The sequence below is a fragment of the Anaerosphaera aminiphila DSM 21120 genome (assembly GCF_900129925.1).
In the GTDB taxonomy this organism is placed as follows: domain Bacteria; phylum Bacillota; class Clostridia; order Tissierellales; family Peptoniphilaceae; genus Anaerosphaera; species Anaerosphaera aminiphila.
In genome coordinates this window covers 1-57,671 of sequence record NZ_FQXI01000009.1, presented here as the reverse complement: position 1 = coordinate 57,671, position 57,671 = coordinate 1, and the positions used below count along the sequence as shown (strand labels likewise).

Genomic DNA, 57,671 nt, shown 5'->3' with positions numbered 1-57,671 from the left:
ACAACTCTTCCCTTTCTAGTAGAAAGTGTTCCCTCTTCAAGAGCTACCATGCCAAAGGCAACGTGAACAACTTCATCTGCCCAGTCATATCCCATTTCCTTTAAGATGCCCTTAAGTTGTTGGAAGTGAAGAATTTGTTGTGAACCTACTACGTATATATTTTTATATGGTTTGTAAGTGTCATGTCTATACTTAGCCGCAGCTAAATCTCTTGTAATGTAAATAGTTGAACCATCAGATTTAATAATTAATGATGGTGGCAATCCATATTTTTCAAGATCTACAATTTTTGCACCTTCTGAATCTTTAAGTGCTCCACTTTCTTCCAGTTTTTCAACTATTGCAGGCATTTTATCAGAATAAAAACTTTCTCCCGCATAAGAGTCAAAGTGAATGTCAAACATATCATAAACTTTGTTAAATTCTTTTAATGATACTTCTACAATCCACTCCCAAAGTTTAATTGCCTCTTCATCTCCATTTTCCAGAGCTGTGAAGGCACTTCTTGAATCATCTAAAAGGGTAGGATCATCTTCCATTTCCGCATTTATTTTAACATATAACTTTAATAGTTCAGGAATTGGATCTTGTTCAATTACTTTTAAATCTCCCCACTTTTTAATGGCAACTATTAGAAGCCCAAACTGAGTTCCATAGTCTCCCAAGTGATTTATAGATATAGTGTTATATCCTAGAAAATCATAAATTCTCTTTATTGAATCTCCAATAATTGTAGTTCTAATGTGTCCTATGTGAAATGGCTTTGCAATATTTGGAGAAGAATACTCTACAACAACATTTCTATTTTTCCCAATATCAACTTTACCATAATCCTCTTCTTTGTCATGTACTTCACTTAATACTTCTTCAGATAAAACTTTTTTATTTAGAAAAAAGTTAATATAAGCTGATTGTGATTCAACTTTTTCAAATAAATTACTTTCTATTGAACCTGCTATTTCGCTTGCTATAACTGCAGGATTTTTTCTATACACCTTTGCCAGTGAAAATACAGGAAATGCAAAATCCCCCATTTCGTAGTTAGGAGGTGTTTCAATGGAGTTTCTAATTTCGTCCTCTGTAAGATTTTCTATTTTTTCAGATAAAATCTTAACAATTTCCTCTTTAAAATTAACCATAGTTTCTTCCTTTCATATTTATTTCTCAATTAAACTTAATTATACACTAATTATTCTAAATCTACAATGCTTACACCCATTCCGCCTTCATTATAACTAGCATCTTTAATAGATTTTACGTGTTTGTTTCTTTTCAGGTCTGCTCTTAATTTATCTCTTAACACACCTGTGCCCTTACCATGAATTATTCTAACACTTTTTATTCCGGAAAGGTAAGCATCGTCAATATATTTATCCACAATTATTTTAGCTTCGTCAAAATTTTTCCCTCGTACATCTATTTCAGATTTTATATATCTGGACTTTGTGTCAATTATTTTCTTCATCTTTGTCTTGCTCTTGTCTTCAGATGCAGTGGAGTGTACTAGTGTATTTTTAGGAAGTTTCATTTTTATCATTCCCATTTGAACTAAGACATTTCCACTATTGTCAGGTAGTTCTAAAACTATTCCCTCTGTATTTAGTGAAACCGACCCTACTGTATCGCCAATTTTTAAATTTTTTGCAGGATTCTTTGCCTTTTCAAGTTTTACTTCAAAACCATCATCAGATACACTCTTATAATTATCCCTTAACATATCTTGAGCTTGCTGTAGTCTCTTTGCTTGTTCTGTAGTAAGTTCATCTCTAATTAAATTAATTTCATCTAATATTAAATCCATTTCGCCTTTTGCTTGATTTAATATTTTCTTTGCCTCTATCTTTGCATCTTTAATTACTTTGTCTTTTTGAAGTTTTACCTTATCTATTTCTCTTTTTAATTCTTCATTTTTAGACTCCAACTCCAATTGACCTCTTTCAGCTTTTACTTTATGCTCTTCAATTTTAGTTCTATCTTCTTCAATAGACTGCAAAACTTTTTCAAACTCTATATTGTCTTCACTTATAAGCTCTCTTGCAGAGTCTATTATGTTGTCAGGTAATCCCAGTCTCTTAGAAATTTCAAAGGCATTGGACTTTCCAGGGACTCCAATTAAAAGTTTATATGTTGGAGAAAGTGTATCAATGTTAAATTCCATTGAAGCATTTTCAACTCCCTCTACTGTAAGTGCATATATTTTCAATTGATTGTAGTGAGTTGTAGAAACTGTTCTAATTTTTCTCTGCAACATATAGTCCATTATTGCTCTTGCCAGTGCAGCTCCTTCTGTGGGGTCTGTTCCGGCTCCTAATTCATCAAATAATACAAGAGATTTTTCACTTGCCCGTTTTAATATTTCCACAATATTTACCATGTGAGATGAAAATGTTGAAAGAGATTGCTCAATACTTTGTTCATCTCCAATATCTGCAAGTACGTCACTAAATATTCCCATTTCTGAGCTCTCCTGTGCCGGAATGTGAAGTCCATACTGTGTCATCAGGGACAATAGACCTAAAGTTTTTAATGAAACTGTCTTACCACCAGTATTTGGTCCTGTAATGATTAGAGATGTAAAATCATCCCCTAGGTGAATATTTATGGGAACAACTTCTTTTACATTTAAAAGTGGATGCCTTGCCTCTTTTAGATTTATATAACACCTGTCATTTAAAAAAGGTCTATTTGCCTTTTGTTCCAAAGAAAGCTTTCCCTTTGCAAAAATAAAGTCTAATTCCTTTAAAATTTCTTCATTTGCCTCTACTTGGTAAGATATTTCCGATACTGATTCAGATAGGACTTTTAAAATTCTATCTATTTCGTCTCTCTCTTCAGCTTGCAAAGTTTTTAGTTCGTTGTTTAAATTTACAACTGCCATCGGCTCTATATAAACTGTCTGACCACTTGAGCTTACATCGTGAACTAAACCCTTAACTTTAGATTTGTTTTCCTGTTTTACAGGAACTACATATCTGCCCTCTCTAATAGTAACTATTGAATCTTGTAAAAATTGTCTATCTGAGTCACTTGTAACTATTGAGTTTAATTTATCTCTTATTGAATCTTTTTTTCTTAAAATTTGTCTTCTTATTGAAGATAGCTTTGGTGAGGCACTGTCTGATATTTCATTTTCAGAGACTATTGCATTGTTTATTTCATCTTCTATGCTCTTATATGTTCCCAAACTCAAAGCTAGGGACTCAAGTATGGGATAACTTTCCTCTCTCTCTTCAATATTAAGATATCTTCTTAAATATCTGGAAACTCTTAAAAAATCTGAAATTTGTAAGAGAGCTCCCGGATTTAAAATACCACCTATTTTAACTCTTTTCATATAGTTCTTCATTGGATAAATTCCAAACAGAGGTGGCTCTCCCTTTTTTACAATAATATTTGAAGCTTCCGATGTCTCATCAAGCCTTTTATTTATTTCATCTATATCAGTAGATATTAATACCTCGGATACTTTTGTCCTACCTAAGTCAGAGACTACCATTGAATTTAATATTTCTAAAATCTTATTAAATTCAAGTACTCTCTCAGATTTTTCAATTAAATTATCCATTGATAATCCCCCTGTTATAATGGCCGTAAGTTATATTTTCATACTTAGAAACTAGAGATTCTTTTAATATTTCACTGTTAAATTCTTCCTCATTAAGAGCATTGTAATATGACATTGTAGTAAATTTTAAATCTTCTCTTACGTTTAATTTAAAGTTTAAAACTCCATCCTTTTTTAAAAACTTTGCTTTATCTAATAGTACAATTGGATAGGAGTTAAAAATTTCAGATACTCCATTTTTTCGCTCTACTAAAAAATCTGTTCCAATTTTATCTCTTAAATAAAATCCCTTTTCATAACTACAAGTACTACACTTACTGGAATCTACGCATTTTTTTACAACAGATGCAGGACAGTACTTAAGTGTCATAACGGGTATTAATCCGTGAGATAGAACCTCTACTACATCTCCATAGTTCTTTGCTATTTTTCGTATTTGAGCGTTATTTAACTCCGGTGAGAGTATAATTCTCTTAAATCCCATTTCAAGTAAATACTTCACGCTTTGAGAATTAAATATATTTAATCCAATATCTGCAACTTTATCCACATTTATATCTTTAAATATAGAAATTTGAGATAAATTATTTATAAGTACTTCATCTACTATATTTAAATTATCTTTAACCGTTTTAAAATCTCTCTCTAATTCTTTTGAATTTTGAAATTTTTTAAACACTACACTAATTTTTATTTGTCTTTTATTTAGATAGTTAAGTGTTTTTTCGTCCAGTAAGTCTATTGGAACATAAACTCTGTCCACAAAGTTAAAATCTAATTCTCTTAACATGTCCACACTATTAACTTCTATATTTAATGCAGCTTTTTTTTCTCTATATTCTCTATTTATATTTAAGTCTGATTTTTTTATTGAATAAGATGCTCTCTCTACAAGAGTAAATACTTTATTTAACTCTTCAATTGCCTCTCTTCTTAAACTGTTAATTGACGAGATTGGAAAAAATATATTTTCATCACAAATAATATTTAAATTTTCTAATGAATATACAGTATCTCCAAGTTTTGAAATGTTTTCTACTATTTTTTCTCTACTTAAAGGTGCTCTCTTAGCTTCCTCAACTACTTCTTTTGAAAGAACTTCTATTTTATTTCCTTCACTTTCAACTATGAGTTTAGCTTTTTTACCTTGTATAAAAAATCCCTTTATTTTTATTTTTCTGTACTTTCCACTTTCATTTAATGATTCATTTATATTCTCAATTAGTTTTTTAGAATAGGTCCTATATACTTTTGAACTTACTGGAATATTTCTATCTAACTTCACTCTATAGAGTTTTTCTTCTGTATCTTCACTGGATTTAAATCCGAAACTTCCCTCTTTTGAATAGAGTTCAATTCCATCTCCCTTAAAAATAGGCTCCTCTAACTTTAAAGTGTAAATACTTCCTCTTTTGTCTACTACTTCTCCTATTAACTTCCCCCTGTTGTCCGGTCTGTCATAAGATGAAAATTCTACTCCAAAATCTCCGTTAAAAAGACCCTTAGTAAATCCCCTGTTAAAGATTTGCTCTGTATTTAAAATATCTTCACTATCTAATGTCTCTTCAATAGCCTTTTTATAGCTGGACACTACTTGATATACATATTGAGGCTTTTTCATTCTACCTTCAATTTTCAAAGAGTAAACTCCCCTACTTATATAGTCATTAACTGTTAAAAGCGTATTTAAATCCCTTGGAGATAAAAAATATTTATCTTTAGATATAACACTTTTATCCATGCTTAAAATATCATAGCTCTTTCTGCAGGGTTGAGCACATTCTCCTCTATTCCCCGACCTTCCACCAATCATTGAGCTCATTAAGCACTCTCCTGAAAAACAAACACAAAGGGCTCCGTGAACAAAGCCCTCTATTTCAATATTTGTATTTTCTTTTATTAAACTAATTTCGTCTAGTTCCGTTTCTCTTGCAAGCACAACTCTACTAAATCCCCAGTCTTCAACTGTTTTTGCACCATATAAATTGTTAATTGCCATTTGAGTACTGGCGTGCACTTCAAAATCACTAAGAAATTTTCTAACCAAAATTCCAAACCCTACATCTTGAACGATTATTCCATCTACCCCTATAGTATATAAATAATTTGCAAAAGTTAGAGCGTCATATAACTCACTATCATCTAGTAAAGTATTCACAGTTACGTATATTTTTACTTTCCTCAAATGAGCATATTTTACAGCTTCTTTTAAATCCTCATTCGTAAAATTTACAGCCTTAGCTCTGGCTCCAAAATTTGACCCACCTAAATAGACGGCGTTACATCCTGCCATTATTCCCGCTTTAAGTGAATCAAAATCTCCTGCCGGAGCTAGTATTTCATAATTACTATTCTTCATTAATACTCTCTATCTCTCTACTTAGATCAATTACTTTTTTTTGAGATTCGTAAATTTGTTTTTCTAAGTTTTGTTTTTCTTTTTTTAAGGACTCAACTTCTGTTTTTAAATCTTCAAATTCTTTGTTCTTGTTTACTTTGTCCATTCTAAGTTCTCTATTGTCAGTTTCCAAGTCCTTAATACTATTTCTATATCTTAAAATTAAGCTATCATTTTTTTCTTTTTCTTCTTTGTAAGTCTTTTCTAATTTTTCATAGTCTTCAATCTTTTTAATGCTCTTTCTGTAAAGTTCATTATTTTTACTAAACTCTTTAACTTTTTCTTCTTCTTTTTTAAATTTTTCTTTTTCATCAAGAATGTTTAAAGCTGTCAACACTAAACACTGAACTTGATTGAGTTTGTAGTTTGAATTTTGAACTTTTTTAATCTTTTCATCTAAAGATTTTGCCAACCCTTTTATATAGTCATCATTATCATCACCAACTACATAAAAATTCATGTCGTTTATTTGGACTTTTACTTTTTTATCTGTTGACATAATCCATCCCCTTTTAATTTAAACCTAGAAAATTTTAATTTTCAGCCTATGATCTCAACTTTGCATTTAAACCTTTACTTAAATCCTCTACTACAGATTCAACAATATCATTTACTTCTTTATCCACTAGAGTTCTGTCACTTGCTCTAAATTCCATTGAAAATGCCAAGGATTTTTTGCCATCTTCAATTCCATCTCCTGTGTAGACATCAAATACACTAAATTCCTCTAGCAAATTTTTACCGTGTTTAGATACTATTTTTTCTACTTGTCCGGCATCTACATCTCTGTCAATTATTATAGCTAAATCCCTTTTAATACTAGGGTGTTTTACAAGTTCTTTAAATTTATAATTTTCAACACTGTAATCTAGTAATTTTTCAAAGTTAATTTCTGCAACATAACATTTCTTCTTTAACTCATAATTTTCTGCTACTACAGGGTGAACTTCTCCAAATACTCCAATTGAGTCGCCTTTATAAAATATCTCAGCTGATCTTCCAGGATGTAAATAAGATATTTCAGCTCTCTTATAGTCCAGTTTTTCCATACCTATAGTCCAAAGTGCCTTTTCAATAGTTTCCTTTAAATAGTAAAAGTCTCCTAAGTCATAAAAGCCCATTGCCAATTTAAAGTTTTCATCTGGTAGTTCTTCTTTCGGAATAAATGTATTTCCAAATTCAAATCCACCTACATTTTCATTACCTCTATGTTCATTTTTTGAAAGTACTTCCAACATATTTGATACTAGCGTTGTTCTCATTATACTAAACTCTTCGCCTAGAGGGTTTATAATTTTTACTACATTTCTAAGCGGCGAATTACTTTCCAGTTCAAGTTTATCAAAATTTGAAGGACTGACGAAAGAATAAGTCATAAATTCACTATATCCAAAGGACAGTAAAACTTTTTTAACTCTGTCTTCAAGTAATCTAATGTCCGGTTTTCCCCCAACAGTTAGAGCTCCTTCAAGTTCTTTTGGCTCAATATTGTGATATCCATAAATTCTGGCAACTTCTTCAATTAAATCTTCTTCTATTGAGATATCCAGTCTAAATGTGGGAATAGTTGCGATTATAGTATTTTCCTTAAGTGTAGTTTTTATTTCCAATCTATTTAGTAATTTCGCTATTTCTTCTATGGAAATATCTATTCCTATTAGTGAGTTACATTTTTCTACTCTCAAACTCACTTCTGTCTCATGTTTTACAATATTGTAGTTGTCAATTTCTCCAGCAACTACTTCACAGGCATTTATTTCTTCTGCCAATTGACAAACTCTGTTAACAGCTGTCTTTGCAATTGTAGGGTCCAATCCCTTTTCAAATCTGGAAGATGCCTCCGTTCTAATTTGAAGTCTCTTAGATGTCTTTCTAACACTTTCATCGTTAAAATTAGCACCTTCAAGTAAAACATTCTTAGTTGTAGATTTTATTTCTGAGTCAAATCCACCCATTACACCTGCAAGGCCTATTACATTTTCTCCATCAGTAATGACTACATCTTCACTTTTTAAAACTCTATCTACGTCATCTAATGTTTTAAGCTTTTCATTTTCCTCAGCTTGTCTTACAACTATTTTCTTAGACTTTAAATCATCTAAGTCATAGGCATGCAGTGGTTGACCGTATTCAAGCATTACAAAGTTTGTAAGGTCAACTATGTTGTTAATAGGTCTAACACCTGCTGAAACTAAGTAGTTTTGTAGCCATAGAGGTGAACTTTCAATTTTGACATCTTTTAAAACCCTTGCATAAAATCTATTACAATTTTTTGTATCTATTTCAACTTTATCAAAGTAATTAAATATGTCATCTACTTCATTTTTTATTTTTATTTCAGGTTCAATTAACTTCTTGTCAAAAGTTGCCGCTGTCTCTCTTGCCATTCCTATAATGCTAAGGCAATCTGATCTATTAGGAGTAATTTCCAGCTCAATAATTTCCTTATCCAAGTCTAAAGCTTCTATTGCGCTTTGTCCGATTTCTACATTGTCTGGAAATATAAAGATTCCGTCTCTTGCTTCTTTAGCTATTACAGAACTATTATATCCCAACTCTTCCAGAGAACAGAGCATTCCATTGGACTCAACTCCCCTTAATTTACCTCTTTTAATTTTTACTCCATTTGCCAAGTGAGAACCCACTACTGCAACTGGAACTACCGCCCCTTCAAATACATTTGGTGCACCTGTAACTATTTGAAGTGTTTCTGAGCCAATATTTACTTCACAAATTACAAGTTTGTCTGCATCAGGGTGTTTTTCTATTTTTTCTATTTTTCCAACTATTACTTTACTAAGTCCCTGTGACCTATCTTCAATTGACTCCACATGAGAACCTGTTGCTGTTATTTCATTGGCAATAGTTTTTACATCTTCATCTATATTTACATAATCTCTTAGCCATTTAATTGGTAATAACATTTTAAACCTCCATTAAAATTGATTTAAGAATCTAGCGTCGTTGTCAAATAACAATCTAATATCAGTAATTCCATATTTTACCATTGCTATTCTGTCAATTCCCATACCAAATGCAAATCCACTATATACTTCCGGATCTATTCCACAGTTTCTAAGTACATTTGGATGTACCATTCCACAGCCTAGAAGTTCCATGCTCCATCCTGTATTATTACAACTGCTGCATCCCTTTCCTCCACATACCATACAAGTTGCATCTACTTCTGCACTTGGCTCTGTAAATGGAAAATAGTGAGGTCTAAATCTGGTTTTAATTTCATCTCCAAAAAGTGATTTTACAACTATATTTAAAGTTTCAAATAAGTTTGCCAGCGATATATTTTTATCCACTATTAATCCCTCTAATTGATGAAACATAGGAGAATGGGTTGCATCTACTTCATCAGATCTAAAAACTCTTCCAGGACAAATCATTCTAAGAGGTGCTCCATGTTCTTTCATTGCACGAATTTGAACAGGTGAGGTCTGTGTTCTAAGAAGTGTTTTCTCATCAATATAAAAAGTGTCCGACAAATCTCTTGACGGATGGTTTTGCGGAGCATTTAATAGGTCAAAGTTATTTTCTACTGATTCAACTTCCGGTCCCTCATAAACTGTAAAGCCCATTCTAATAAATAAATCTTCTAACTCCTCTAAAGTTTTTTGAAGAGGGTGTTCATGACCGATTACTCTATTATTCTTTTTTAAAGTTATATCTATTCTCTCATCTTTTAATTGTTCATTAAGTAAAATATTTTTTAAATCCTTAGTTTTCTTCGCAATATTATCTTCTATTTCATTTCTAACTTCATTAGCCAAAGCGCCTACTATTGGTCTTTCTTCCTTGGAAAGTTTTCCCATTTCACGAAGAACCAAAGTCAGCTCTCCCTTTTTCCCCAAGTAAGCTACCCTAACATCTTCTACTTCTTTTAAATTTTCAGCACTATTTAATTTATCTATAGCTACATTTTTTATCTCTAAAAGTTTTCCTTCCATTGTGTCCTCCCTATTCTTTATAAATTTTATTATAGCATTTGAGCATTATATTATCAATGTTTGGGCTATTCTTATTAGTTTTTCAGCCATTTTATTGCCATTTTTTCTATTATTATTTCCACTTGATAAATTTTTTTGATTGTGTTATTATGTATTAGTCCTATGGCGACATAGCCAAGTGGTAAGGCACGGGTCTGCAACACCCTTATCACCAGTTCGAATCTGGTTGTCGCCTCCATTTAAAAAGCATTAACTAAAATAGTTAGTGCTTTTTTTATTATAATAATTAGAGGTGTCTATATTGAAAAAATTAAAATTTATACTTCCGATTTTTCACATACTATCCATTTACTTTCCCTATATTCTATACGCTCTTAATTACATTTTTAAAAATACATTTTCACATACTTCCATATCTATATTTTTAAATGAAAATTTACTTTCTATTTACGCAAGCCTGGTAATTATATCCCTAGTACTAAATTTTATAAGTACTATCTATATGTATTTTAACTTTAAAGAAGATACTAATTACTTTTTAAATACCGCACTTATTATGAAGGTTTTATCTGTTATAGCATTTATTCTCAACTTTGGTACATGGTTCTTTGCTACTTTATTTATAGCTCTCTTTACAGGCCCTCTGTCTTTGTTAGCTTTACCACTTGCAATAACATTTACATACATTATGATGTTGCCAAGTAGTTTTTACGGAATCGCAGCTATAAAAAATGTAAGAAATAAAAAATATATAAATAGCGCTGCCTTTTATATATTTTGTCAATTTTTATTTGTACTTGATGTACTATCTATAATTGTACTGTATATAAATGTCAAAAATAAAATTAAAAAGTGATACACCTTTGTATCACTTTAATCTATAGATTTAATTACAAATCCCTCTCCCCTGTGAACTGTTATTTCACAGCTATCCCCTTTTATTTCATTGCTTACACCTATTGCTGAACTTCTCTCTACAATAAGGTGATTCGTCTCATATTTAAGTCCAAAGGTAGAATATTCCAACTCACCAGTTACTGATAGTAAACTTATATAGCTATAGTTTTTTCTATAAAATTTATAAATTCCCTCTCTTACATAGTGAACTTCATTGTGATTATCTATAAGTCTTGCCCTTACTCTTCCAAATAATTTACTTAACAATAGCATACTGGCTAGCGTGTGGTCTAATCTGGTCCCTGTAGCTCCAAAAATTATTATCTCATCAACATTTTGTCTTAATAAAATTTCAAGGGCTGCTTCTGTATCTGTGAAGTCTTTTTCAGCAAGATACTTTTCAACTTTTATATTATTTTTACTTATATAATCTCTTCCCTCAGAGTCAATTGAATCAAAATCTCCAACTACAATATTGGGAATAATATTTAAGTTTACTAAATTTTTTATCCCACTGTCTGCACAAACTATAAAACTATCATCTATAAAATTATTAATAATATCTTCTCTTATTCTATTTCCACCGGCAAATAGCAAGCCTTTCATTTTAACAATTCCTTAAATTTAAAAATTTCCTCAGATGGATTTTCACTTCCAAAAATTGCCGAACCTGCAACTAATATGTCTGCCCCACTGTTAAAAACCTCTAGGGCATTATCTAGTTTAATTCCTCCATCTACCTCTATAAGACAGTTGCTTTTATTTTCTCTTATAATTTCTCTTGCCTTTTTTATTTTAGTAAGTGATGATTTAATAAAATTCTGTCCTCCAAATCCGGGATTGACACTCATAATTAAAAGTAAGTCTATATCTGATAAGGTATACTCCAATACATTTAAATTTTCTGCCGGATTTATGACAATTCCCGCCTTTACTCCAAAGCTCTTTATTAAATTTAATGTTCTGTTTAAATGTCTTGTAGAATCGGGATGTACTGTAATAATATTAGCGCCGGCCTTTACAAAATCCTCTATGTAATTTTCAGGATTTTCAATCATAAGGTGCACATCAAAATCAATAGTGGTCAGTTTCCTAAGTTGAGATACTATACTTGGTCCAAAGGAAATATTTGGCACATAGTTTCCGTCCATAATATCCACATGCACAAAATCAACGCCACCTTCGTTCATTATTTCAAAATCTCTTTTTATATTTGTAAAATCTGCTGATAAAATTGATGGTGAAATCACTAATATCTCTCCCTTTCCTTTAACTCATTGTATATTAAAACATAGTTATCATATCTGGTCTTAGGTAGTGCGCCCTCTTCCACTAACTTTCTAACATTACAATCCGGTTCATTTAAATGTCTGCAGTTATTAAACTTGCACTTAATAGACGGAATTGTAAACTCTCTAAAGTAATCTTTTAAATCCTCAGCTTTTAAACTCAAGTCCAAACTTGAAAATCCGGGAGTGTCAAATAAATATATTCCATCTTCTCCATTTAAAAGTTCCACATGTCTTGTAGTGTGCTTTCCTCTTCTTGTCTTCTCACTTACTGAGCCCACTTCTATATCTCTATTTAGTATTTGATTTACTATAGTTGATTTTCCTGCTGCTGAAACTCCACTTAGTGCTGTTGTTTTATTTTTTAAGTAGTCTTTTAATAAATCAAGTGTAAATGTGTACTTATAAGAAACCATAAAAGTTTTAAATCCGGCACTTCTATATATTTCAATTAAATTTCTGGCAGACTCTTCGTCTAAGTCATATTTATTAACTGCAATTAAAATATCTACTTTATTTTCATATTGGCAAATTAACCTATCTACTAAATTTAAATTGTACTTAGGGTCTTTTACGGGAATGACTATTAAAACTTGATCTACATTCGCAACTGCAGGACGAGTTAACATATTTTTTCTGGGATATATTTTTTCAATATATCCCAGTTTATTTTCTTCATATTTAAATTCTACTTCATCTCCAACGAGAGGTTTAATATCGTCATTTCGAAAATTTCCCCTTGCTCTTGTTTCATATACTTTTGAGTCATGGTTAACATAGTAAAATCCACCTGTTAGTTTTACAATTTTACCTCTCATTACTCCTCCTAATTTATTGTTTGAGTATCTTGTAAAATACCGTCTACATAAAGTTCAAATTTTTCTCCCTTATGAGCACCTTCTATTGGTATTTCTATAGGATTGTCTTCAGCAGATTTTTTATAGTTATAGAAGTCAATGGTACTTCCGTTTGTTAAAGTTCTCTTTACTAAAACTTGATGTCTTTCATCATCCTCTGGAACTCTAACGTTAAAGTTTCTTCCCTTACTAACTTCTTCACTGTCACTTTCCAAATCTCCACTATCTGGTTTCCCAGAGTTTATTATAAGGGTTATAGTGCTTCCCTCTTCAACTGTTCCCTTAGGTTCATAGTCTGCAACTTGTCCAGGATCCACTTTATTATTGTACTCTTCTTTTATTTTTACTACAAAGTCTTTGCCTTCTAAGGCACTTTTTGCTTCGTCTTTATCAAGACCTGTAGTATTTGGTACTTCAATTTCTTTTTTAACTTCTATTCCCTTTGAAACTGTAATAGTTATCTCTTTATTTTTAGATACTTTGTTTCCTGCTTCTGGGTCTTGACTTATAATTTTACCCTCTTCAACTTCATCGTCAAATTCATTTTTAATATTTGTAATCTTTAAGCCGTTTTCACTGGCTATTTTCTGAGCGCTTTCAAGAGTTTCTCCCACAAGTTTTGGCATATTTACTGCCTCAGGAAGTACGTTTACTACTACTTTTACTGTTGAGCCCTTTTCCACTTCAATGCCTTCTTTTGGTTCTTGCGAAATTATCTCTTCATCATTTTTATTTTCATTTTCATCAACACCTACTTGCTCAAATACTAATCCCAACGCATCTAATTTTGCCTTTGCCTCAGCTTTAGTGGTCCCTACAAGTGAAGGTACTGAAACTTTTTCCACTGCATCTTCATCTGCTTTGTTGTTAAAAACTTTCGGCACTACAAATGCCAGCAAGAAAAATATTAGCACAGCCGAAATTATTCCCAAGATTATTGGAAGTGATGAGCCCTTCTTTTTTTTCTTCTTAGGTTTTTTTTGTTCAACATTATCACTAGTGTCATCATCTCTCCTAATTACTTTCTTACTTCTTCCATTTGAACTGTTTTGAATTCTAGGATCTGACATTACTACAGTTTCTTGAGAAGATGTCTTTGTATAACTTGAACCTGCTGTTTTTCCCAATTGAACATTTTTAATATCTTTTATAAGAGCATTGACGTCAGGATATCTATCTTCTGGATTTTTCATTGTAAGTTTTAACACAATGCCGTCTACATCTGATGAAATATCTGAGTAGCTTTTAGACGGCAGAGGCATATCACTTTGAACTTGCATTAACGCCACTGATACAGGGTTTTCTGCATCAAAGGGTAGTTTACCCGTCAACATTTCATATAGAACTATTCCAAGAGAATAAATGTCCGACCTATTGTCTACTTTTGCTCCTCTTGCCTGCTCCGGTGAAAAGTAATGAACTGATCCCATTATTGCATTTGTAGCAGTAACTGTTGAATTGTCAGCCACTCTTGCTATTCCAAAATCAGTAACTTTTACTCTATCATCTTTTGTTACCATTATGTTTTGAGTTTTAATGTCCCTATGCACTATTCCCTTTGAATGAGCAGTCTTTAATGCCTCCGCAACTTGAACAGTATAGTTTAATGCTCGCTTTTCGTTTAGACGTCCCTCTTCATTTATTATTTCCTTTAGAGTTTTCCCGTCTATAAATTCCATTACAATATAATGTACTTTTTGAGATTCTATTTCTTCCGATCCAACATCATAGATACTAACTATATTGGGATGGGATATACTTGCCGCTGCAAGAGACTCTCTTTTAAATTTTCTAATAAAATTACTGTCATCTGTATATTCTGCTTTTAATATTTTTACTGCAACTATTCTATCAAGTTTCCGGTCATGAGCTTTATAAACATCACCCATGCCACCTGCGCCGATTTTTTCTAAAACTTCATATCTATTTCCTAAAACTTTCCCAATCATATGAACACCTACTCATTATCTATAATAATCAATGTAACATTGTCTATTCCGCCGTTTGATAGAGCTTCACCTATCAATTTTGTCTTGGATGATGCTAAATTATTTTCATTTAATATTTCAAAAATCTTCTGATTACTTACCATGTTTGTAAGTCCATCTGAACACAATAAATATTTTTTATCGCTTTCCAATGGAATTTTTTCCACTGTAACTCCTACAGTAGGAGATGTTCCCAATGCTCTTGTCAATACATTTTTCTTAGGATGGTTTAAAGCTTCTTCTTCACTTATTTCTCCTATTTGAATTAAGTAGTTTACAAATGAATCATCAACTGTAATTTGTTCTATTTTTTGTTTATCTACTACGTATATTCTACTGTCTCCAATATTTGCATAATATACAAAATCATTGAATATATACACTAGAGAAAGTGTAGTTCCCATCCCTCTAAAGTTTTCATCGTCAATTGACAATTGCAATATCTTGCTATTAGCTTCAGAAATTGCGCTTTCAATAGTCTCTATTAACTTATCTTCTGTATCTATAGACTCTCTTGAAAAATATTCAGATATGACATCTATAGCCATTTGACTAGCTGTTTCTCCAGCTAAATGTCCACCCATTCCATCTGCCAATATAAATAAATTTTTAATATCGCCTGGGATATAGTAGGAATCTTCATTATTGGTCCTCACACATCCTTTATTGGTTGCGGCTACAAACTCCACTGTTTCCACCTCTTTTATAATCTCGTCTCAATTGCCCACATGCTGCATTAATATCAGAACCTAATTCTCTTCTAATTGTAACATTTAAAAGAAGTCCTTCAAGTTTTTTCTTAAATATTTCAACTTCTCTGTGACTTGGTTTTTCTTCACTATACTCTTCTATTGGATTTAAGGGAATTAAATTTATATGAGAATTTAATCCTCTTAACACTTCTTTTAATTCTCGGGCATTTTTGTCTGAATCATTTTTTCCACTTATTAAAGTGTATTCAAATGTTATTCTATTTTTTGAATTTTCCGAATAATACTTACATGCCTCTACAACTTTTTCTATATTGTATTTTTTATTTATCGGCATTAAACTATCCCTACTCATATTATTAGTTGTATGAAGAGATATTGCAAGAGTTATTGGCAAATTTTCATCTACTAAGCTATAAATTTTATCTGCAATTCCACAAGTTGAAATTGTCATATTTCTATAGCTCATGTTCTTTCCCTTTTCATCATGTAATAATTTTAAAAATTTAATAACCTCATCATAGTTGTCAAGTGGCTCCCCACTTCCCATTAAAATTACATTTGATACAGTTATTCCATATTTTTTCTCAACTTCATAAACTTGCATTAACATTTCTGCTGCAGTTAAATTTCTTATTAGACCTTCTTTTGTGGAAGCGCAAAACACACATCCCATTCTGCATCCAACTTGAGTTGAAATACACTGAGAATATCCGTGTTTATAATTCATAAGCACCCCTTCAACTATGTTGGAGTCTTCTAATTCAAATAACAGCTTTTTCGTATCATCTTTTTTTGAACTAAATTCTTCTAATATTTTAACATCTTCAATTTTTTCATTTTCTTTTAATTCAATTTTTAATTTTTGAGGCAAGTTGCTATTTTCTATATCTGTCCTCTTTTGCAAATGTAAAAAATCAAAAATTTGTTTAGCTCTATACTTTTGTTCTCCATACTTATTTACTACTTCTTCTATTTCATTTAAATATAAGCCATTTAACCCCATTTAATCACCGTTTAATCTTCGCAATACTAAATCCATCAGTATTATCTGTTGATGGATACAACTTTGCAATGTCACTGTTATTTATTTTTTCAAGAGAAAATTCCTTATTTTCACTTAAAAATTCATAAATTACTTCTTCATTTTCTTCTCTAGTTAAGGTACAAGTGGAATATATAATAGCCCCACCTTTTTTTACATATTTTGATGCATTGTTTAAAATGTCCTTTTGGATTTCTTTTAAGCTTAAAACATCTGAATAACTTCTGTTCCACTTTATTTCAGGTTTTTTCCTATATAGTCCCAATCCTGAACAAGGTGCATCAACTAAGACGCTATCAAATTTTTCTTTAAAGTCCTCATTAAATACTTGTGCGTCATTTACTGCCGTTTTAATATTTTTTATCCCTAAGCGCTTAATGTTTTCGTTTATTTTAGAAATCTTTTTCTTAGATATGTCACAGGAAATTATCTCTCCCATGTTATCCATTAGCATTGCCATACTTGCCGACTTTCCTCCCGGAGCTGCACATAAGTCTAAAATTTTAAAATCTCTTTCAGGATTTAAGATTTCTGAAACTAAAATTGACGCCTCATCTTGAACATAAAAAAATCCTTTTTCAAATTCTTCAGTACTAAAAATATTGTCTGGATTTTCTACTATTATACCAAATTTAGAAAGGACTGTCTTTTTTAATATATAACCTTTTTCATTTAATTTTTCCATTAGCTCTTCTCTATTTACAAATAAGGTATTTACTCTTATTGTAAATGGCGGTTCAGTGTTGTTTGCAAGTAGTAAATCTTCTGTAAATTCTCGTCCCCTTTCTTTTAATACTGCATCTACATAAAATTGAGGATGAGAGTAATATATACTTAAATACTTGTTAATGTCAGAGTTTTTAAGCTCACTTAAGCCAAATTCATCTTTGACTATTTCATCTTTCTTCCTTAAAACAGATCGCAAAAGTCCATTTACAAATCCAACAGATCCCTTATTTCCATAGATATTTGCCAACTTTACACTTTCATTTATAATTGAGTAGTCAGGAACTCTGTCTAAGAAAAATATTTGATATATTCCCATTTCTAAAATAGTTAAAATTATCTTGTGAATTTTTTTGAATCTAACTTTTGAATTATTGTTAATTATATAATCTATTAGTGTTCTATTTTGTATAACACCTCTTGTTATATTTGAAATTAATTTATAATCTCTCTTATCAATATCTGAGTTCTGTAGTATTAAAAGTTCTTCTTTTAAAAAGGCACCTTTATAAAAGACATTGTCTATAATAAAAAGTGCCTTCTTCCTTATGTTTTTCATTGACTCTCCTAATCTCTTCTTCGATTTCCTAAAATCGCAAGTAATCTCAATAATTCTCCTATTGCCACTAATGTTGCAGCAACATAAGTTAACGCTGCAGCAGACAACACTTTTCTTGTCCCCTCCATTTTCTCAGGCTTTAAAATTGCATTTCCCAATTCAACCTCAGCTCTCTTACTTGCATTAAATTCTACAGGAAGTGTAACTATTTGAAATAAAACTGCAATTGCAAATAGTGCAACTCCAAGTTTCACAAAAAATATAGATGAAATTAACCCTATTACAATAAATACCATTGAAAGTCTTGAGCCAATGGAGGCCGCCGGAACTAGTATTCCTCTAATTTTAAGTGGAAAATAATCTGTGGCATCTTGAAGAGCATGACCTACTTCATGTGCTGCAATACTAAGTGAGGCAACACTGTTTCCATAGTAGACATCTCTAGATAAGTTTAAAGTTTTTTTAGATGGGTCATAGTTGTCTGATAGAGTTCCACTTGTTTCAAGTATGCTAATATTTGTAAGCCCGTTTCTATCCATTATTATCCTTGCTACTTCTGCACCTGTCAAACCTGTTTCACTGTCAACTTTTCGGTATTTCTCATAAGCCGACTTTATCTTTGCCTGAGCTATCATAGTTATTATCAAACCCGGCAATATATAGTATAAATACTGATATCCATATCCGTACATAATTAACCTCCCAGTATACTTCCAACTTCAAAACTGTTTCCGGCTAAATACTCCTCAATGTTCATAATTCTCTTTCCCGGAAACTGTACTTCCAGTATTTCTATTGCTCCATCAAGAGTTTTAACTATTAAATTCTTATTACTTTCAATAATTTCTCCCGGTACTGCACTTGTATTATCTTCTATTTGAGTTGCTCTTAATATTTTAAATCTCTCTGTCTTATAGACAGTTGAAGCTGCCGGTTTTTTATAAAGACCTCTCACAAGATTTATAATTTCACCACTTTTCATTGTATTAAAGTCTATATATCCCGTGAACTTGTCAATTTTTTCCGCATAAGTTGCCAATGTGCTATCTTGCTTTTGAAAAGTAATTTCTCCACTTTCAAGTTCTTCTATAAATTTTACTATTAACTTTGAGCCCAGTTTTGAAATTTCTATTTCCAGTTCTTCTGCATTTAAATTTGGAATTTCTATTTCCTCACAAAGAGCTACATCTCCTGTATCAAGTCCTCTTTCCATTTTCATTATACTTACACCAGAAATCTTGTCTCCCTGTATTATAGCTCTATTTATAGGAGCAGCTCCCCTTAATTTTGGAAGTATTGATGCATGAATATTAATTGGATATAACTTTGGAATTTTTAATACTTCTTCTTTTAAAATTTGTCCATAAGCTATAACTACAAATAAATCTGCATCTTTACTTTTTAAAAACTTCACAGATTCCTCTGAGTTAATATTTTCAGGCTGATAGACTTCAAGACCAAGTTCAATTGCCTTTTCCTTTACCGGTGGTGGAAGTAATTTTTTCCCCCTGCCTTTTTTTCTATCTTGCATAGTTACTACAAGTTCTACGTCGTAGCTTTCACTTAGGGTTTCCAGAACCGGCACAGCTATTTCCGGCGTGCCCATAAATATAATCTTCACTATATTTGCTCCTCTTCGTCCTCTGAATCTTCTGTTATTTCATACATCTCGTCTGCAATGTCAGAGTATAAAATACCGTTTAAGTGATCTATTTCATGTTGTAATATCCTTGCTAGATATTCAACTGCTTGAATTTCTTTCTCTTCACCATTTATATCTATATATTTTACTTTTACTTCATTAGCTCTTTTAACTTTCCCCTGCTTATTTGGCAGCGATAGGCAACCTTCGTTTCCCAGTTGAGTTCCTTCACTACAAATAATTTCAGGATTAATTAATGCAAATCTGGTTCCATCTCTATCGTCAACTGTTATTACTCTTCTAAGTGTTCCAACTTGTGGTGCTGCAAGACCAACTCCATCTGCATAGTCCATGGTTTCATACATGTCTTCAATTAAAACTTTAATTCTATCATCTATTTTTGAAACTTCTCTTGATTTTTTTCTTAAAATTGGATCGTTATCAATTCTTATTACTCTTTTTGCCATATTTCCTCCTCTAGACAAACTCTACATCTACATATATATTACTTTTATTTATTTCTTTCCTATTTTTTATTAATACCCCTTTTATTATATCAGTTAACTTATCAATAAAATTTGGATCAACTTTTAATGTAAATTTATACTTGTATATATTTTTTATTCTAGGTGTCTGTATTAATCGTGTATATTCAACTTTAAAACCTGAAATTTCTCTCCCGATTTCAAATAAAACTCTATTTGCCAAATTTTCAATTTTGCTATTATCTTCTGAAGAAAAATATATGTTTACTAATTTTGAAAATGGAGGGTAGTTAAATTCTCTTCTAACTTCCAACTCTCTCTTATAAAAATTTAAATAGTCTGCATTACTGGCATATATTATACTGTAGTTTTCAGGATTGTAGCTTTGTATTACCACGTCTCCACCCCTACTTGAGCGTCCTGCCCTTCCTGAAACTTGAGTTAATAAGTCAAAAGTTGTTTCATTTGCCCTATAGTCTGATATATAAAGGGACAAATCTGCAGCTATTACACCAACTAGCGTAACATTTTCAAAATCCAATCCCTTAGCCAACATTTGTGTGCCTATTAGTACATCTACTTCTCTATCTTTAACTCTTTTATAAATTTCATCATAACTTTTTTTCTTCACAGTTGTATCTTTGTCCATTCTGAGAACTTTTGCATTTGGAAATATTTTTTTAACTTCTTCTTCCACTTTTTGAGTTCCAACTCCAAATTGTTTAATAAATTTACTTCCACACTCAGGACATCTAGTAACCATCTTTTTAGTCGAACCACAGTAGTGACATCTAAGCATATTTGTATTTTTATGGTAAGTCATAGAAATATCACAGTTATCACATTTTATAACATGTCCACAAGCTCTGCAAGATACAAAGTTTGAAAATCCTCTCCTGTTTAAAAACAATATAATTTGTTCTCGTCTCTCAAGTTTTTCAGATATCAATCCTCGAAGAGATTCACTGAATATGGATGTATTTCCCTTTATTAGCTCATTTCTCATATCTACAATTTGAACATTTGGAAGTTTAGCTCCAATAACAGCTCTCTTTTTTAACTCAAATAAGTCATATTCTCCCTCTTGTGCTCTATAATAGCTATTAATATCCGGAGTTGCACTTCCCAATACTACTTTTCCACTTTCCATTTCCATTCTCTTTTTGGCAACTTCAATGGTGTCATATCTAAGTGCATTGTGAAATTTATAAGAGCTATCGTGTTCTTCATCAATTATTATGAGTTTTAAATTGTCAAAGGGTGCAAACACCGCAGACCTTGCACCTACAACTACACTTACTTCGCCATTTTTAACTTTTTGCCACTGATCATATCTCTCGCCTTGCGAAAGTTTTGAATGTAAGACTGAAACACTTTCCCCAAATCTCCCCTTAAATCTATCTATCATCTGTGGAGTTAAACCTATTTCCGGAACTAAAACTATTACCTGTTCATTTTTCCTAATGGCTTCTTCGGCAAGTTTTAAATATACCTCCGTCTTTCCACTACCCGTTAGACCATGGAGTAAACTCACTTTTTTATTGCTATTTAAAATTCCCCTAAAGGCCTTTACCTGTTCTTCATTTAGTACATTTATTTTAAACTCATCTACATTTTCATAGGGATTTCTCTCTATTTCCTTGTCTATAGTTTCTATTAAATTTTTATTTTCCAAAGTCTTAACCGGTGAATCAGATATCTTTAAATTTTGTAATAGCTCTGACTTTAAAACAGTGCCCTTCTTTTGAAGATATTCTATTACTATTAGCTGCTTTTCAGAGAGCTTTATTTTACTTTCTGACATGGTGTTTAAATAGTCTTTTCTTAATTTAATTGCCTTTTGCGACTTTGTTCCGCCCACTGTATCAACTTTAAAGCTAATAGTTAAAACCTCTTCTCTAATAAGTTTTTTTACTATTAACTTAAAGTTTTCATTACTATCTACAAATTTTAAATTATATTTATTTTTTACAAGTTCTTCGGCAAATTCAACTTCAGAATCTAAAAAAGTATAATCAGACTTTATATTTGCAATTCTCTGAATCGTTTTTATATCACCTGGTGGAAGTAATGGAGCAAAACTTTGATTGTATTTTGTTAAATACTTATTTTTCATCCAAAAACCAAGCTCTATTAAATCCTCATCTATTATAGGCTTGTAGTCTAGAACTTCTATTATTTCTTTAATTTTATATTCAGATTTTTTTTCTCTTTCTATGGACAACACGATTCCTATTTTATTTCTATTGCCCTTTCCAAAGGGAACTTGAACTCTCATGCCCACTTCTACATCCACTTCGTCATGTGCCATATATGTATAGAGGTCATCAATTCGGGATATGTTGTTTTGAATAAATACATTTAAATATTTCATAAAATCCACCCATTAAAAAAGCAAGATATTATCTTGCTTTTAGTAACTTTCCAATTTTGTTTAATATTTCATTAGCTAAATCTTTTTTGCTCATAGTTCCCAAGGATTCAACATTTTCGTCTTTGTCAATAATGCTTACGATATTAGTATCCGACTTAAATCCTGCACCTTTTTGTTTTATGTTATTTACTACTATCAAATCAAGATTTTTAGATTTAAGCTTGGATTTTCCATACTTAATTTCATCGCTACTCTCTGCCGCAAATCCAACTATTATTTGATCTTTTTTTAAACTTCCAAAGTGTTTTGCTATATCTATATTTTGTTTAAGTTCTAAGCAATTTAAATTACTTTCACCTGTTTTTTTTATCTTTTCGTCAGAGTAATATTTTGGACTGTAGTCTGCCGGTGCCGCTGCTTTTATTAACACATCACAGTTGTCAAAACTTTCTTCAACAGCATTGTACATATCCTGCGTACTTTTTATTCTAATAAACTCATCTACAAATGGCGGTTCAATAGATGTTGGTCCTGATATAAGAGTTACAAAAGCTCCTCTTTTTTTAGCTTCACCTGCTATTGCATATCCCATTTTCCCACTTGAATGGTTAGTAAGATATCTAACCGGATCTATTTCTTCAATAGTTGGTCCGCTCGTAACAACTACTCTCTTTCCAATAAGGTCTTTTTCTGTAAGTTCAAAGTCCACAATTTTTACTAATTCCTCAGGTTCTAGCATTTTACCTTCACCTATGTCATTACAAGCTAATAAATCTCTCTGGGTGTCTAAAACGACTACACCTTGGTTTTTAAGCTTTTTTATATTTTCTTGATTGTTAGTATTGTTTAACATATAAGTATTCATTGCCGGGGCTAAAATCACCTTAGACCTACTTGCCATAAGTACAGTAGTAAGTAAGTTATCACAAATACCATTTGCAATTTTTCCAATTGTATTAGCTGTACATGGAGCAACTAAAATTACATCTGCCCACTTTGCCAAAGAAACATGTTCCACGTCCATATTCATAAGTTGATCAAACATCTCTATGTGAACTTCGTTATTTGACATAGTTTGAAAAGTTAAAGGCGTTACAAATTCGCAAGCAGCTTTTGTCATTACGACTTTTACATTAGCTCCTTGCTTCTTTAACAAACTAACTATAGATGCAGATTTATAGGCAGCTATTCCACCTGTAACTCCCAATAAAATATTCTTATCTTTAAGCATTTTCCCCTTCACTTCCAATGAAATCATCTGCATTAGATTTTTCTGTTAGTTCTTTTAATTTTTCTTCTCTTATAATTTCAAGCTTGCTATTTTTTTCAAGTTCTATTTTTTTTGCATATTCTTTATCAGTCATAGATTTTCCAAATATAATATCTTTATCTAAAACTTCTTCAATAGCTATAGTTACAGGATTGTGATTATTAGTTTCCACAAGAGGCTCAGCGCCATCAACTATTTTTCTCGCTCTCTTTGCTGTTAAAATAACTAGTCCATATCTATCATCTGTAACTTCTTTTATTTCACTAAATGATGGTATTATCATAATTCTTCACCCTTCTCAGCCATTATTTCTTTTTTAATATCCTTGTGTCTCTTCACTCTAAGTTTTTCTGCTGCAATAATATTTTCAATATCTGCAACAGCATCATCTACAGTGTTATTTACTACAAAGTAATCATATTCGCCTACAAAATCAAGTTCTTTAAAAGCATTTCTAAATCTGGTGTTTATTTCTTCTTCGCTTTCAGTATCCCTCTTAATGAGTCTAAATTTAAGTTCGTCCATTGTTGGAGGAAGTAAAAATATAAAAACAGCTTCTTTATATTTTTCTTTAATCTGTAAAGCTCCCTGAACATCAATTTCTAAAAATACTATTTCACCTTTTTCTATTTCATCAAATACAAACTTCTTTGGTGTTCCATAGTAATTAGTGTGAACAAATGCATATTCCAAAAGTTCATCTTCTTCTACCATTTGTTCAAAATCTTCTATTGTTGTAAAAAAATAATTTTCTCCATTTACCTCTCCGGGCCTTGGCGTTCTTGTGGTGACAGATGTTGAAAAAATAATGTTGTCATTCTTGGCCATTAATTTTTCACTGACTGTTCCCTTGCCACTCCCTGAAGGTCCTGATAATACTAATAAAAAACCTGCTGACAAATAAGGTTCCCTCCCATATAGTTAATTATATAATTTTATATAATTTAAATTTTTTAATTAATACTGCTACTTAGTACTACTCAATATTTTGAATTTGTTCTCTGATTTTTTCTATTTCAGATTTTAAATTCACTACAGAGTTTAATATTGTAATATCTGTAGTTTTGGAACCTATTGTGTTTACCTCTCTATTGAGTTCTTGAATTAAAAAATCCAACTTTCTGCCAATAGCTCCGTCTAAATTTATTATATCACTAAATTGCTCTAAATGAAGCTTGATTCTGGTAATCTCTTCGTCTATTGAAAGTTTGTCGCTCATTATGGCAACTTCTGTGCTAAGACGGGATATATCCAGCTTATCTACTTCTACGTTTTGTTCTATTGTATCTTTGAGCTTTTTAATGTTTTCTTCCAAAGTAAGTGGTGCTCTTTCTTTTATTACTTCCATTATTTCACAAATATTTTTTATTTTTTCAGAAAAATCTTTTTTTAAATTTTCGCCTTCTATACTTCTCATATTTAAAAAGTTATCAAGAGCTTGATTCAGTGCTTTTTCTATTAATAAAAAATATTCATCTACATTTTCTTCTCCACTTTGATTAACTAAAACTCCCTGCATTGAATAAATATCTTTTAAGGAAATTTTCCCATTTAAGTTTAATTGTTCATTTAACTTTGTTAGAGCATTGTAGTACTCTTCCGCTAGAGCTGTATTTACAATTATATTTACATTAGTGGAATTTATATAGTCAATGTTTATAAATACATCAACTTTTCCTCTGTTTACTTTGCTCTTGATAATTCTCTTAATCTTATCTTCAAGTGATATTAAGTTTCTAGGTAGTCTTATAGCTATGTCACAATATCTGTTGTTTACAGATTTCATTTCAATTTTAATGCTCATTTCATCATTTGAATAAACACCCATTCCATAGCCTGTCATGCTGTGCACATTCATCACCTCATTTTCATGTTATTATACTTTATTTTTATAATATAATCTATAGAAAAGTTAGAAAAGTAAAGAGAATCAAATTTGACTCTCTTTACTTTATTACTATATTATATATTTTTCCTGGAACAAATACTTCTTTAACTATTGTCTTGTCCTTAATGTGAGATAGATAATTTTCATTTTCACTTGCAATTTTTTGCACTTCTTCTTTTGAAGCATCTCTGGAAACTTTAATAGTATATCTAACTTTACCATTAAACTGAACCGGCAACTCTACAATATCATCTATAGTTTTGCTCTCATCATACTTAGGCCAAGACTGTTCATTTAAATATCCACCTAATTTGTTGGCTTCCCATATCTCTTCAGTAATGTGAGGAGCTACAGGATTTAATAGCATCAAGTAAGTTCTCAAATCAGCTTCTGTTATTTTTCCATAGTCGTTAAACTCATTTAATAAGCTCATCAACGCTGCAATAGCTGTATTTGCTTTAAGATTTTCATAGTCAGAAGATACTTTTTTTATTGTCTTGTGTATACTTGACTCCAAGTCTTTTGTGTAGTTTTCTCCTTCAATTAATATGCTTTGTAAATTCCACACTCTTTCAAGATATCTTCTACATCCCTTAACGCCTTTTTCACTCCACGGTGCATTTTTTTCAAAATCTCCCACAAACATTTCATATGCTCTAAGAGTGTCTGCTCCGTAAGCCTCAACTATATCGTCAGGATTTATTACATTTCCTCTGGATTTACTCATTTTTTCATTGTTGCTTCCAAGAATCATTCCATGAGATGTTCTCTTTTGGTATGGTTCCTTAGTTGGAACTACTCCTATGTCATATAGGAATTTATGCCAAAATCTGGAGTATAGTAAGTGCAGTGTAGTGTGTTCCATTCCGCCATTATACCAATCTACTGGCATCCAGTAGTCAAGAGCTTCTTTACTTGCCAAAGCTTTGTCATTGTGTGGATCTGTATATCTTAAGAAGTACCAAGAGCTCCCTGCCCACTGAGGCATAGTATCTGTCTCTCTCTTCGCAGGTTTCCCACAATGTGGACAGGTAGTATTTACCCAAGAAGTTATTTTTGAAAGTGGACTCTCACCGTCATCTGTAGGCTCGTAGTTGTCAACTTCAGGAAGTACAACTGGAAGTTCGTCTTCCGGTACCGGAACCCATCCGCAGTCATCACAGTGTATTAGAGGTATTGGCTCTCCCCAATATCTCTGTCTTGAAAATACCCAGTCTCTTAATTTAAAGTTAACTTTTTTATATCCTAAATTGTTTTTTTCTAGATATTCTATAGTTTTTTCTATGGCTTCTTTTACTTGCAAACCATTTAAAAATCCAGAATTTATCATTATCCCACTGTCTGTATCAGTGTAAGCTTCTTTAGATATATCTCCGCCTTCTATTACAGGTACAATTTCTAAGTTGAATTTCTTTGCAAATTCATAATCTCTTTCATCATGAGCCGGAACTGCCATTATTGCACCTGTTCCATAAGTCATTAGCACATAGTCTGAAATCCAAATTGGGATTTCTCTATTTGTCAAAGGATTAATTGCCTTTATTCCCTTTATTTCAACACCTGTTTTATTGTGAACTAATTCAGTTCTCTCAAAGTCGGATTTTTTAGAACTCTCATCTCTATAACTTAATATTTCATCTAAATTAGTAATTCTATCAGTATTATTTTCAATAAGTGAATGCTCTGGAGCAATTACCATATAGGTTGCACCAAATACAGTATCCGGTCTAGTTGTATAAACCTCAAGATATTCGCTGCTATTTACAATGTTAAATTTAATTTCTGCCCCTTCACTTCTTCCAATCCAGTTTTTTTGTTGTGTCTTTACTCTTTCAATATAGTCTACATCATCAAGATCGTCTATTAGCCTTTGAGCATACTCAGTTATTTTTAACATCCACTGACTTTTTACTTTTCTAATTACTTCAGTTCCACATCTTTCACATTTGCCATTAATTACTTCTTCGTTGGAAAGTCCAACTTTACATGATGGACACCAATTTATTGGCATTTCTGTCTTATATGCCAAGCCGTGTTTGTATAATTGTAAGAAAATCCACTGAGTCCACTTATAGTACTCAGGATCTGTAGTATTTATCTCTCTGGACCAGTCAAAAGAAAATCCTATAGACTTTAACTGCTCTTTAAATCTCTTTATATTTTGCTCTGTAACTTTTGCAGGGTGAATTTTATTTTGAATTGCAAAGTTTTCAGTAGGCAGTCCAAATGCGTCCCATCCCATTGGATAGAGTACATTATATCCCTCATATCTTCTCTTCCTTGCAACTATATCAAGTGCCGTATAAGGTCTAGGATGACCTACGTGAAGTCCCTGTCCTGATGGGTAGGGAAATTCTACTAATGCATAAAATTTTTCCTTGTCGTATTCATTTTTACTAACATAAGTTTCATGTTCATCCCAAAAATTTTGCCACTTTTTTTCTATTTTATTTGGATTATAACTATTCATAAATCTCTCCTAATTAAAACTCCGCTGAACCTACTGTTCTTGGAAAAGGTATGACGTCTCTTATATTGCTTACTCCAGTAATGTACATTACTGCCCTTTCAAAACCAAGACCAAATCCAGAGTGGACTACACTTCCATATTTTCTAAGGTCTAAATACCAATCATATGCCTCTAATTCCATTCCATTGGCTTTCATTTTTTCCTCTAATATTTCAAGTCTGTGTTCTCTTTGAGAACCGCCTATTATTTCACCTACACCTGGGACTAATAAGTCCATTGCTGCAACAGTTTTTCCATCTTCATTTTCTTTCATATAAAATGCCTTTATACCCTTTGGATAATCTGTTACAAATACAGGTTTTTTAAATATCTCTTCTGTTAAATATCTCTCATGCTCTGTCTGTAAGTCTATTCCCCATTCAACCGGAAATTTAAACTCATGTCCCGATTTTTGTAGCAGGTCAATTGACTCAGTATATGTTATCTTTACAAATTCTGAATTTACTACATTTTCAAGTCTTTGGAAAAGTCCCTTGTCTACAAATTTATTAAAAAATTCCATTTCTGCTTTGGCATTGTCAAGCACATATTTAATAATATATTTTAACATTTCTTCTGCAACTTCCATATTTTCTTCTAAGTCTGCAAATGCCATTTCAGGCTCTATCATCCAAAATTCAGCTGCATGTCTTGGAGTATTAGAGTTTTCAGCTCTAAAGGTAGGACCAAATGTATATACATCTCCAAAAGCAAGTGCGAAAGCCTCTGCTTCAAGTTGTCCTGAAACTGTTAAATTTGTCTCTTTGCTAAAAAAGTCTTCTTTAAAGTCAATTTCCGAATTTTCCATTGGAACATTTTTAAGATCTAATGTAGTTACTCTAAACATTTCTCCAGCACCTTCAGCATCTGATGATGTTATTATTGGTGTGTGAATGTATACAAACCCTTTTTCTTGAAAAAATTTGTGAATTGCAAATGCTATTAAAGATCTAACTCTAAATACTGCATTAAAAGTATTTGTTCTAGGTCTTAAATGAGCAATAGTTCTCAAATATTCCATAGTGTGACGTTTTTTCTGTAGTGGGTAATCTTTATTTGATATACAAATTGGTTCAATAGAAGTAGCGTGAAGTTCTATCGGTTGATTAGCTCCTGGACTTTCTACAATTTTTCCCTGAATAACTAAAGATGAACTTATTGTATATTTTTCAATTTCAGAAAAATTTGTCAGTTTGTCATCATATACCACTTGTAAACTCTCAAAACTGGATCCATCTGTCAATTCAATAAAGCCAAAGTTCTTTGATGACCTACTGGTCTTTATCCACCCTTCAATCTTAACATCTCTGTCAAGAAATTCTTCACTATTTTTTAAAATTTCCTTGATAGTTAGCCTCATAACTCCTCCTAATATATATTAATTTTACGAATTCATTTTTACATGACTTCTATTATATAATATATTCGCAATAAAGAAAAGGCTGACGTGAATTTGTCAACCTTTTTTCTAATATTACTTTTCACTTAATAGTGTAGTAGTAAATGGCTCTTCTTTTTCTCTTGCTTTATCTGCAGCTATATATGCAAATAATTCCTGATACATCTTCTTAGCTTTTCCGTATGCATCCATTCCCAAACGCTCTGCAGTTTCTGTTGCGTAAGTTCTTGCCTTTTTTGGATCTTGATTGTATAAAACTAAAAATTCTTTATTTCTATCTTCTTGAGTTTTTATTAAGTTATCTTGATATGTGTTCCAATACTCTCTTACACTCTTACCATATTTTTCTCTATTCAACTCTGAAAGAGTACATAGTCCTCTATACATCCAGTAAGCTTGAGATTCATCATATACATGAGATCTCTTTGAATATACATCAGGTGTTTTCTCTAAATTTGGAAAGAATGGTACATATACATTGTGTTCAGAATTTCCCATTGCCAACCATAAAATTCCCGGAACTTTATCTGGAAAGTCATCTCTTAATTCTATAACATGGCTTTCAACTTGTCTTTCTATTCCTATTGCTCTAACTTCAGGATTTTTATTTACATCATATTCTGTGCCTTCATATCTGTGTTTTTGAAGTTCCATTACATCTCTTACTGAAACTTTTTTATCTGGTTTAAAAAACAAGTTGAAATCTGAATTGTAGTCTAAGTTTTTTGATGGTGCCAAATAGTTTTGTCCTCCCCAAACTCTAGCTCTGTCATAGTCTTCCATTGGAGGTGCGTAAGTTGCTCTAACAGAAAATTTGCCATCTACATTTTTTATAAGTCCATTTTCTTCAGGCATAGATATTAGCTTTTCTGATGCTATTACATTTTCCTTATCATTTACATCTACGTAGTCTATCATCATACAGTTTGGTATTACTGCAACTACATCTGTTGGAAGTTTTACAGCTGCATATTCATGTCCTGAAACAATTTCCATATACCAAGCCTCTTCACTATCTGCAATCATTATAATGTTTCCCTCTGCTGCACCTTTTTTGTCAACTATTTCAGCTAATAATTCCACTCCTTCTCTCGCTGTCTTACATCTTGAAAGTACTAATGTTGCTATGTCTGCCTCTCTAAGCCCATCTTCTATAAGCGGATCTATCTTTTCTATAGCTTCATTACAGTAAGTAGATATTGTTGCTGTAATAGCTACTCCCATTTCATTGTAGCCAACTTCATCGTAAATTCCATCATCACTATATCCATCTGAATCTGGAACTGCACAGTACTCATAAGTATGCAGTGCTTGAGGCCATTTAAATCCCGTTGTTATATCTTCATAGACATCTGTATCTTTATAGTCTGCTGCCGGATATACTACAAAGCTCTTTGGGTGGCCTCCGCCAATATCTTCTGTCCTACAAATAAGTGTAGAACCGTTTTCACTAACATCCTTTCCAACATATGTACCCGTGCATGCTAATGCCGGACTAACTGTTCCAAACAACATAATACCTGTTAATACTAAGGTTAATAATTCTTTTTTCATACTCTTACCTCCTTATTATTTTTTAGTAAAGAAATCATTTTTCACAAATAATTATATCAAATAACTTTAGAAATATATACAAACATCAAAAAAGTATTGTCAAAAAGACAATACTTTTTATAAGTTTTTAAGTTTTTCTAAATACAGTATAATTTTTTTCTCATATCCATTTTCAGATGGTCTGTAGTATTTTTTTTCTTTAAATTCTTCAGGTAAATACTGTTGGTGTATATAGTTATTTTTATAATTATGAGGATACTTATAGACACCTTCTCCACTGTCTATATCCGAACTGTGAATGTCTCTTAAATACATTGGAATGTTTGGTTTCTTTCCAGTTTTTATATCTGAGATAGCCTCATTTATTCCAAGGTATGCTGCATTTGACTTAGGAGCTGATGCCAAATAGGTTGTAGCTTGCGCTAAATTAATTCTAGCTTCCGGCAATCCCACAATATTTACAGCTTCAAAAGCTGATACAGCTACTACCAATGCCATTGGATCTGCATTTGAAATATCTTCAGATGCTGAAATTATAAGCCTTCTGGCAATAAACTTTGGATCTTCTCCCGATTCAAGCATCTTTGCAAGATAAAATAAAGCCGCGTCAGGATCTGTTCCCCTAATTGACTTTATAAAAGCTGAGGCAGTATCATAGTGTTCGTTGCCATTTTTATCATAAACTATATTCTTAACTTGTAGAGAGTCTTTTATTACATCCCTGTCTACGGTTATCTTACCATTTAAAGTATTTGTAGATAGTACTGCAATTTCAAGGGAGTTTAATACGTTTCTTCCATCTCCTGATGAATTATTTGCCAAATAGTTTACTGCATCAGGTGTGATTTCCACGTTTAAATCTCCAAATCCCCTCTTGTCCTTTAACGCTCTATAGATTAATTTTTTTAAATCACTTTCACCTAAGCTCTCAAGTGTCAATATTTGAGTTCTGGATATTAGTGCCTTATTAATTTCAAAGTAAGGATTTTCCGTTGTAGCTCCTATTAAAACTACTATTCCCTTTTCTACAAAGGGCAATAGTGCATCTTGCTGTGTCTTATTAAATCTGTGAATTTCATCTATAAAGAGTATTGAATTTTTATTGTCATACTTCAGATTGTTTTCAGCTTCCAGTAGAACTTCTCGCAATTCTTTTAAGTTTGAAGTTACAGCAGATATTTGTATAAAGCGCTTTTTAGTAGTATTGGCAATTATTCTGGCAAGTGTAGTCTTGCCCACTCCGGGAGGCCCATAGAAAATCATAGAGGACAGCCTATCTGACTTTATTACTCTATTTAAATATTTACCCTCTCCCACTAAGTGTTCTTGCCCAACAAATTCCTCTAAGGTCTCAGGTCTAAGTCTATTTGCCAAAGGAGCTGAGGACTTTAGATTGTTTTCCATATTCATTGTAAATAAATCCATTTTATTTTTTCGCTTTCATAATATCTTCTAATTCATCAAAGAAACTCTTAACATCTTTAAATTGTCTATACACTGATGCAAACCTCACATAGGATACTTCGTCTAGGTCTTTTAATTCTCTCATTACCATTTCTCCTATTTCAGTTGTAGTTATTTCCTTCTTTAAAGAATTTTGAATATTTTTTTCAATATTATTAACTGCAGTTTCAATATCATCCATGGAAACAGGCCTCTTTTCACAAGATTTAATTATTCCATTTAAAATCTTATTTCTGTCAAAACTCTGTCTATTTCCATCTCTTTTTATTACCATAATTGGCGTTTCTTCAATTCTCTCGTAGGTTGTAAATCTACCCTTACAGTCTATACACTCTCGTCTTCTTCTAATTGTAGAACCTTCATCAGTAGGTCTGGAATCCACTACTTTTGATTCTGGATATCCGCAAAAAGGACATTTCATAATATCACCTCTATAGAAAAAGTCTCATCGAGAGATGAGACCTTTAATTATCTTTTATTTGTTCTTAAAAAAGATGGTATTTTTAATTCTCCATCATTTCCTGTATCAGAATTTGATTTATCGCTAGGTTTTTGTGACTTATCACTTGAACCCACATTTTCCTTTTCATCTCTATACTGCTCAAAATCAGTTGCTATTACAGTAATTTTCACTTGATCTTTTAATGTTTCATCAATACCTGCCCCGAAAATTATATTGGCATCTTCATCTACCCAATCGCGAATTAAGTCCGCTGCTTCATTAACTTCAAAGATACCTAAATCATTTCCAGCAGTAATATTTAAAAGAACTGATTTTGCACCTTCTATTGAAGTTTCTAAAAGAGGAGAATTAATAGCTAACTTAGCAGCTTCTGTTGCTCTCTCATCTCCTGATGCCATTCCAATACCCATATGCGCTACACCTTTGTCCGCCATAATAGTTTTAACATCAGCAAAGTCAAGATTTATTAAACTAGGCACAGAAATTAAATCTGAAATTCCTTGTATACCTTGCTTTAATACATCATCAGCCATTTCAAATGCTTTTGAAAAGCTTGTCTTCTTATCAGAAATAGAAAGAAGCCTATCATTAGGAATTATAACTAAAGTATCAACTTTATCCTTTAGTGCACTTATTCCTCGTTCTGCTGATTTTGCTCTTTTCAATCCTTCAAAGGCAAATGGTTTTGTAACTACACCAACAGTAAGTATTCCAAGTTCTTTTGCAATTTCTGCAATAATAGGCGCTGCACCTGTGCCGGTTCCGCCACCCATTCCAGCAGTTATAAATACCATGTCTGCACCTTCAAGAACGTCTCTAATTTCATCACGACTTTCTTCAGCAGATTGTTCTCCAATGTCTGGATTAGCTCCTGCTCCTAATCCCTTTGTTATTTTTTCCCCAAGTTGTATTTTATGCTCAGCTAAAGAACCTTTTAAAGCTTGTATATCTGTATTAAAAACTACAAATTCAACACCTTTAACACCTGCATTTATCATTCTGTTAACAGCATTGTTTCCTCCGCCACCAACGCCTACAACTTTTATCTTTGCAAATTCGTCGTGATCCATATCAAAATCCAACATAAGCATCCTCCTCATATCCAATATTACATTTTTCGTTATCATAAAACGCTATATACTCTATTTTATAAATAAAACTTGAAATAGTCAACATTAATCACTCTTAATATAGTTAAAATCTTAATAATCAATCACTATTTAACTCCGTTGATGTTTCTAAATCATTATTTAAATTAGTATCAGTGCTTTTTTCAACATCTTCCTCAGAGCTTCCACTCTCCACTGCTATTGGATCTTCGCCCTTTTCCATATATATATCTGTGTACTTCTTGTTGCTTTTTTCAATATCGCTAAAGATTTTTTCAAGCATTTCAAATTTGTACTCAATATCTCTATAACTTCCAAATTCAATGTTAATGTTATCCTTAGTAATAAACTGTGCATTTTCCTCATTTAAATTTATTGACTTTAACTTTGCAAATATTGCCTTGTTCTCAAATATTTTTTTTAACAATTCCAATTTGTTGTCCTCTTCATCGGAAATAAAATTTCCAAGTTTTAATTCCTTTGAAGAAATTCCATTTAATTCCAGAAGATTTTGCATTGGCTCGTTTTTTACATCAATAATTTTTAATTCACTGTCTATTACATAGTAATCCGTATAATTTACTATCTGTGCTACAGGAGTTCTTTCAACAATATTTATATCAGCTTCTCCATTTAGTGAAAACTTTATTGACGCTGTCTTTACCACTGGAATAGAAGATATATCTCTGGCTCTGTTTTTCTTTGATACCAATAAGTAATTTTCGCCTATTTTCAATCCGGATCTTTTTTTCACTTCTTCTACAGATGCTGACTTTACTCCCTTGACACTTATACTTTTAACATTAAATAGACCTACTTTTAATAAAACTAAAAAAATTAGTGCCAGTAAAATAACCACTAAAAACAGTATTTTTAATATTTTTTTTCTTTTTTTAGCTTTTTTAAGCTTATTTTTTCTAGCTTCATACTTATCCATTTTATTGAATCAAACTTTCTATTTTATCTACTAGTAAATTAACAGCATTGACATTTCCAAGTTCCTTAGATGCATTCGCCATACTAAGTCTCTTTTCACTGTCACCAAGTACTATGTTTATATTATCATATAATTTCTCGCCTGTTAAATCCTCTTCTAGAATTATACAACTTGCGCCCTTCTTTTCATAGCTTTTTGCATTATATACTTGATGATTTCCTGCAGTATATGATTTTGGTATCAATATACTTGCTATACCTATAGCTGATATTTCTGCCAAGGTCATTGCACTTGAACTTGCTATAACCAAGTCACTTATCATTAAAATACTGGGTATATCATAGGAATAGTCCAATATTTTTACATTTTCAGGTAAATTATAATCTTTGATTTCTGACATAAAAGAATTATAGTGTTCTTTTCCCGTTATGTGAATTAAATTAAAATCTATATTTAAACCTTGTTTTATTATTTCAATTACAGCTTCATTAGTAGATTCTTGACCACCACTTCCACCAAAGGACAACACTGTCTTTTTACTTAAATCATATCCAAGTTTTTCAGCTGCCTTTTTTTTATCAATGTGATTAAAATCATCTCTTATTGGATTTCCCGTTACAATTACATTTTTAGAGTCAAAATACTTATTTGCCTCTTCAAAATTTAATGCCACAATATCTGCTTTTTTTGCAAGAATTCTATTTGTCTTCCCTGGATAGGCATTTTGTTCTTGAACTACTGTCTTTATATTTTTTTGTTGAGATTTATAAAGCACGGGGCCACATACATATCCACCAGTTCCTATTACAACGTCCGGTTTAAAATCTTTTATTATTGAATTGCTTTCTCCAAAGCCTCTCAAAAGGACCATTAAGGTTTTAATTGTCTTTATACTGACTTTTTTTCTAGGTAAACCCTCTATGTGAATTCCCTTGAAATTCAGTCCTTCTTTTTTTACTAATTCTTCTTCCAAACTCCCAATTCTTCCAACATAGAGTATTTCATTTTTTTCATCTCTTTTTTTTATTTCACTTGCTATGGCAAGGGCAGGATAAATATGTCCTCCAGTTCCGCCGCCAGATAAAATATATCTCATTATTACACATCCTTAGAAATTCGAAGTAGTATTCCCACCGAGACCATTGCTACTAAAAGCGCAGTTCCTCCTGAGGAAATAAACGGCAGTGTTATACCGGTTACAGGAAATAATTTTGTACTAACTCCTAAATTAAAAACAGTCTGCACACCCAAGTAAGTAGTCAGTCCCACAGCCACGTATTTATCAAAGTAATTAGTTGCCTTATTGGCAATTACATATCCACGATATATTAATACAACAAATAATAATATTAAAAATATGGCTCCTATTAAGCCAAACTCTTCACAAATTATTGGAAATATAAAGTCATTATATGCAAAAGGTACATTTCCGTACTTTTGTCTGGACTGAAATAGACCAACTCCGTTTATTCTACCCATTGCTATTGCATAGAGAGCTTGAGTAATTTGGTAGTTATCTCCCAACTGTCCGCTTCCTGTAAAATATGCCATTACTCTTTCTCTTCTATAGTCTACACCAAATACCATTACGCCTAATACTACAGCTCCAAGTCCTGCAATAGTTACAAATTGATGGGGTTTCATTCCACCTACTAAGTACATTGCACCAAGAGAAGCCCCTATTACAAGTGCTGTTGAATAGTCCTTTAAAAGTATGGGAAATACGGCAATTCCTATTACTGCAAGTATAGCTATAAAGCTACTTGTCTTTCCAATATTCTTTCGATTGGCCTCTAATATTTTAGCCAAGTATAGCACAGCAGAAATTTTTACAAAGTCTGATGGCTGCAATTGGTTAATTATCGGAAACTGAATCCACCTTACCTGACCATACCTCTCCACTCCAAGCGGACTCCATAAAAGTGCCACTAATACAATTGTTATGGCAAACAGTGGAAAGGAAAGCTTTTTTAAAAAGTTTCTCGGAATTCTGTATACTATGTACATGGCAATAAATCCAAGCACCATAAAAATCAAATGCCTTTTTGCATAATAAAATCCATCATCATAGTATTTTATTCCCTCAGGATATGCGGCACTTGTAACTGCAATTAAGCCAAATGCCAAAAGTAGTAGTGTTACTACCATAAGTGGCAAATCCAATTCTTTTAATTTTTGTCTATAATTAAGTTTCATTTATTATAACCTACTTACTAAGTTTTTAAAATGTCTTCCTCTTTCTTCAAAGGACGAATACATATCCCAAGAAGCACAAGCAGGAGAAAATAAAACAGTATCTCCCTTTATTGCAAAGCTACTCGCTACAGATACTGCCTCTTCTAAATCTTTAACTCTATATATACTATAGTTTAAATGTCTTGCAGATTCTTCAATTTTATCTGCTGTTTGACCATATATTACTAATTTTTTTATTTTGTTTTTTCCAATTTTTAACATTTCCTCAAAATCTGCTTCTTTGTCATATCCACCGGCAATTAATATTATATTGTCATCTACTGCATTTATTGCCATTATAGTAGAATCAGGATTTGTTCCCTTGGAATCATTATAGTATACTACATTTTTTATTTCTTTTACAAATTCCATTCTATGCTCAACTCCAAAAAAATTGGAAACGGCATCTTTAATCTTCTCATTAGATATATTTAAACACTTTGCAATTGTCACTGCTGTCAGTACATTTTCAACATTGTGAGATCCGGGTATTTTTATATCAGAGGTAAGTAACACTTCTTCCTCTCTAAAAGTAACATCTCTAAAATAGATTTTACCATCTTTTACGTAACAGCCAAATTTATTCGCATCTTCCAATGAAAAATAGTATATATCTCTATTGAATTTTAAACTTTTTAAGTACTCATCTCTATAGTTTAATATTGTAAAATCAGTGTTACTTTGATTTTTTAACACTTTTAATTTAGCATTTTTATAATTTTCAATTGTCTTATGCCAATCTAAGTGATCTATTGTAATATTTGTTATTGCAGAAACTTCAGGTTTAAAACTTTCAGTGTCTTCTAATTGAAAAGAACTTGCCTCCAATACGATATACTCATCTTCTCTTGCATCTAGTGCAATATCTAAAATTCCCTTTCCAATATTTCCAACACAATAAGTAGTATTTTCTCTTTTTAGTATTTCATTTACAATTGAAGTTGTAGTTGTCTTTCCATTAGTTCCAGTGATTGCTATTATATGCTTACACTTGGTTATTAAGTATGCAACTTCTATGTCCGAGAATATTTTTATATTTTTTTGTCTGGCTCTTATTAAAATCTCATTATCCGGATTTATTCCGGGACTTTTTACAATAAAATCTATTTTATCTAAGTCCTCTAAAATAAAATTTTTAAAGGAAATATTTAAGTCTTCTTTTAAATTTTCTTCGTTTTTATCGTATACATACAAATTTGAAGTAAATTTACTCATACACCTAAGTGCAGATTTCCCAGTTACTCCAAATCCAAAAATTAAAATATTTTTATTTTCAAACATAATTTTATAACCCCTAAAATAACATTTTATATGCAATAACACACAAAACTATTTCTACTAAGTAAAATACTATTACAACTTTCGTCTCTTTCCATCCCTTTTGTTCAAAGTGATGGTGTAATGGTGCCATTAAAAACACTCTTTTACCCCTAGTTTTAAAGGATACAATTTGAATTATTACAGATAGTGTCTCTATAAAGTAAATCCCTCCTGCAATAGGAAGTATTAAAGGTAAGTTTAATAAGACTGCAATGGCACTTATTGCTCCACCTAGGGCAAGTGAACCCGTGTCTCCCATAAATACTTTAGCCGGAAATTTATTATAGTATAAAAATCCAATTAATGCACCTAGTAAAATTATAGAAAACAACTCTACTTCTACTCTTCCAAGTTTATGCGACACTACTGCAAAAAATGCCAGACATATTATAGTAACTCCACTTGACAATCCATCTAAACCATCTGTTAAGTTTACAGAGTTCACTGTTCCAACTACTACAAATAGTATAAATGGAATATACAATAATCCTAAATTTACAGATTTATTTAATATTGGAATTATTATATCTGTACTAAGTCCTTCGCCATTATATTGATATACTAACAAAATTAAGGTAGTGATAATTTGAAATAAGAGTTTTTGTTTTGCAGTTAATCCCAGATTTCTCTTTTTTACAACTTTTATATAGTCATCTAAGAATCCTACTAGTCCAAAGGCCACTGTTGAAAAAATCAACATTGCCGACTCCATATTTATATTCTTTGAAATAATAGTCACCATTAGAAGGGAGGATACAAATATTAAGCCACCCATTGTTGGTGTACCACTTTTTGATAAATGACTTTGCGGCCCATCTTCTCTTATACTTTGTCCTGCTTTCATTTTTTTTAAAACAGGTATCATAAAATATCCTATTATCAATGACATAAATATAGCCACTAATATATATATATAATTTTGCATATCTATTCCCTTCTAGTTACCAGTTGTTTTTTTAGTATTGTCTTTCTTGCCTTTTGACAGTTCTTTATCTTTTGACGAGTTTTTATCTTTGCTGTTATTTTTCTTGTTTTTTAAATTGTTTTCTTCATTTTCTCTGCTATTTTTATTTTTTGATAAGTTATTTTCTTTTACGTTGCTCTTTGCCTTAGCCTCATCTTCTAGTTCCGATTCGCTAATAGACATTTCTATAGTAACTCTACTTCCCTCGTTAATCTTTTCTCCTGCTTTAATAGACTGAGAAATAGCGTGACCCTTCCCCTTTATATTATAGTCAACTTCCATCTCATCTAAAACACTTTTTAATTCTTCTTCATTTTTTTTATTTAAATCAGGCATAATTTTTATATTTGATGTGTTGTTATTTATCTCTAAGTCCACTATTGAATCTTTTGGTACATAGTTTCCGGCTGCAGGATTTTGTTTCACGACAACAGCACTGTTGGATATAGTATTTGATTTTACATTAAACTGTAGTCCTAAGTCCACAAGTTCTTTTCCTGCATCTGACAACAGTAAATTATTTACATTTGGAACTAACACTAGATTTTCATCATCGTTTTTATTTGATTTTTCAGTTTTTGGAATATTTAAATACTCCAATGACTTTTCTATTACATCATGACCTGCTGGAACAGCAACTGTTGAACCAAAAAAATCACCTTTTGGCTTTTGAACTATTACCATAACTGTAATCTTAGGGTCATTTAAAGGTGCAACTCCAACAAAAGAAGAAATGTAGTTGTTTTGATCATATCCTTTACCGGATTCTAAAACCACATTTGCAGTTCCAGTCTTTCCTCCAACTTGATATCCATCTACTTTGGCAAGTTTACCAGTTCCATCTTCTACTACTTTTCTCATAAGACCTTTCATAATATTTGAATTTTGTTCAGATATTACTCTTCTCTTATTTTCCGTTTCAAATTTTTCTATTATATTTCCATTTTTATCTTCAAGCCTATCCACCACTCTAGGAGTATTTAAATATCCTCCGTTTGCTATAGCAGAAACTGCATTTATATACTGTATAGGTGTTACGGCTATACCATGTCCATAGCTCATAGTTGCAAGTTTAACAGGAGTTATCTCAGAGGCACTTTTAGGTATTTCTCCCTTTGCCTCAGCATTTAAATCAATACCTGTTCTCTCTCCAAATCCGAAAGCTTTAATATATTTTAACATTTTTTCAGCACCAAGTTCTCTGCCAATTTTTACAAATGTAATATTACAACTTTCTGCCATGGCCTCTTCTAAAGTTCTAGGACCTCTATTACTTGAAGAACAACCGATTTTTACAGTTGGAATATCTGTATAAAGTCCATTACATACATAAGTTTTTTGAAGATTTGTAGTTGCCTCTTCAAGCGCCGCGGCTGCAGTTATTAATTTAAAAGTTGAACCAGGCTCATATTGAGAATTTACACAAAAATTATTCCAATTCGAATACCAATTGTCAAGTTTTTCTTCCTCTGTAAGTTCATTCCAGCTTTCAATTTCTTCTTCCCCCACTGGTTCTTTAGGGTTATTTAAATCGTAACCTTCATTATTTACCATGGCAAGAATTTCTCCAGTTATAGTATCTTGAACTATTATGGAAACTTCTTCTGCATTGTGCTTTTCTCTGGAGCTAAGTGCTGCTTCCTCTGCAAATTGTTGAATATTTTCATCAAGTGTTAAGACCGGATTTACTCCTTCTTTAGGAGCATAGTTCTCTTCATCTGTTAGAGGAATTTGGCTTTGTGAATTACTCTTTACTGAAATATTCTTACCTGCAATTCCCGAAAGTTCACTGTCATATCTTGCTTCAATTCCATATTGACCTGTATCTTCATCATTTGTAAAACCTATTACATGACAAGCCAGAGAGTTATATGGATAATATCTCTTTATAACGTCCTCTACAGAGAGTCTGTCTATTCCGGCTTCTCTTAATTCATTTCCCTTTTCTCTTGATACATTTGATGCAATTTTTACAACTTTACTTCCAGTCATAAGTTCTAAAATTTCTTCTGAGTCTTTATTCAATATATTTGCAACTTTTTTTGAATCTTTTTCTAATTCTTTTAAATCTTCTTTACTTAAACTTTTTTTATTACTACCAAGTTTAAAGTCCATATTGTAGTAAATATTGGACTTCGTTACGTTTAACACTAGTTCTTTTTTATTTCTATCATATATTATTCCCCTATCTGCCTTAACAGTTTCACTTTTTGTAAGTTGATTTAAAGCACTTCTCGTTAGTTCTTTTCCACTTACAAAATTTATAGAAAATAATTTTATAATTATCATCGCAAAGAAAAGAGCCAAAAGGAAAAACAGGAAAAAAACTTTGCTGTTTGCAGCTTTTAAAAAGTTCTTTTTTGTACCTTTATTTTCTCTTTTTAGCTCTTTAAAGTCATTTCTTTTATTCATAATTCCCTCTAATTTTTAGTAAAAGATTTTAACACTGATATTATAGGACTTAAAAATACATTGTTATTAACATCTTTTTGTTTTTCATCTTTACTAATATCCACATAGACAATTTGTTCTTGCTTTGGATATACCATTCCCAACTTATACATAGCTTCTTCCTGAATTTGAGATGAACTCTTAATGCCTTTAATCTCTCCCAAAAGAGAAGATTTAGTTTTCTCTAACTCTTCAAGTTCTTTTTGTTGGGCTATAATTTGCTTATCTAAATTAGTTAATTGAGCGTATGTAATTGTAGCCCCAAACAAAATTATCATAACAATTACAAGTGTTATATACAAGTTATTTTTAGAGCTTTTATTAAATATCTTAAATTTGTATGCTTTTTTATTTTTCACAGACATTTTAACACTCCTATATTTTCTCAATAACTCTAAGTTTTGCACTATGTGCTCTGTTATTTCTTGCAAGTTCTTCTTCTGAAGCTATTATTGGCTTTCTGGTAATCATATTTACTTCTCTTTTTTTACCACAAACACATACAGGTGCTTCTTTAGGACAGATACAGTCTAAATAATAATATCTAAATGTCTCCTTTACAATTCTATCTTCCAGAGAGTGAAAAGATATAACTGCCATTCTACCTTTTGGATTTAATCTGTCTATCATTTTTCCTATTGTATTTCTAAGTACATCCAGCTCATTATTAGTTTCAATTCTAAGAGCTTGAAATGTCTTTTTCGCAGGATGTCCCTTTTTTCTTCTTACAGCCGCAGGGATCGCTCCCTTAATCACATCTACTAATTCAAATGTAGTATTTATAGGCTTATCATTTCTTCTCTTTACTATTGCATCTGCAATTCTTGCAGCCCATCTCTCTTCTGAATAATCTCGCAATATTTTTGTAAGCTCCTCTTTAGAGTAGCTGTTTACTATGTCCCACGCACTAAAATTTGCAGATGTATCCATTCTCATGTCAAGTTTTGCATTATAATTATAGGAGAATCCTCTTTCACCCTCATCAAATTGATAAGAACTCACTCCTAAATCTAATAAAAAACCGTCTACTTTATCTATTTTTAAAGAATCTAAAACCTCTTCAAAATTTTTATAATTTGAATTAAATAATTTATAGTTGCTGTTAATACTACTAAGTACTTCTTCAGACTTTTTAAGCGCAACTGAATCTTGGTCTATTCCTATTAACAGACCACTGCCGTTTAATCTCTTTAATATTTCAGATGAATGCCCTGCACCACCAATAGTGCCGTCTACATATATTCCATCTTTTTTTATATCTAGTAACTCTATTGTATCATTAAACAATACGGGTTCATGATTAAATTTCATTTATATCCCCAACTCAGTCATCTTTTCAGCCATTTCTTCATAAGAAAGGCCTTCATCATCATTATAATTATCCCAATTTTCAGCACTCCATATTTCTACTCTAGTGCTTACTCCTATTACTATTGCATCTTTAAGTATTTTTGAATGTTCTCTTAAGTTTTGTGGTATTAGTACTCTTCCCTGTTTGTCAAGGGATTGATCTATTGCTCCAGAAAAAAAAGTCCTGACAAAAGATCGTGCTGCTTTATTTGTCATAGGCAAATCTTTTAATTTATTTTCAATTTTTATCCACTCATCTTTTGGATATACAAAAAGACAGTTGTCCAGTCCCTTTGTCATTACAAATTCGTCTCCTAATTCATCTCTAAACTTGGCAGGTATTATAATTCTGCCCTTTGGATCAAGAGAGTGTCTGTATTCACCTATTAACATTTCGTCACCATTTTGCACCACATTCAACCACTATCTACCACTTTGTTTATATTTTACATCATTTATACTTCTTATGCCACACCAATTTGTATTTTCAAAAAATAAGGACTATGGTCACTTTTAAAAGAAAAAAATTTGGACAGTTATTGTCCAAATTTTAACTTTCATTTTTATATTCATCTGCTATGAAATAAAAATCTGATCCCTTTCCGTATTCGGACTCAACACCATATTCATACTCATGCATTTCCAAAATACTCTTTACAATATATAATCCCAATCCCGTTCCAACTTCAGGTCTCACATGATTATTTCTCTCTCTATAAAATCTTTCCCAAATATTATCTATATTTTCTTTTTTTATTCCTATTCCCTTATCTATACAATCAAAGCGAACTTTACCATCTTTTTCAACTACTCTTATGATTATTTCCTTTTCTCTTCTTGAGTAATTTATTGCATTGTTTACTAAATTATAAATTACTTGCTCTATCCGCTTCCTATCACAAAAGATTATACAATTTCCCTCTGTTTCAAAAATAAAATTATAGTCACTTTTTTCAAAGAATATTTTAAATCTCTCAATTACTTCTTTAGACAAGTCATATAAATTTACAGGCTCATAATTTACATCTTCAAGATTTGACTCTATCTTTGACAAATCCAGTAAGTCGTTTACTAACATCGTAAGGTGATCAGCTTCATTTATAATTGTTTCAATATGTCTATTACGCATTTCTTCATTGTTTCCAGATATGTCTCTAATCATTTCTCCATAGGATTTAATTACAGTTAAAGGAGTTTTTAAGTCATGACTTACATTGGAAATTAAGTCCTTCCTCACCTCTATAGTCTTTGCAAGTTCACTAGTTGCATAGTTTAAAGTATTGGATAAATCATTTATCTCTGAATAGTCATCTTCATCAAAGTGTACGTTAAAATCTCCATTCCCAAGCTTTTTAGCAGACCTTGACATACTTATTAGAGGTTTTGAAAGCCTCTTTGAAATAAAGTAAGATAAAATCAAAGCCAATAGCAATGACAATATAGATACTAACATCAACAGCTTTTGTAGAATCTCAACAGCTGAGTCAACTGGTTCAAGCTCACTTTTTATAATAATATAATAATTTACATCGTGCTTTTTCCCTAAATAACCTGCATAGGTTATTGTTGAGTTCTCTGAGTGCTGTGGCTTGGCAGTAAAGACCCTATAAGCTTTTTCTCCTGTGTTCACACCTTCAAAGTACTCATTAAAGATTTTTTGGTCTATGATTTCAGGATTCATCATAAGCCCCATCCAGTTCATTGGATATATACGGCGCCTATCTTCATCTATAATTTCTATTTCCATGCCCTCTTTTTGAGAATAGCTAAGTATTTTACTTTCAAAGTCCTTATTTTTATACTCTCCTATTAAATAATTTCCAATTTTAGTAACTTCTCCTTCTTTCATGGATTCATAGAAACTATTTAAAAATACAATTTGAAATAACCAGAGAGATATTAATATTGCTGCAGCAAATCCGGAAAAATACTTCCAAAATGTAAACATTATGCTGTTTTTATCAATTTTTACTTTCTTATTCTCTTGTCTCAAATTTATAACCTGTTCCTCTAACTGTCACTATAAACTTTCTATAGTCTTTAATTGAATTTCTCAACATTTTAATGTGAGTATCAACAGTTCTGTCATCTCCATAAAAGTCGTATCCCCACACTTTACTTAAAAGTTTATCTCGTGAAAGTGCTATATTTTCATTTGTAGCTAAAAATACGAGTAAATCATACTCCTTTGGAGTCATCTCCACTCTTTCTTCATCAACATATACAACTTTTCCATCAAGATCTATTCTCAAACCTTCAAATTCTAAAGTTTCATTCTCAATAGTCTTTTGATGTCTCTTTACTATTACATTTAACCTTGCCATTAATTCCTTTGGAGAAAAAGGTTTTACCACATAGTCATCTATTCCTATTTCAAATCCAAACAACTTGTCATATTCTTCTCCCCTGGCAGAAAGCATTAAAACCGGAATATCTTTATGTTTTCTAATTTCTTTGTATGAAGAAAAACCATCTAGTCTAGGCATCATTATATCCATAACTATCACGTCAAAATCCTGTTCCTTACACTTATCTATTGCCTCTAAACCATCAGATGCCTCTTCCACTGTATGACCTTCAAATTCAGCATATGTCTTTATTACTTCCCTAATTTTGGCTTCGTCATCAACTACTAATATTTTAAACAATACATCACCATCCACTTCTTATACTAAATATACAGTTATATTGTGAGATAAAAGTGAAAGTTTGACGATTTATATAAAAAACTATAGTTCACCCTTTAACCCACATATTTCAGCTCTTTCTTGAAGTCCCTTAATGGTTTCTTCAAATACAATATTTTTATCCATATCTAACATTTCTAACCCGGTTAAGATAATATCTCTATCACAACCTGCGGCAAATTTTTTATCTTTAAATTTTTTATTTAAAGATTTTAAGTTTAAATCTAAAACTGATTTGCTAGGTCTAAGTAGACAAGCTGCATTAATAATACCTGTTAATTCATCTACTGTATATAGAACTTTTTCCATTAAGCTCTCCGGTTTTTCTTCACTGCACGTTCCCCAACCATGAGATACTATTGCCCTTATATACTCTTCTGGCCAACCTTCTGCTTCTAAAATTTCTCTAGTCTTTTTACAGTGCTCTTTAGGGTATTTTTCATAGTCCAAGTCATGGCACAGTCCAACAACTCCCCATTTTTCAACATCTTCTTCAAAATATTTTGCAAAGTGCATCATTGCAGCTTCTACTTGAAGAGCATGTTTTATCAATGCATCTGTTTCATTGTATTTTAATAACAACTCCATTGCTTCTTCTCTATTAATCGACATAATAGCACCATCCTTTTAACATATAATACACTATAAATAAACTAATTTAAATATGCTATTAAAAAATATATTTTTGATATAATACAGGTAAGAGGTGATAATTTGAAAGTAAAAAAAGCCATAATACCGGCAGCTGGACTTGGAACTAGATTTTTACCCTTTACTAAATCATGTCCCAAGGAAATGTTGCCAATAGTAGATACTCCAACTATAGACTACATAGTTAGAGAAATTGTAGAAAGTGGAATTGAAGACATTCTCATTATTTTGGGACGAAATAAAAATTCCATTGAAGATTATTTCGATAAAAATATTGAACTTGAATATAAATTAACTAGTGATAAGAAAAATTCTGAACTAAAAAAATTACAGGAAATTGAAAATTTGGCAAATATTCACTTCATTAGACAAAAAGAGCCATTGGGACTGGGTCACGCTGTATACTGCGCTAAAGACTTTGTAGGAAATGAACCCTTTGCTCTATTGTTGGGAGATGAAATAATTAAAAATGATATAAACGCCACTTCTCAACTCATTAATTTATTTGAAAAGCACAACTCAACTATTATTGGATTATCTGAAGTTGAAAGAAAAGATGTAGATAAATATGGCATAGTTGAAATAAATAAATTAGGTCAGATTTTAAGCTTAGTTGAAAAACCTGATGTAAATTCTGCACCAAGCAACCTTGCCATTATTGGAAGATATATAATATCTCCTAAAATTTTTGATATTTTACCCACCATTGCTCCCGGGAAAAATAATGAAATCCAACTTACTGATGCATTTATTGAACTGCTTAAAGAGGAAAATATATATGGACTAAGTGTTAAAGGTGAAAGATATGATATTGGCTCAAAAGAGGGTTATTTAAAAGCAACTATTGACTTTGCACTGGAAAGAGAAGATTTAAAAGAAAAGTTAATTAAACACATGGAGAGGGGAATTTAAAATGCAAGGAAAAATTTTTAACGGTAAAGCTGTACTTAGAGTTGACGTAGGAGAAGAAGTTATTGAGTCCATTCTTAAATTCATAGAAGAGAATAATATTAAACTTGCTTCTGTTTCAGGAATTGGAGCATCAAACAATCTTACAGTAGGTTTATTTAACACAGAAACCAAAGAGTACATTACAAATACTTATAGTGGTAAAGACTATGAAATTACTTCATTTATGGGAAATATCACTACAAAAGACGGTGAGCCCTACATTCACTTACACGTAACGTTTTCAGATGTTCAACAAACTACATTTGGAGGTCATTTAAACAAATGTGTTATAAGTGGAGCTTGTGAATTGTTTTTTGACATTGTCGACGGAACCGTTGAAAGATACTTTGACAAAAAAATAGGATTAAATACACTGAAATTTTAACTAAAAATATGCTGTAAAGAGAATAATTCTCTTTACAGCATATTTTTTTAACTATTTAATTTTTTCTTTAACAGTTCATTTACAACTTGAGGGTTGGCCTTTCCTCGTGAAGCTTTCATTACTTGCCCAACTAAAAATCCAAAAGCTCTATCTTTTCCAGCTTTATAGTCTTCAATTGACTGAGCATTTTCACTTAAAATAGTCTCCACAATTGTCTCTATTTCTGATGTGTCGGAAATTTGAATTAAACCTTGCTCTTCAATAATAGCCATTGGCTTTTTACCTGTTTCAAACATTTCTCTTAACACTTTTTTACCTGCGTTGTTGTTTATCTTTCCATCTTTTATAGTTTGTAAAAGTTCAACTAAGTCCTCAGGCGTAAATGGCAAGTCAAAAGATTCTTCAACATTTTCCACTCTTCTCAATATTTCTGTCATAATCCAATTTGAAATCATTGCTGTATCATCAAAGCGCTTAGCTACTTCTTCATAATAATCTGCAAGTTGTTGAGAAGATGTTAAAACTTCTGCATCATATTCAGGAAGTTTATAGTCTTTAATAAATCTCTTTTTCTTCTCTTCAGGTAGTTCTGGAAGTTTATCTTTTATATCATTAATCCACTCATCTGTTAAAACTACTTCTAATAAATCTCCCTCAGGAGCAAATCTGTAGTCGGCAACTGTGTACTTTTCTCTCATTAACACAGTTTGATTATTTACATCATCCCATCTTCTAGTGGTCTTTACTTCATCTTCACCGTTTTTTAAAAGTTCAATGTGTCTATTAACTTCAAAGTCAATTGCCTTTTCTGCTCCTCTAAAGGAGTTAATGTTTTTAACTTCTGTAACTTGTGTTTTTTTATTTGTTGTTTTATCTATAACATTTACATTTACATCACATCTAAGAGATCCCTCTTCCATTTTTACATCGGAAACTCCAATATATTTTAATGTACTTTTTAATTTTTCCAAGAAAAGTCTAGCTTCTTTTCCACTGTTCATATCCGGTTTTGAAACTATTTCTATTAGTGGAACTCCACATCTGTTGTAGTCCATAAGTGTTTCATTGTCTTCTGTATGAAGAGACTTACCAGTATCTTCTTCCATTTGAACTTTAAAAATACCAACTTTTTTTAATCCCTCTTCGCCTTCAATTTCCAAATATCCCTCTGAACAAATTGCCATGTCATCTTGAGTAATTTGAAATCCCTTAGTCAAGTCAGGGTAAAAATAATTTTTCCTATCAAATTTTGATTTTTTTGCAATATGGCAATTTAATGCAAGTCCCGCCATAACGCTGTAATTTACTACATTCTTATTTAAAACGGGAAGCCCTCCTGGAAGTCCTAAACAAGTAGGACAAACTCTGGTATTTGGCTCTCCTCCAAACTCGTTTGCACATGAACAAAAAGCTTTTGTCTTTGTTGAAAGTTCTACGTGAATTTCCAAACCAACTATTGTTTGATAACTCATTAGTCCACACTCCTTTCAAATCCCAAGGCAGCTTTTATTAGGTCATTATCTTTAAATCTATTAGCTGTAAGAGCTATTCCCACAGATAGTCCATCTACCTTAGGCATTGGAATACTAATAGAAGGGCACCCTGTCATATTGGCAGGTATTGTAAATAAATCAGTTTGATAACTTTCAACCGGACTCATTTCTCTTTCAATTTTAAATGGAAGTAGTGGAACTGTAGGACTTAAAACAAAATTATATTTTTCAAAAGCTCTATCATAGTCATTTTTTATAATCGTTCTAACTTTTAAAGCCTTGTAATAATAGTCTTCTGCCAAGTCTAAACTCAAAATATGAGTTCCTATCATAATTCTTCTCTTAACTTCGTCCCCAAATCCCTCTGCTCTAGTATTTCTATATAATTCTTCAATATTTTCATAGTCTTTGGTTCTGTGGCCGTACCTAATTCCATCAAATCTTGCCATATTTGGAGCTAGTTCTCCATTTACTAAAATATGGTAAGTTTCAAGCACATACTTTAGTGATTCTATTTCAACATAGTCTATAATTGCGCCCTTTTCCTTTAAAACTTCTATGGACTCATCAAAATCAGATTTTATTCTCTCATCTAAATTCATATCCATATATAGTTTTGGAACAGCTATTTTTACACCCTTTAAAAACTCTATAGACTTTTCTATATTTTTAAAGTCAAATTCTTCTTGAATAGAAGAGTTTCCAACAGAGGTTGCATCTTTTTCATCTCTTCCCTCTAGTGCTTTAAGTAAAATTACTGCATCTTCTACATCTCTTCCAAATGTACCCACTTGGTCAAAGGTATTTGCCATTGTAGATATTCCGTATCTTGGTATTGAACCATAAGTTGGCTTTATGCCCACAAGCCCACAAAAACTTGCCGGCTGTCTCGTTGACCCACCAGTATCAGTTCCCACAGAAAGTGCACATTCTCCACCTGCCAGTGCTGCTGCAGAGCCTCCTGATGAACCACCGGGGACTAAAGTTTTATCAAGAGGATTTTTAGTAACTCCAAAGTAAGAACTCTTTGTTGAAGCTCCCATGGCAAACTCATCCATATTTGTCTTCCCAAGTATTATTCCATCTTGAGTTTTTATCCTCTCTGACACTACAGAATCATAGGGAACGATAAAATCTTCCAACATCTTTGAAGAGCAAGTCATCTTTACGCCTTTAACTGCAATATTGTCTTTAATTCCTATTGGAACTCCTGCAAGTAATCCCATATCTTCTCTATTTGAAAACTTATTGTCTATTTTTTTAGCCTGAGCTATTGAATCCTCTGCACACACAGTGACATAGGCGTTTAAATCTGCATCTTCTGCCTTTATATTTTCAAGATACTCCCTAGTAACTTCTTCACAGGAAAAATCTCTATTCTCATAACCTTCAATTAATTCATGTGCTTTTAACTTAATTAAACTCAAAACCTCACCTCTATTCTACAAACTTTACAATATTGAAATATCCATACTTTTCATCTACTGTATTTTCTACTGCTTCTTTTTGAGTTAAAGATTTTCCAACTTCATCTTCTCTTAAATTGTTAACTTCATCAATAACTCTAAATGTACTTTCTACACCATCAGTATCTATTTCTTTAATTTTATTAATTAAATCCATAGTTTCTACAAAACTATCTTCAAAATTTGCAAGTTCTTCTTCTGTAAAATCTATTTGAGCAATATCTGCAATGTGTTTTATTTCACTACGCTTCATATTCTCCTCCTAATAAATCTTTTAATTCATCTTCCCTTATTATATCTATATTTAATTCTACTGCTTTATTGTATTTTGAACCAGCTGCTTCACCTGCAATTACATAGTCAGTATTTTTACTAACTGAAGATGTAATTTTAGCGCCTTTTTTTATAAGTATTTCCTCTAAGTCCTTTCGTGGCATACTAAGCGCTCCAGTTAAAACTACTTTTTTATCATTAAAAAAGGAATTCTCTATATTTAAAACTTCATATTCAGGTTTTACACCTAAACTAAGCAACTTGTCAATAGGTTTTTTAATGTGTTCGTCGTGAAAAAACTCTACAATTTCCTCTGCAGTAATAGGTCCTATATCGCCCACTTCAACCAGTTCTTCATATTTAGCTTCTCTTAAACTTTCAAAGTTTCCATAGTGCTTTGCAAGATCATAGGCAGTTTTTATTCCCACATTTCCAATCCCTAGAGCGTATATAAAATTCGGCAACTTTATAGTTTTACTGTTTTCAATTGCATTTAAAAGATTTTTACTCTTTTTTTCTTTAAATCCCTCTAAATTTATTAAGTCCTCATATTTTAATTCGTAAATTTGAGAAATTTCCCTAATATCAAGTTCATTTAAAAGCTTTTCTACAGTTTTTTCACTTAACCCCTCTATATTCATTGCATCTCTAGATGCAAAGTGAGTTAACCTTGAAACTAATTGAGGTACACAGGAAAGTGTATTGGGGCAAAATATATGCACACCATCTTGAAATAACTCTGTTCCACAGGATGGACAGTGAATAGGTTTTTCTATTTCATAAGTCTCCTCATCTGTTGGAAGTGCTCCCAATATTTCCGGAATTACGTCATTAGACCTTCTAAGTAGCACATTTCCATTTATTCTAAGTTTCTTTCTAACTATGTCATCATAGTTATTTAATGTGGCTCTTTGAATAGTTACTCCACCTATATCAACAGGTTCTAATATTGCTGTTGGAGTTACCTTTGAAGTTCTTCCAACGTTCCAAATAACTTCAAGTAGCCTAGTTGAAACTTCTTCGGCTTCAAATTTATAAGCTATTGCCCACCTCGGAAATTTATTAGTAAATCCCAAAAGTCTTCTGGTTTTCATGTCGTTAATTTTTATAGTCACACCATCTATTAAAACTTCCAGAGAATTTCTTGTATTACCTATTTTATCTATCTCTTCATAAACTTCTTCCAGAGTGCTGCATAGTTTATTTTCGCTATTTACTCTAAATTTGTTTTGTCTTAAAAAGTTCTTCATCTCTACATCATCTTTAAATTCCCTGCCCTCAATATAGCTGACATTGTAGAAAAAAGCTGTGAGATGTCTTTCTCTTGTAACTGCAGGGTCTAAATTCCTAAGAGCTCCCGCCGCTGCATTTCTGGCATTTTTAAGTGGCTCTTCATGAGTTTCATTGTATCTCTCAAGAGCTTTTAAGGGCATTAATCCCTCTCCTTGAATTTCCATTGTGCCCTTGTATTCCACTTCTAAGGGTATGGAGTAAATAGTTTTAACTTGAGGTAGTATCTCCTCACCTATTAGTCCATTTCCTCTTGTAGCTGCCATTTTTAACTCTCCGTTTTCGTAAGTTAAGTTAATTGTCAAGCCGTCAAATTTTAGTTCAATTACATATTGAGGACTTGGCAAATTTTCTCCACTTGCATTTAAAGCTTCTATTTGTTTTAAATTTCTCTCATGCCAAACTTTTAACCCTTCAAAGCTTTGAGCCTTGTCCAGTGAGTAGAGAGGCGCAATATGAGTGTGTTTTTCAAATTTAGAAAGAACTTCTCCCCCAACTCTTGTAGTAGGAGAATTTGGTAACACAAGATTGTTTTCATCTTCTAATCTTTTTAACTCATAGTAAATTTTATCATATTCACTATCACTTACCTTAGGATCATCAAGTGTATAGTAGTGGTAGTTTAAATCATCAACTTTTTTTATAAGTTCTCTCATCTTATTAATTACATTTAAATTTTCCATTTATTTCACCAGCGTAATAGGAGCAAAAGACAACATTAACTTCTTTAAACCTCTTTCATTAAAAGATATTACTACTTCATAATCTCCATTTTTTTCTGTTTTAGAAACTATCATTCCCTGTCCCCATTTTTTGTGATTCACTTTATCTCCAATATTAAAGTCTCCACTGTTTTTTAAGTCTTTTGGCTTTGGAGTTGACATGCTGCTTTGTGAGGGTTTATATTCAGTAAAGTCTTTTACCTTTACTAAGTTTTTATAATTTTCATCAATTTTTTTTGCTGGTGTAACTACTTCTATAGTATCTTCCATTTCTTTTATAAACCTAGATTCCAAACTTGGAGTAGTTTTACCATAGAGAGTTCTAGTCTGTGCAGAACTTATACATAAAATCTCTTCTGCTCTAGTTACAGCTACATAGCAAAGCCTTCTCTCTTCTTCAATATCCTCATCACTTTCAAGGGCTCTTGAAGTCGGAAAAAGTCCCTCTTCCATTCCAACTAAAAATACGATTTTAAATTCTAATCCCTTTGATGCGTGAACAGTCATAAGCTTTACGCCATTTTCCATTGGATTGGTCTTATCTACTTCAGATAAAAGGCTTATCCCCGATAGAAAATCTTCTAAAGTTCCCATTGGATTTTCCTTTTCATACTCTACAGCTGTGGAAATAAGTTCCTTTATATTTTCAATTCTAGTTCTTGCCTCTACTGTTTTTTCCGCTTCAAGTTCTGCAATATAACCTGATTCATATATTACTTTTTCAATTAAATTAGAAATCATAAGTTCATCTTTTTTACTTCTAAGTAAAGTAATTAAATTTGAAAATTCTTTTATACTCTTGCGCGCTCTCATATTTAACTCAGGGTAACTTTCCAAGTTTTCTATTACATGGTATAAAGTTAAATTATTTTCACTTGCAAAAGTGGCCATTTTGTTTACAGATTGGTCTCCTATCCCACGTTTGGGAACATTTATAATTCTAGTTATAGCAACGTCATCATCAATATTTTGAATTGCCTTTAAATATGCAATAATATCTTTAACTTCTCTTCTATCGTAGAATCGAAGTCCTCCAATTATTTTATAGGGAACTCTCTCTCTAACTAGAGCCTCTTCAAATCCTCTGGACTGAGCATTAGTTCTATAGAGTATTGCCATATCTGAAAAATTATATCCCTTGTAGTTAAACTGGAGCATTTTATTTACTACATCTCTCTCCTCTTCTTGAGAGTGCCCGTATAGTTGGTACTTAACTTCTTTTCCCTCTACTTTATCTGTCCAAAGTTTTTTATCCTTACGGTTGGGATTGTTCCTTATAACAGCATTTGCTACATTTAAAATATTTGAAGTAGAGCGATAATTTTGTTCTAAAAGTATTACTTTTGCGTCTTTAAAATCCTTTTCAAAATTCAAAATATTACTTATATCTGCTCCTCTCCACTTGTAAATTGACTGGTCGTTATCTCCAACTACAGTTAAATTTGGATTTTTTCTACACAGGAGTTTAATTAACTTATACTGAACAGCATTTGTATCCTGATATTCATCTACAAATACATATTCAAATTTATTTTGATAGTAATCTCTAATATCTTTATTTTTATCTAATATTTCAACAGTCTTTATGATTAAGTCATCAAAGTCCAGTGCATTGTTGTCTTTTAACTTTTTTTCATAAAGTGCATAGACTTCTCCAACATTTCTGTTGTAAAAGTCTGTGTGATTTGCATTTATAAACTCATCTGGAAGAGTGCCTTCATTTTTAAGTTCAGAAATTTTTGCAATAATACCTCTATTTTTATAGACGTCTTTATTTAAATCCAATTCCTTTATACAATCTCTCACAACAGTATTTTGATCATCTCTGTCGTATATGGAGAAATTCGAAGTATAATTTATCTTCTCTATATTTCTTCTTAAAATTCTCAAACAAATAGCGTGAAAAGTTCCTATCCACATTGCATCAACATTTACATCTATTAACTTGGCAACTCTTTCTCTCATTTCACTTGCTGCCTTATTAGTAAAAGTTATGGCTAAAATATTTGAGGGGTATACATTTTTTTCTTCAATTAAATATGCAATTTTATTGGTTACTACCTTAGTCTTTCCCGATCCGGCCCCTGCTAAAATTAATATAGGTCCCTCTGTTTGAAGTAATGCTTCTGCTTGCTTATTATTTAAATCTTTATATTTCATATTTCTCCTACATTTCAATTATACTATTTATAATTTCTGATGCCATTATCATTCCACACACTGGTGGAACAAAGGACACAGAACCCGGCGTTGATTTATTTTCCAAGTTAAAAACTGGTTTTTTCGGAACCTCTGTCGAGTAGACAACTTTAAGTCGCCTTACTCCTCTCTTTTTTAACTCTCTTCTCATAACTCTGGCAATGGGACATACTTTAGTTTTATTTATATCTGAAACTTCAAGTTTTGTTGGGTCCAACTTATTTCCAGTTCCCATAGCCGAAATTAAACTGTACTTATTTCTATATGCAATTTCTGCAAGAAGTATCTTTGAAGTAACAGTATCTATTGCATCTGCAATATAGTCATATTCTTCAAAATAAAATTCTTCAATTGTATCTTTACTTAAATTCAATTTAAATTTTTTAATTGAAACATCTCTATTGATGTCTTTTAGTCTTTGTTCCATTGCATCTACTTTATTTAAGCCTACAGTACTGTGAGTTGCAATGACTTGTCTGTTAATATTTGTTATGTCTACAATATCCCTATCTACTATGGAAATATTACCTATTCCACCTCTAACTAGAGCCTCACATAGACTTCCGCCTACTCCGCCAAGTCCAAAAACTAATATATTTGAATTTTTAAGTTTTTCTAAATTGTCGCTTCCGACAACCATTTCTAATCTATTAAAAATTTCCATGTTTCCCCACATAAAAGGTGAAGGATTACCTTCACCTACTTAATTTTTATATCCACTAACTGAGAGTTTTTATACTCTGCTGATATATTTAAAATATCATCTACTTTATAAGAATTTCCAGTGTTTAAATTTACAGTACTTCCCGGTGTGAAATTCGGGCTATCTGAAACTAACACTTGAAGATTTAAAGTATACTCTGCTCCATTAGAAGATATTGAAGTTACCTTTCCGGTTATATTTACGTTTTTTACTTCCACCGGCATACTCAATAAGTAAAGCTCTATAACTTCACTTTCGTTAACAACTGCTCTTACTTGCATTTTGTTTATAACAGAAAAATCTCCACTGTAAAGTCCCGTTGAGTCTACTATCTTTATAGTATCTGCATCAAAAGAATAGGTCTTTGAATTAATTCCAATAGTTCCCACTGAATTTGAATGTCCTATATAATCTACAACACCTTCAACTTCTGTTCTATTAGATATTAAATCTTCCACTTCTACTTTTTTTTCATCTTCTATATTTTTAACTTCAACATTGTGATTTTCTAAGTAAACAAGAGCTTTATCTGCAATAGATGCCACTTCTGCTCTGGATATATACTTACTGCCGTTAAATTTTCCATTTGAGCCAGTTGAAGAAAATATATTTGCCTCAACCAAACTTCCCAAATAACCCTTTGTCATGTCAGGGATACTATTTGCATCACTGTGTTTTAATAAATCTCTATTTCCATTTTCATTTAATTTAAGAGCTCTTCCAAAATACACTGCCACAGAATTTCTATCTGGGTACAATTTATTTTTTTCTTTTAAAAAGCCCTTATCATTAGCAGATTGTAGTGTCTTAGCAGTTATTGTATTGTTCTTTAAATTATAACAAACTGCGTCTACAGCCCATGAATCTATTTTATATTTCTCTACTTCACTTTTATAAGTATCTCTTGCGCTTTGTACTTCTTCTGTAGAAGGATTTTTAATGTTTTTTATGACCTGCATTATTTCTAAAAAGCTAACTGCTCTTTTAGGTTTAAATGTTCCGTCAGGATATCCTCCAAAAACTCCTTGATTCGATAATTTATCTAAACTGGAATATATCCACTGGTAATCGCCCTTAGCTGTAACATCTGAAAAAGTTTTTGCATAGACAATATTTCCCATTAATACTGTTCCCACTAAAGCAACTGTGACAATCTTTTTAATTTTTTTCACAATAAAACCTCCTAACTCATTATAGCATAATTGTCATAAGTTAAAAATATTTATTGATTAAAATAGCTCTCTTTCAAAATAACTATTTATTTTTTTAGGTTCATTGTCAAATGTTGGGGTAGGTTTTTTCCTACCTCAATTTTTATTCTAATTTTTTGTTTAAATTAACTGCAACACCACAAAATCCTTTTCTTAAAGGTCTCGAAATTACGATATCCATAAGATACTCGTTTAATCACTTTGATTTTATTGTTAAATCCTTCCGTTCTTCC

General features: G+C 31.7%; 50 protein-coding genes and 1 tRNA gene (1 of these 51 running past the window's edge). 4 read left to right on the top strand and 47 right to left on the bottom strand.

All coding sequences use genetic code 11. The annotated features are described in order from the left end of the window. The 6 genes in view from argS to pheS are tightly spaced (at most 50 nt apart) and all read right to left on the bottom strand, a layout consistent with a single transcriptional unit that may run on beyond the window. Nucleotides 1–1,139, bottom strand: the 5' portion of a protein-coding gene (gene argS, locus BUB47_RS06680) for an arginine--tRNA ligase (RefSeq protein ID WP_073184947.1). 571 nt of this gene lie to the left of the window's left edge; the window shows 1,139 of its 1,710 coding nt (coding positions 1–1,139); the start codon lies at nt 1,137–1,139; the stop codon falls past the left edge of the window. Nucleotides 1,140–1,189: 50 nt separating this feature from the next. Then, on the bottom strand, nt 1,190–3,565 hold the full coding sequence (locus tag BUB47_RS06675; RefSeq protein WP_073184945.1) for an endonuclease MutS2: 2,376 nt from the start codon (nt 3,563–3,565) through the stop codon (nt 1,190–1,192). Then, nucleotides 3,558–5,924 carry a U32 family peptidase gene (locus BUB47_RS06670; protein WP_073184943.1) on the bottom strand — a complete coding sequence of 789 codons (2,367 nt, stop codon included), beginning with the start codon at nt 5,922–5,924 and terminating at the stop codon, nt 3,558–3,560. Before BUB47_RS06670 ends, BUB47_RS06675 begins: the two co-directional genes overlap by 8 nt. Next, the gene (gene zapA, locus BUB47_RS06665; protein WP_073184941.1) at nt 5,914–6,462 is read right to left on the bottom strand and encodes a cell division protein ZapA; all 549 of its coding nucleotides are present in this window, start codon (nt 6,460–6,462) and stop codon (nt 5,914–5,916) included. The genes BUB47_RS06670 and zapA overlap by 11 nt, the downstream gene beginning before the upstream one ends. 46 nt (nt 6,463–6,508) lie before the next feature. Continuing rightward, complete coding sequence (gene pheT / locus BUB47_RS06660) at nt 6,509–8,887, bottom strand: phenylalanine--tRNA ligase subunit beta (protein ID WP_073184939.1); 2,379 nt, start codon at nt 8,885–8,887, stop codon at nt 6,509–6,511. Between the two features lie 12 nt (nt 8,888–8,899). Then, on the bottom strand, nt 8,900–9,922 hold the full coding sequence (gene pheS / locus BUB47_RS06655; RefSeq protein WP_073184938.1) for a phenylalanine--tRNA ligase subunit alpha: 1,023 nt from the start codon (nt 9,920–9,922) through the stop codon (nt 8,900–8,902). A 164-nt stretch (nt 9,923–10,086) separates the two neighbouring features. Here pheS and BUB47_RS06650 point away from each other — a divergent pair. Together BUB47_RS06650 and BUB47_RS06645 are read left to right on the top strand one after the other, a co-directional pair. Then, nucleotides 10,087–10,160 (top strand) — tRNA-Cys (locus BUB47_RS06650). Nucleotides 10,161–10,223: 63 nt separating this feature from the next. Beyond that, nucleotides 10,224–10,778, top strand: a complete 555-nt coding sequence (locus BUB47_RS06645) for a DUF6652 family protein (RefSeq protein ID WP_073184936.1) — start codon at nt 10,224–10,226, stop codon at nt 10,776–10,778. 17 nt (nt 10,779–10,795) lie between these two features. On the opposite strand, the gene BUB47_RS06640 is transcribed toward BUB47_RS06645, so the two are convergent. The 33 genes from BUB47_RS06640 to BUB47_RS06480 form a co-directional block, all read right to left on the bottom strand. Next, nucleotides 10,796–11,425 (bottom strand): thiamine diphosphokinase, encoded by a 630-nt coding sequence (locus BUB47_RS06640; protein ID WP_073184934.1) that lies wholly within the window; start codon nt 11,423–11,425, stop codon nt 10,796–10,798. Continuing rightward, nucleotides 11,422–12,069 carry a ribulose-phosphate 3-epimerase gene (gene rpe / locus BUB47_RS06635; RefSeq protein WP_073184933.1) on the bottom strand — a complete coding sequence of 216 codons (648 nt, stop codon included), beginning with the start codon at nt 12,067–12,069 and terminating at the stop codon, nt 11,422–11,424. Before rpe ends, BUB47_RS06640 begins: the two co-directional genes overlap by 4 nt. Further along, nucleotides 12,069–12,926 (bottom strand): ribosome small subunit-dependent GTPase A, encoded by an 858-nt coding sequence (gene rsgA / locus BUB47_RS06630; protein ID WP_073184931.1) that lies wholly within the window; start codon nt 12,924–12,926, stop codon nt 12,069–12,071. The genes rpe and rsgA overlap by 1 nt, the downstream gene beginning before the upstream one ends. 8 nt (nt 12,927–12,934) lie before the next feature. Continuing rightward, a complete protein-coding gene (pknB, locus tag BUB47_RS06625; protein ID WP_073184929.1) occupies nt 12,935–14,914 on the bottom strand; it encodes a Stk1 family PASTA domain-containing Ser/Thr kinase in 1,980 nt (659 codons plus the stop codon). A gap of 8 nt (nt 14,915–14,922) precedes the next feature. Beyond that, complete coding sequence (locus BUB47_RS06620; protein ID WP_073184928.1) at nt 14,923–15,642, bottom strand: Stp1/IreP family PP2C-type Ser/Thr phosphatase; 720 nt, start codon at nt 15,640–15,642, stop codon at nt 14,923–14,925. Further along, nucleotides 15,617–16,669, bottom strand: coding sequence for a dual-specificity RNA methyltransferase RlmN (gene rlmN / locus BUB47_RS06615; protein ID WP_073184926.1), 1,053 nt, complete (start codon nt 16,667–16,669; stop codon nt 15,617–15,619). Before rlmN ends, BUB47_RS06620 begins: the two co-directional genes overlap by 26 nt. 4 nt (nt 16,670–16,673) lie before the next feature. Further along, nucleotides 16,674–17,993: a 16S rRNA (cytosine(967)-C(5))-methyltransferase RsmB gene (gene rsmB, locus BUB47_RS06610; RefSeq protein WP_073184924.1), complete on the bottom strand. Its 1,320-nt coding sequence runs from the start codon at nt 17,991–17,993 to the stop codon at nt 16,674–16,676. A gap of 8 nt (nt 17,994–18,001) precedes the next feature. Next, complete coding sequence (locus BUB47_RS06605) at nt 18,002–18,685, bottom strand: zinc metallopeptidase (RefSeq protein ID WP_073184923.1); 684 nt, start codon at nt 18,683–18,685, stop codon at nt 18,002–18,004. Nucleotides 18,686–18,687: 2 nt separating this feature from the next. Continuing rightward, nucleotides 18,688–19,614, bottom strand: coding sequence for a methionyl-tRNA formyltransferase (gene fmt / locus BUB47_RS06600; RefSeq protein ID WP_073184921.1), 927 nt, complete (start codon nt 19,612–19,614; stop codon nt 18,688–18,690). Further along, complete coding sequence (gene def, locus BUB47_RS06595) at nt 19,614–20,102, bottom strand: peptide deformylase (RefSeq protein ID WP_073184920.1); 489 nt, start codon at nt 20,100–20,102, stop codon at nt 19,614–19,616. Before def ends, fmt begins: the two co-directional genes overlap by 1 nt. A 10-nt stretch (nt 20,103–20,112) precedes the next feature. Continuing rightward, nucleotides 20,113–22,494, bottom strand: a complete 2,382-nt coding sequence (gene priA / locus BUB47_RS06590; protein WP_073184918.1) for a primosomal protein N' — start codon at nt 22,492–22,494, stop codon at nt 20,113–20,115. A gap of 28 nt (nt 22,495–22,522) precedes the next feature. Next, nucleotides 22,523–23,725, bottom strand: coding sequence for a bifunctional phosphopantothenoylcysteine decarboxylase/phosphopantothenate--cysteine ligase CoaBC (gene coaBC / locus BUB47_RS06585; protein WP_073184916.1), 1,203 nt, complete (start codon nt 23,723–23,725; stop codon nt 22,523–22,525). Beyond that, complete coding sequence (rpoZ, locus tag BUB47_RS06580; protein ID WP_073184915.1) at nt 23,718–24,047, bottom strand: DNA-directed RNA polymerase subunit omega; 330 nt, start codon at nt 24,045–24,047, stop codon at nt 23,718–23,720. The genes coaBC and rpoZ overlap by 8 nt, the downstream gene beginning before the upstream one ends. Further along, the gene (gmk, locus tag BUB47_RS06575; RefSeq protein WP_073184913.1) at nt 24,044–24,664 is read right to left on the bottom strand and encodes a guanylate kinase; all 621 of its coding nucleotides are present in this window, start codon (nt 24,662–24,664) and stop codon (nt 24,044–24,046) included. The genes rpoZ and gmk overlap by 4 nt, the downstream gene beginning before the upstream one ends. Before the next feature lie 76 nt (nt 24,665–24,740). Then, entirely contained in the window at nt 24,741–25,622 is an 882-nt protein-coding gene (locus BUB47_RS06570; protein ID WP_073184904.1) for a YicC/YloC family endoribonuclease, read from the bottom strand. 88 nt (nt 25,623–25,710) lie between these two features. Next, nucleotides 25,711–28,122 carry a leucine--tRNA ligase gene (gene leuS, locus BUB47_RS06565; protein WP_073184902.1) on the bottom strand — a complete coding sequence of 804 codons (2,412 nt, stop codon included), beginning with the start codon at nt 28,120–28,122 and terminating at the stop codon, nt 25,711–25,713. A gap of 13 nt (nt 28,123–28,135) precedes the next feature. After that, nucleotides 28,136–29,521 (bottom strand): asparagine--tRNA ligase, encoded by a 1,386-nt coding sequence (asnS, locus tag BUB47_RS06560; RefSeq protein ID WP_073184900.1) that lies wholly within the window; start codon nt 29,519–29,521, stop codon nt 28,136–28,138. Between the two features lie 114 nt (nt 29,522–29,635). Continuing rightward, entirely contained in the window at nt 29,636–31,114 is a 1,479-nt protein-coding gene (locus tag BUB47_RS06555; protein ID WP_073184899.1) for a C69 family dipeptidase, read from the bottom strand. A gap of 117 nt (nt 31,115–31,231) precedes the next feature. Then, nucleotides 31,232–32,539 (bottom strand): replication-associated recombination protein A, encoded by a 1,308-nt coding sequence (locus tag BUB47_RS06550; protein ID WP_073184897.1) that lies wholly within the window; start codon nt 32,537–32,539, stop codon nt 31,232–31,234. A gap of 1 nt (nt 32,540) precedes the next feature. Continuing rightward, nucleotides 32,541–32,999, bottom strand: a complete 459-nt coding sequence (gene nrdR, locus BUB47_RS06545) for a transcriptional regulator NrdR (protein ID WP_073184895.1) — start codon at nt 32,997–32,999, stop codon at nt 32,541–32,543. A gap of 47 nt (nt 33,000–33,046) precedes the next feature. Then, nucleotides 33,047–34,126: a cell division protein FtsZ gene (gene ftsZ / locus BUB47_RS06540; RefSeq protein WP_073184893.1), complete on the bottom strand. Its 1,080-nt coding sequence runs from the start codon at nt 34,124–34,126 to the stop codon at nt 33,047–33,049. 124 nt (nt 34,127–34,250) lie between these two features. Then, the gene (locus BUB47_RS06535) at nt 34,251–35,087 is read right to left on the bottom strand and encodes a cell division protein FtsQ/DivIB (protein ID WP_073184891.1); all 837 of its coding nucleotides are present in this window, start codon (nt 35,085–35,087) and stop codon (nt 34,251–34,253) included. 1 nt (nt 35,088) lies between these two features. Beyond that, nucleotides 35,089–36,183 (bottom strand): undecaprenyldiphospho-muramoylpentapeptide beta-N-acetylglucosaminyltransferase, encoded by a 1,095-nt coding sequence (gene murG, locus BUB47_RS06530; protein ID WP_073184889.1) that lies wholly within the window; start codon nt 36,181–36,183, stop codon nt 35,089–35,091. Between the two features lie 2 nt (nt 36,184–36,185). Then, nucleotides 36,186–37,283 carry an FtsW/RodA/SpoVE family cell cycle protein gene (locus tag BUB47_RS06525; protein WP_073184888.1) on the bottom strand — a complete coding sequence of 366 codons (1,098 nt, stop codon included), beginning with the start codon at nt 37,281–37,283 and terminating at the stop codon, nt 36,186–36,188. Between the two features lie 3 nt (nt 37,284–37,286). Beyond that, nucleotides 37,287–38,603, bottom strand: coding sequence for a UDP-N-acetylmuramoyl-L-alanine--D-glutamate ligase (murD, locus tag BUB47_RS06520; protein WP_073184886.1), 1,317 nt, complete (start codon nt 38,601–38,603; stop codon nt 37,287–37,289). 13 nt (nt 38,604–38,616) lie between these two features. Beyond that, the gene (gene mraY, locus BUB47_RS06515) at nt 38,617–39,567 is read right to left on the bottom strand and encodes a phospho-N-acetylmuramoyl-pentapeptide-transferase (RefSeq protein ID WP_073184884.1); all 951 of its coding nucleotides are present in this window, start codon (nt 39,565–39,567) and stop codon (nt 38,617–38,619) included. Nucleotides 39,568–39,579: 12 nt separating this feature from the next. Beyond that, nucleotides 39,580–42,018 carry a penicillin-binding transpeptidase domain-containing protein gene (locus tag BUB47_RS06510; protein ID WP_073184882.1) on the bottom strand — a complete coding sequence of 813 codons (2,439 nt, stop codon included), beginning with the start codon at nt 42,016–42,018 and terminating at the stop codon, nt 39,580–39,582. Nucleotides 42,019–42,026: 8 nt separating this feature from the next. Beyond that, on the bottom strand, nt 42,027–42,422 hold the full coding sequence (locus BUB47_RS06505; protein WP_073184881.1) for an FtsB family cell division protein: 396 nt from the start codon (nt 42,420–42,422) through the stop codon (nt 42,027–42,029). Nucleotides 42,423–42,432: 10 nt separating this feature from the next. Next, the gene (rsmH, locus tag BUB47_RS06500) at nt 42,433–43,368 is read right to left on the bottom strand and encodes a 16S rRNA (cytosine(1402)-N(4))-methyltransferase RsmH (protein WP_073184879.1); all 936 of its coding nucleotides are present in this window, start codon (nt 43,366–43,368) and stop codon (nt 42,433–42,435) included. Beyond that, entirely contained in the window at nt 43,369–43,800 is a 432-nt protein-coding gene (mraZ, locus tag BUB47_RS06495) for a division/cell wall cluster transcriptional repressor MraZ (RefSeq protein ID WP_073184971.1), read from the bottom strand. 157 nt (nt 43,801–43,957) lie between these two features. Then, entirely contained in the window at nt 43,958–45,400 is a 1,443-nt protein-coding gene (locus tag BUB47_RS06490; protein WP_327021343.1) for a HAMP domain-containing sensor histidine kinase, read from the bottom strand. After that, nucleotides 45,384–46,055 (bottom strand): response regulator transcription factor, encoded by a 672-nt coding sequence (locus BUB47_RS06485; protein ID WP_073184876.1) that lies wholly within the window; start codon nt 46,053–46,055, stop codon nt 45,384–45,386. The genes BUB47_RS06490 and BUB47_RS06485 overlap by 17 nt, the downstream gene beginning before the upstream one ends. A gap of 81 nt (nt 46,056–46,136) precedes the next feature. Then, the gene (locus tag BUB47_RS06480) at nt 46,137–46,706 is read right to left on the bottom strand and encodes an HDIG domain-containing metalloprotein (RefSeq protein WP_073184874.1); all 570 of its coding nucleotides are present in this window, start codon (nt 46,704–46,706) and stop codon (nt 46,137–46,139) included. A 102-nt stretch (nt 46,707–46,808) separates the two neighbouring features. Between BUB47_RS06480 and galU the strand changes: the two genes are divergently transcribed. Further along, complete coding sequence (gene galU, locus BUB47_RS06475; protein WP_073184872.1) at nt 46,809–47,657, top strand: UTP--glucose-1-phosphate uridylyltransferase GalU; 849 nt, start codon at nt 46,809–46,811, stop codon at nt 47,655–47,657. A gap of 1 nt (nt 47,658) precedes the next feature. Continuing rightward, nucleotides 47,659–48,081 (top strand): PPC domain-containing DNA-binding protein, encoded by a 423-nt coding sequence (locus BUB47_RS06470; RefSeq protein WP_073184870.1) that lies wholly within the window; start codon nt 47,659–47,661, stop codon nt 48,079–48,081. Between the two features lie 47 nt (nt 48,082–48,128). On the opposite strand, the gene gatB is transcribed toward BUB47_RS06470, so the two are convergent. The 8 genes from gatB to BUB47_RS06430 all read right to left on the bottom strand — a co-directional run. Beyond that, complete coding sequence (gene gatB / locus BUB47_RS06465; RefSeq protein ID WP_073184868.1) at nt 48,129–49,553, bottom strand: Asp-tRNA(Asn)/Glu-tRNA(Gln) amidotransferase subunit GatB; 1,425 nt, start codon at nt 49,551–49,553, stop codon at nt 48,129–48,131. After that, on the bottom strand, nt 49,553–51,001 hold the full coding sequence (gatA, locus tag BUB47_RS06460) for an Asp-tRNA(Asn)/Glu-tRNA(Gln) amidotransferase subunit GatA (RefSeq protein ID WP_073184867.1): 1,449 nt from the start codon (nt 50,999–51,001) through the stop codon (nt 49,553–49,555). Before gatA ends, gatB begins: the two co-directional genes overlap by 1 nt. A gap of 10 nt (nt 51,002–51,011) precedes the next feature. Then, on the bottom strand, nt 51,012–51,293 hold the full coding sequence (gene gatC, locus BUB47_RS06455; RefSeq protein WP_073184865.1) for an Asp-tRNA(Asn)/Glu-tRNA(Gln) amidotransferase subunit GatC: 282 nt from the start codon (nt 51,291–51,293) through the stop codon (nt 51,012–51,014). Next, on the bottom strand, nt 51,283–53,286 hold the full coding sequence (gene ligA / locus BUB47_RS06450) for an NAD-dependent DNA ligase LigA (RefSeq protein ID WP_073184863.1): 2,004 nt from the start codon (nt 53,284–53,286) through the stop codon (nt 51,283–51,285). The genes gatC and ligA overlap by 11 nt, the downstream gene beginning before the upstream one ends. After that, nucleotides 53,287–55,485 (bottom strand): UvrD-helicase domain-containing protein, encoded by a 2,199-nt coding sequence (locus BUB47_RS06445; RefSeq protein WP_073184862.1) that lies wholly within the window; start codon nt 55,483–55,485, stop codon nt 53,287–53,289. Nucleotides 55,486–55,492: 7 nt separating this feature from the next. After that, nucleotides 55,493–56,188, bottom strand: coding sequence for a tRNA threonylcarbamoyladenosine dehydratase (locus tag BUB47_RS06440; protein ID WP_073184970.1), 696 nt, complete (start codon nt 56,186–56,188; stop codon nt 55,493–55,495). A 35-nt stretch (nt 56,189–56,223) separates the two neighbouring features. Continuing rightward, entirely contained in the window at nt 56,224–57,399 is a 1,176-nt protein-coding gene (locus BUB47_RS06435; RefSeq protein ID WP_073184860.1) for an S-layer homology domain-containing protein, read from the bottom strand. 164 nt (nt 57,400–57,563) lie between these two features. Next, nucleotides 57,564–57,671: transposase (locus BUB47_RS06430; RefSeq protein ID WP_143270613.1), on the bottom strand; the 108-nt coding region annotated here is incomplete at its 5' end.

Bases quoted from the DNA above. Each gene is read 5' to 3' on its own strand.
- BUB47_RS06675 (WP_073184945.1), bottom strand. From the start codon at position 3,565: ATGGATAATTTAATTGAAAAATCTGAGAGAGTACTTGAATTTAATAAG.
- BUB47_RS06670 (WP_073184943.1), bottom strand. From the start codon at position 5,924: ATGAAGAATAGTAATTATGAAATACTAGCTCCGGCAGGAGATTTTGAT.
- zapA (WP_073184941.1), bottom strand. From the start codon at position 6,462: ATGTCAACAGATAAAAAAGTAAAAGTCCAAATAAACGACATGAATTTT.
- pheT (WP_073184939.1), bottom strand. From the start codon at position 8,887: ATGTTATTACCAATTAAATGGCTAAGAGATTATGTAAATATAGATGAA.
- pheS (WP_073184938.1), bottom strand. From the start codon at position 9,922: ATGGAAGGAAAACTTTTAGAGATAAAAAATGTAGCTATAGATAAATTA.
- BUB47_RS06640 (WP_073184934.1), bottom strand. From the start codon at position 11,425: ATGAAAGGCTTGCTATTTGCCGGTGGAAATAGAATAAGAGAAGATATT.
- rsgA (WP_073184931.1), bottom strand. From the start codon at position 12,926: ATGAGAGGTAAAATTGTAAAACTAACAGGTGGATTTTACTATGTTAAC.
- pknB (WP_073184929.1), bottom strand. From the start codon at position 14,914: ATGATTGGGAAAGTTTTAGGAAATAGATATGAAGTTTTAGAAAAAATC.
- rlmN (WP_073184926.1), bottom strand. From the start codon at position 16,669: ATGGGGTTAAATGGCTTATATTTAAATGAAATAGAAGAAGTAGTAAAT.
- rsmB (WP_073184924.1), bottom strand. From the start codon at position 17,993: ATGAAAAACATAAGGAAGAAGGCACTTTTTATTATAGACAATGTCTTT.
- BUB47_RS06605 (WP_073184923.1), bottom strand. From the start codon at position 18,685: ATGTACGGATATGGATATCAGTATTTATACTATATATTGCCGGGTTTG.
- def (WP_073184920.1), bottom strand. From the start codon at position 20,102: ATGGCAAAAAGAGTAATAAGAATTGATAACGATCCAATTTTAAGAAAA.
- priA (WP_073184918.1), bottom strand. From the start codon at position 22,494: ATGAAATATTTAAATGTATTTATTCAAAACAACATATCCCGAATTGAT.
- coaBC (WP_073184916.1), bottom strand. From the start codon at position 23,725: ATGCTTAAAGATAAGAATATTTTATTGGGAGTTACAGGTGGAATAGCT.
- rpoZ (WP_073184915.1), bottom strand. From the start codon at position 24,047: ATGATAATACCATCATTTAGTGAAATAAAAGAAGTTACAGATGATAGA.
- BUB47_RS06570 (WP_073184904.1), bottom strand. From the start codon at position 25,622: ATGAATGTGCACAGCATGACAGGCTATGGAATGGGTGTTTATTCAAAT.
- leuS (WP_073184902.1), bottom strand. From the start codon at position 28,122: ATGAATAGTTATAATCCAAATAAAATAGAAAAAAAGTGGCAAAATTTT.
- asnS (WP_073184900.1), bottom strand. From the start codon at position 29,521: ATGAGGCTAACTATCAAGGAAATTTTAAAAAATAGTGAAGAATTTCTT.
- BUB47_RS06555 (WP_073184899.1), bottom strand. From the start codon at position 31,114: ATGAAAAAAGAATTATTAACCTTAGTATTAACAGGTATTATGTTGTTT.
- BUB47_RS06550 (WP_073184897.1), bottom strand. From the start codon at position 32,539: ATGGATTTATTTACAATGAATATGGAAAACAATCTAAAGTCCTCAGCT.
- nrdR (WP_073184895.1), bottom strand. From the start codon at position 32,999: ATGAAATGTCCTTTTTGCGGATATCCAGAATCAAAAGTAGTGGATTCC.
- ftsZ (WP_073184893.1), bottom strand. From the start codon at position 34,126: ATGTTGGATTTTGATATGGATCACGACGAATTTGCAAAGATAAAAGTT.
- BUB47_RS06535 (WP_073184891.1), bottom strand. From the start codon at position 35,087: ATGGATAAGTATGAAGCTAGAAAAAATAAGCTTAAAAAAGCTAAAAAA.
- murG (WP_073184889.1), bottom strand. From the start codon at position 36,183: ATGAGATATATTTTATCTGGCGGCGGAACTGGAGGACATATTTATCCT.
- BUB47_RS06525 (WP_073184888.1), bottom strand. From the start codon at position 37,283: ATGAAACTTAATTATAGACAAAAATTAAAAGAATTGGATTTGCCACTT.
- murD (WP_073184886.1), bottom strand. From the start codon at position 38,603: ATGTTTGAAAATAAAAATATTTTAATTTTTGGATTTGGAGTAACTGGG.
- mraY (WP_073184884.1), bottom strand. From the start codon at position 39,567: ATGCAAAATTATATATATATATTAGTGGCTATATTTATGTCATTGATA.
- BUB47_RS06510 (WP_073184882.1), bottom strand. From the start codon at position 42,018: ATGAATAAAAGAAATGACTTTAAAGAGCTAAAAAGAGAAAATAAAGGT.
- BUB47_RS06505 (WP_073184881.1), bottom strand. From the start codon at position 42,422: ATGTCTGTGAAAAATAAAAAAGCATACAAATTTAAGATATTTAATAAA.
- rsmH (WP_073184879.1), bottom strand. From the start codon at position 43,368: ATGAAATTTAATCATGAACCCGTATTGTTTAATGATACAATAGAGTTA.
- mraZ (WP_073184971.1), bottom strand. From the start codon at position 43,800: ATGTTAATAGGTGAATACAGACACTCTCTTGATCCAAAGGGCAGAATT.
- BUB47_RS06480 (WP_073184874.1), bottom strand. From the start codon at position 46,706: ATGTCGATTAATAGAGAAGAAGCAATGGAGTTGTTATTAAAATACAAT.
- BUB47_RS06470 (WP_073184870.1), top strand. From the start codon at position 47,659: ATGCAAGGAAAAATTTTTAACGGTAAAGCTGTACTTAGAGTTGACGTA.
- gatB (WP_073184868.1), bottom strand. From the start codon at position 49,553: ATGAGTTATCAAACAATAGTTGGTTTGGAAATTCACGTAGAACTTTCA.
- gatC (WP_073184865.1), bottom strand. From the start codon at position 51,293: ATGAAGCGTAGTGAAATAAAACACATTGCAGATATTGCTCAAATAGAT.
- ligA (WP_073184863.1), bottom strand. From the start codon at position 53,286: ATGGAAAATTTAAATGTAATTAATAAGATGAGAGAACTTATAAAAAAA.
- BUB47_RS06445 (WP_073184862.1), bottom strand. From the start codon at position 55,485: ATGAAATATAAAGATTTAAATAATAAGCAAGCAGAAGCATTACTTCAA.
- BUB47_RS06440 (WP_073184970.1), bottom strand. From the start codon at position 56,188: ATGGAAATTTTTAATAGATTAGAAATGGTTGTCGGAAGCGACAATTTA.